Origin of the sequence: Streptomyces malaysiensis subsp. samsunensis (assembly GCF_024519315.1) — a bacterium.
GTDB lineage: Bacteria > Actinomycetota > Actinomycetes > Streptomycetales > Streptomycetaceae > Streptomyces > Streptomyces malaysiensis.
Map to the genome: position 1 here is coordinate 57,672 of NZ_JANIIC010000032.1, position 55,022 is coordinate 112,693.

55 protein-coding genes and 1 pseudogene (1 of these 56 only partly in view) are annotated in these 55,022 nt (G+C 70.3%); 22 read left to right on the top strand and 34 right to left on the bottom strand.

Going from position 1 to position 55,022, the window contains the following annotated elements:
• A protein-coding gene (locus NQU54_RS25755; RefSeq protein ID WP_257633190.1) for an HNH endonuclease family protein crosses the window boundary here: on the top strand, positions 1–147 show its final stretch. Its footprint begins 612 nt before the window's first position; only the last 147 of its 759 coding nucleotides appear in the window; the start codon falls outside the window, past its left edge; it ends in the stop codon at positions 145–147.
• 80 nt (positions 148–227) lie between these two features.
• Here the strand turns inward: NQU54_RS25755 and NQU54_RS25760 are convergent, their stop codons facing one another.
• Complete coding sequence (locus tag NQU54_RS25760; protein ID WP_069864533.1) at positions 228–767, bottom strand: alkyl hydroperoxide reductase; 540 nt, start codon at positions 765–767, stop codon at positions 228–230.
• Between the two features lie 11 nt (positions 768–778).
• Complete coding sequence (locus NQU54_RS25765; RefSeq protein ID WP_257633191.1) at positions 779–1,333, bottom strand: peroxiredoxin; 555 nt, start codon at positions 1,331–1,333, stop codon at positions 779–781.
• Between the two features lie 138 nt (positions 1,334–1,471).
• Between NQU54_RS25765 and NQU54_RS25770 the strand changes: the two genes are divergently transcribed.
• The gene (locus tag NQU54_RS25770) at positions 1,472–2,437 is read left to right on the top strand and encodes a hydrogen peroxide-inducible genes activator (RefSeq protein ID WP_257633192.1); all 966 of its coding nucleotides are present in this window, start codon (positions 1,472–1,474) and stop codon (positions 2,435–2,437) included.
• A 147-nt stretch (positions 2,438–2,584) separates the two neighbouring features.
• Here NQU54_RS25770 and NQU54_RS25775 read toward each other — a convergent pair whose 3' ends face one another.
• The 5 genes from NQU54_RS25775 to NQU54_RS25795 all read right to left on the bottom strand — a co-directional run bounded on the left by NQU54_RS25775 (position 2,585) and on the right by NQU54_RS25795 (position 7,540).
• The gene (locus tag NQU54_RS25775) at positions 2,585–4,996 is read right to left on the bottom strand and encodes an ABC transporter permease (protein ID WP_257633193.1); all 2,412 of its coding nucleotides are present in this window, start codon (positions 4,994–4,996) and stop codon (positions 2,585–2,587) included.
• Positions 4,993–5,679, bottom strand: coding sequence for an ABC transporter ATP-binding protein (locus NQU54_RS25780; RefSeq protein WP_257633194.1), 687 nt, complete (start codon positions 5,677–5,679; stop codon positions 4,993–4,995). Before NQU54_RS25780 ends, NQU54_RS25775 begins: the two co-directional genes overlap by 4 nt.
• On the bottom strand, positions 5,676–6,200 hold the full coding sequence (locus NQU54_RS25785) for a PadR family transcriptional regulator (protein ID WP_257633195.1): 525 nt from the start codon (positions 6,198–6,200) through the stop codon (positions 5,676–5,678). Before NQU54_RS25785 ends, NQU54_RS25780 begins: the two co-directional genes overlap by 4 nt.
• A gap of 87 nt (positions 6,201–6,287) precedes the next feature.
• Positions 6,288–6,587, bottom strand: a complete 300-nt coding sequence (locus NQU54_RS25790; RefSeq protein ID WP_069864521.1) for a type II toxin-antitoxin system antitoxin — start codon at positions 6,585–6,587, stop codon at positions 6,288–6,290.
• Positions 6,584–7,540, bottom strand: a complete 957-nt coding sequence (locus NQU54_RS25795) for an SPFH domain-containing protein (protein WP_257633196.1) — start codon at positions 7,538–7,540, stop codon at positions 6,584–6,586. Before NQU54_RS25795 ends, NQU54_RS25790 begins: the two co-directional genes overlap by 4 nt.
• Before the next feature lie 213 nt (positions 7,541–7,753).
• Between NQU54_RS25795 and NQU54_RS25800 the strand changes: the two genes are divergently transcribed.
• On the top strand, positions 7,754–9,979 hold the full coding sequence (locus tag NQU54_RS25800) for a transglycosylase domain-containing protein (RefSeq protein ID WP_257633197.1): 2,226 nt from the start codon (positions 7,754–7,756) through the stop codon (positions 9,977–9,979).
• A gap of 65 nt (positions 9,980–10,044) precedes the next feature.
• Here the strand turns inward: NQU54_RS25800 and NQU54_RS25805 are convergent, their stop codons facing one another.
• Genes NQU54_RS25805 through NQU54_RS25815 form a run of 3 tightly spaced genes read right to left on the bottom strand, consistent with a single transcriptional unit; the run spans position 10,045 to position 14,258 of the window.
• Positions 10,045–11,493 (bottom strand): Nramp family divalent metal transporter, encoded by a 1,449-nt coding sequence (locus NQU54_RS25805; protein ID WP_257633198.1) that lies wholly within the window; start codon positions 11,491–11,493, stop codon positions 10,045–10,047.
• Between the two features lie 54 nt (positions 11,494–11,547).
• Complete coding sequence (locus NQU54_RS25810; RefSeq protein ID WP_257633199.1) at positions 11,548–13,344, bottom strand: bifunctional sugar phosphate isomerase/epimerase/4-hydroxyphenylpyruvate dioxygenase family protein; 1,797 nt, start codon at positions 13,342–13,344, stop codon at positions 11,548–11,550.
• Positions 13,345–13,346: 2 nt separating this feature from the next.
• Entirely contained in the window at positions 13,347–14,258 is a 912-nt protein-coding gene (locus NQU54_RS25815; protein WP_257633200.1) for a shikimate dehydrogenase, read from the bottom strand.
• 114 nt (positions 14,259–14,372) lie between these two features.
• Between NQU54_RS25815 and NQU54_RS25820 the strand changes: the two genes are divergently transcribed.
• Complete coding sequence (locus NQU54_RS25820) at positions 14,373–15,020, top strand: TetR/AcrR family transcriptional regulator (RefSeq protein ID WP_069864509.1); 648 nt, start codon at positions 14,373–14,375, stop codon at positions 15,018–15,020.
• 40 nt (positions 15,021–15,060) lie between these two features.
• Here the strand turns inward: NQU54_RS25820 and NQU54_RS25825 are convergent, their stop codons facing one another.
• The 6 genes from NQU54_RS25825 to NQU54_RS25850 all read right to left on the bottom strand — a co-directional run bounded on the left by NQU54_RS25825 (position 15,061) and on the right by NQU54_RS25850 (position 24,056).
• Positions 15,061–17,511 carry a SpoIIE family protein phosphatase gene (locus NQU54_RS25825; protein ID WP_257633201.1) on the bottom strand — a complete coding sequence of 817 codons (2,451 nt, stop codon included), beginning with the start codon at positions 17,509–17,511 and terminating at the stop codon, positions 15,061–15,063.
• A 57-nt stretch (positions 17,512–17,568) separates the two neighbouring features.
• Positions 17,569–18,288 (bottom strand): class I SAM-dependent methyltransferase, encoded by a 720-nt coding sequence (locus NQU54_RS25830; RefSeq protein ID WP_257633202.1) that lies wholly within the window; start codon positions 18,286–18,288, stop codon positions 17,569–17,571.
• A gap of 134 nt (positions 18,289–18,422) precedes the next feature.
• Positions 18,423–19,124 (bottom strand): cytidylyl-2-hydroxypropylphosphonate hydrolase, encoded by a 702-nt coding sequence (fomD, locus tag NQU54_RS25835; RefSeq protein WP_257633203.1) that lies wholly within the window; start codon positions 19,122–19,124, stop codon positions 18,423–18,425.
• 97 nt (positions 19,125–19,221) lie between these two features.
• Entirely contained in the window at positions 19,222–20,640 is a 1,419-nt protein-coding gene (locus NQU54_RS25840) for a class II fumarate hydratase (RefSeq protein ID WP_257633204.1), read from the bottom strand.
• Positions 20,641–20,718: 78 nt separating this feature from the next.
• Positions 20,719–23,139, bottom strand: coding sequence for a bifunctional polysaccharide deacetylase/glycosyltransferase family 2 protein (locus tag NQU54_RS25845; protein ID WP_372506028.1), 2,421 nt, complete (start codon positions 23,137–23,139; stop codon positions 20,719–20,721).
• The gene (locus NQU54_RS25850) at positions 23,136–24,056 is read right to left on the bottom strand and encodes a hypothetical protein (RefSeq protein ID WP_257633205.1); all 921 of its coding nucleotides are present in this window, start codon (positions 24,054–24,056) and stop codon (positions 23,136–23,138) included. Before NQU54_RS25850 ends, NQU54_RS25845 begins: the two co-directional genes overlap by 4 nt.
• A gap of 166 nt (positions 24,057–24,222) precedes the next feature.
• Here NQU54_RS25850 and NQU54_RS25855 point away from each other — a divergent pair, with 166 nt between their 5' ends.
• Positions 24,223–25,335 (top strand): chitinase, encoded by a 1,113-nt coding sequence (locus tag NQU54_RS25855; RefSeq protein ID WP_257633206.1) that lies wholly within the window; start codon positions 24,223–24,225, stop codon positions 25,333–25,335.
• A 122-nt stretch (positions 25,336–25,457) separates the two neighbouring features.
• On the opposite strand, the gene NQU54_RS25860 is transcribed toward NQU54_RS25855, so the two are convergent.
• Both NQU54_RS25860 and NQU54_RS25865 read right to left on the bottom strand, forming a co-directional pair.
• On the bottom strand, positions 25,458–25,676 hold the full coding sequence (locus NQU54_RS25860; protein WP_257633207.1) for a hypothetical protein: 219 nt from the start codon (positions 25,674–25,676) through the stop codon (positions 25,458–25,460).
• 322 nt (positions 25,677–25,998) lie between these two features.
• Entirely contained in the window at positions 25,999–26,193 is a 195-nt protein-coding gene (locus tag NQU54_RS25865; protein WP_257633208.1) for a hypothetical protein, read from the bottom strand.
• 309 nt (positions 26,194–26,502) lie between these two features.
• Between NQU54_RS25865 and NQU54_RS25870 the strand changes: the two genes are divergently transcribed.
• Together NQU54_RS25870 and NQU54_RS25875 are read left to right on the top strand one after the other, a co-directional pair.
• Positions 26,503–27,345, top strand: a complete 843-nt coding sequence (locus NQU54_RS25870) for a helix-turn-helix domain-containing protein (RefSeq protein ID WP_257633209.1) — start codon at positions 26,503–26,505, stop codon at positions 27,343–27,345.
• The gene (locus NQU54_RS25875) at positions 27,329–27,550 is read left to right on the top strand and encodes a DUF397 domain-containing protein (protein ID WP_257633210.1); all 222 of its coding nucleotides are present in this window, start codon (positions 27,329–27,331) and stop codon (positions 27,548–27,550) included. Before NQU54_RS25870 ends, NQU54_RS25875 begins: the two co-directional genes overlap by 17 nt.
• Before the next feature lie 96 nt (positions 27,551–27,646).
• Here NQU54_RS25875 and NQU54_RS25880 read toward each other — a convergent pair whose 3' ends face one another.
• The 5 genes and pseudogenes from NQU54_RS25880 to NQU54_RS25895 all read right to left on the bottom strand — a co-directional run bounded on the left by NQU54_RS25880 (position 27,647) and on the right by NQU54_RS25895 (position 29,452).
• Positions 27,647–27,832 carry a hypothetical protein gene (locus NQU54_RS25880; RefSeq protein ID WP_257633211.1) on the bottom strand — a complete coding sequence of 62 codons (186 nt, stop codon included), beginning with the start codon at positions 27,830–27,832 and terminating at the stop codon, positions 27,647–27,649.
• Positions 27,833–28,261: 429 nt separating this feature from the next.
• The gene (locus tag NQU54_RS49385; RefSeq protein ID WP_306279057.1) at positions 28,262–28,507 is read right to left on the bottom strand and encodes a Scr1 family TA system antitoxin-like transcriptional regulator; all 246 of its coding nucleotides are present in this window, start codon (positions 28,505–28,507) and stop codon (positions 28,262–28,264) included.
• A 76-nt stretch (positions 28,508–28,583) separates the two neighbouring features.
• Positions 28,584–28,742, bottom strand: a pseudogene (locus NQU54_RS49390) (helix-turn-helix domain-containing protein); the annotation flags it as partial.
• Positions 28,732–29,256, bottom strand: a complete 525-nt coding sequence (locus NQU54_RS25890; protein ID WP_257633212.1) for a DUF6879 family protein — start codon at positions 29,254–29,256, stop codon at positions 28,732–28,734. The pseudogene NQU54_RS49390 and the gene NQU54_RS25890, both read right to left, overlap by 11 nt.
• Positions 29,240–29,452: a hypothetical protein gene (locus NQU54_RS25895; protein ID WP_257633213.1), complete on the bottom strand. Its 213-nt coding sequence runs from the start codon at positions 29,450–29,452 to the stop codon at positions 29,240–29,242. Before NQU54_RS25895 ends, NQU54_RS25890 begins: the two co-directional genes overlap by 17 nt.
• A gap of 228 nt (positions 29,453–29,680) precedes the next feature.
• On the opposite strand from NQU54_RS25895, the gene NQU54_RS25900 reads away from it, so the two are divergent.
• Positions 29,681–29,920 carry a hypothetical protein gene (locus tag NQU54_RS25900; RefSeq protein ID WP_257633214.1) on the top strand — a complete coding sequence of 80 codons (240 nt, stop codon included), beginning with the start codon at positions 29,681–29,683 and terminating at the stop codon, positions 29,918–29,920.
• Between the two features lie 253 nt (positions 29,921–30,173).
• Here the strand turns inward: NQU54_RS25900 and NQU54_RS25905 are convergent, their stop codons facing one another.
• Complete coding sequence (locus tag NQU54_RS25905; RefSeq protein WP_257633215.1) at positions 30,174–31,874, bottom strand: fumarate hydratase; 1,701 nt, start codon at positions 31,872–31,874, stop codon at positions 30,174–30,176.
• A gap of 317 nt (positions 31,875–32,191) precedes the next feature.
• On the opposite strand from NQU54_RS25905, the gene NQU54_RS25910 reads away from it, so the two are divergent.
• Positions 32,192–32,872, top strand: a complete 681-nt coding sequence (locus NQU54_RS25910; protein WP_257633216.1) for a DUF1707 SHOCT-like domain-containing protein — start codon at positions 32,192–32,194, stop codon at positions 32,870–32,872.
• Positions 32,873–33,050: 178 nt separating this feature from the next.
• A complete protein-coding gene (locus NQU54_RS25915) occupies positions 33,051–33,407 on the top strand; it encodes a WhiB family transcriptional regulator (RefSeq protein ID WP_020868722.1) in 357 nt (118 codons plus the stop codon).
• Positions 33,408–33,552: 145 nt separating this feature from the next.
• Here the strand turns inward: NQU54_RS25915 and glpX are convergent, their stop codons facing one another.
• Complete coding sequence (gene glpX / locus NQU54_RS25920) at positions 33,553–34,584, bottom strand: class II fructose-bisphosphatase (RefSeq protein WP_257633217.1); 1,032 nt, start codon at positions 34,582–34,584, stop codon at positions 33,553–33,555.
• 154 nt (positions 34,585–34,738) lie between these two features.
• Here glpX and NQU54_RS25925 point away from each other — a divergent pair, with 154 nt between their 5' ends.
• Positions 34,739–35,278 carry a DUF4245 domain-containing protein gene (locus NQU54_RS25925; protein ID WP_167504522.1) on the top strand — a complete coding sequence of 180 codons (540 nt, stop codon included), beginning with the start codon at positions 34,739–34,741 and terminating at the stop codon, positions 35,276–35,278.
• 70 nt (positions 35,279–35,348) lie between these two features.
• Here the strand turns inward: NQU54_RS25925 and NQU54_RS25930 are convergent, their stop codons facing one another.
• From NQU54_RS25930 to xseA, 3 genes are all read right to left on the bottom strand, one after another.
• On the bottom strand, positions 35,349–35,939 hold the full coding sequence (locus NQU54_RS25930; protein ID WP_257633218.1) for a malonic semialdehyde reductase: 591 nt from the start codon (positions 35,937–35,939) through the stop codon (positions 35,349–35,351).
• Positions 35,940–36,584: 645 nt separating this feature from the next.
• Complete coding sequence (locus NQU54_RS25935; RefSeq protein WP_257633219.1) at positions 36,585–36,896, bottom strand: exodeoxyribonuclease VII small subunit; 312 nt, start codon at positions 36,894–36,896, stop codon at positions 36,585–36,587.
• A 10-nt stretch (positions 36,897–36,906) separates the two neighbouring features.
• Positions 36,907–38,127, bottom strand: coding sequence for an exodeoxyribonuclease VII large subunit (xseA, locus tag NQU54_RS25940; protein ID WP_099017070.1), 1,221 nt, complete (start codon positions 38,125–38,127; stop codon positions 36,907–36,909).
• Positions 38,128–38,180: 53 nt separating this feature from the next.
• On the opposite strand from xseA, the gene NQU54_RS25945 reads away from it, so the two are divergent.
• The gene (locus NQU54_RS25945; RefSeq protein ID WP_257633220.1) at positions 38,181–39,215 is read left to right on the top strand and encodes a 4-hydroxy-3-methylbut-2-enyl diphosphate reductase; all 1,035 of its coding nucleotides are present in this window, start codon (positions 38,181–38,183) and stop codon (positions 39,213–39,215) included.
• Complete coding sequence (ppgK, locus tag NQU54_RS25950) at positions 39,212–40,003, top strand: polyphosphate--glucose phosphotransferase (RefSeq protein ID WP_257633221.1); 792 nt, start codon at positions 39,212–39,214, stop codon at positions 40,001–40,003. Before NQU54_RS25945 ends, ppgK begins: the two co-directional genes overlap by 4 nt.
• Here the strand turns inward: ppgK and NQU54_RS25955 are convergent.
• Complete coding sequence (locus NQU54_RS25955; RefSeq protein ID WP_257633222.1) at positions 39,909–40,577, bottom strand: DUF6542 domain-containing protein; 669 nt, start codon at positions 40,575–40,577, stop codon at positions 39,909–39,911. The genes ppgK and NQU54_RS25955 overlap by 95 nt on opposite strands.
• 198 nt (positions 40,578–40,775) lie before the next feature.
• On the opposite strand from NQU54_RS25955, the gene ychF reads away from it, so the two are divergent.
• Positions 40,776–41,864: a redox-regulated ATPase YchF gene (gene ychF / locus NQU54_RS25960; RefSeq protein WP_257633223.1), complete on the top strand. Its 1,089-nt coding sequence runs from the start codon at positions 40,776–40,778 to the stop codon at positions 41,862–41,864.
• Between the two features lie 527 nt (positions 41,865–42,391).
• Here the strand turns inward: ychF and NQU54_RS25965 are convergent.
• The 5 genes from NQU54_RS25965 to NQU54_RS49395 form a co-directional block, all read right to left on the bottom strand.
• A complete protein-coding gene (locus NQU54_RS25965; protein ID WP_257633224.1) occupies positions 42,392–43,744 on the bottom strand; it encodes a hypothetical protein in 1,353 nt (450 codons plus the stop codon).
• Entirely contained in the window at positions 43,741–45,726 is a 1,986-nt protein-coding gene (locus NQU54_RS25970; protein WP_257633225.1) for a hypothetical protein, read from the bottom strand. Before NQU54_RS25970 ends, NQU54_RS25965 begins: the two co-directional genes overlap by 4 nt.
• On the bottom strand, positions 45,723–46,505 hold the full coding sequence (locus tag NQU54_RS25975) for a toll/interleukin-1 receptor domain-containing protein (protein ID WP_078643313.1): 783 nt from the start codon (positions 46,503–46,505) through the stop codon (positions 45,723–45,725). Before NQU54_RS25975 ends, NQU54_RS25970 begins: the two co-directional genes overlap by 4 nt.
• Positions 46,506–46,812: 307 nt before the next feature.
• A complete protein-coding gene (locus NQU54_RS25980; protein WP_306279058.1) occupies positions 46,813–47,667 on the bottom strand; it encodes an NsdA family TPR-like regulatory protein in 855 nt (284 codons plus the stop codon).
• Positions 47,668–47,676: 9 nt separating this feature from the next.
• On the bottom strand, positions 47,677–48,018 hold the full coding sequence (locus NQU54_RS49395; protein WP_306279059.1) for a helix-turn-helix domain-containing protein: 342 nt from the start codon (positions 48,016–48,018) through the stop codon (positions 47,677–47,679).
• 505 nt (positions 48,019–48,523) lie between these two features.
• Here NQU54_RS49395 and NQU54_RS25985 point away from each other — a divergent pair.
• The 8 genes from NQU54_RS25985 to NQU54_RS26020 all read left to right on the top strand — a co-directional run bounded on the left by NQU54_RS25985 (position 48,524) and on the right by NQU54_RS26020 (position 54,637).
• Positions 48,524–49,777 carry an ATP-binding protein gene (locus NQU54_RS25985; protein ID WP_201724387.1) on the top strand — a complete coding sequence of 418 codons (1,254 nt, stop codon included), beginning with the start codon at positions 48,524–48,526 and terminating at the stop codon, positions 49,775–49,777.
• A 1,345-nt stretch (positions 49,778–51,122) separates the two neighbouring features.
• A complete protein-coding gene (locus tag NQU54_RS25990; protein WP_257633226.1) occupies positions 51,123–52,343 on the top strand; it encodes a helix-turn-helix domain-containing protein in 1,221 nt (406 codons plus the stop codon).
• 174 nt (positions 52,344–52,517) lie between these two features.
• Complete coding sequence (locus tag NQU54_RS25995) at positions 52,518–52,775, top strand: hypothetical protein (protein ID WP_257633227.1); 258 nt, start codon at positions 52,518–52,520, stop codon at positions 52,773–52,775.
• 51 nt (positions 52,776–52,826) lie between these two features.
• Positions 52,827–53,111: a hypothetical protein gene (locus NQU54_RS26000; protein ID WP_257633228.1), complete on the top strand. Its 285-nt coding sequence runs from the start codon at positions 52,827–52,829 to the stop codon at positions 53,109–53,111.
• Positions 53,108–53,524 (top strand): hypothetical protein, encoded by a 417-nt coding sequence (locus tag NQU54_RS26005; RefSeq protein WP_257633229.1) that lies wholly within the window; start codon positions 53,108–53,110, stop codon positions 53,522–53,524. Before NQU54_RS26000 ends, NQU54_RS26005 begins: the two co-directional genes overlap by 4 nt.
• Entirely contained in the window at positions 53,521–53,664 is a 144-nt protein-coding gene (locus NQU54_RS26010) for a hypothetical protein (protein ID WP_257633230.1), read from the top strand. Before NQU54_RS26005 ends, NQU54_RS26010 begins: the two co-directional genes overlap by 4 nt.
• Positions 53,665–53,929: 265 nt before the next feature.
• Positions 53,930–54,058, top strand: a complete 129-nt coding sequence (locus NQU54_RS26015) for a hypothetical protein (RefSeq protein WP_257633231.1) — start codon at positions 53,930–53,932, stop codon at positions 54,056–54,058.
• 93 nt (positions 54,059–54,151) lie between these two features.
• A complete protein-coding gene (locus tag NQU54_RS26020) occupies positions 54,152–54,637 on the top strand; it encodes a hypothetical protein (RefSeq protein ID WP_257633232.1) in 486 nt (161 codons plus the stop codon).
• Positions 54,638–55,022: the final 385 nt, after the last annotated feature.

Below are 55,022 nucleotides of genomic sequence, written 5' to 3' on the forward strand. Positions count from 1 at the left end.
TTCGCCGAGGTGCTGCGCGCCATGGAGCACCTATTGCGTGACAAACCGCACGTCGCGCGGCAGCTCTTCAGGGCACCGGTCCACGCCGCCCTGGTGGAGTGGGCACGAGCACCGGACGGCACACGGGAGTCCGCACCTCACGCATGAGGCACGAGCCATAGCCGAAGGGCGCCCCACCGATCGGTGGGGCGCCCTTCTTCCGCGAACCAACGGTGCGACCGTGCGCGTCAGCCGCCCGCGGCCAGGACGCCCTCGGCGTCCAGCGTGGCGCCGACCGCCTGGAGCACGGAGGCGATTTTGAAGGCTTCCTGGATCGTCTCGCGGTCCACGCCCGCCTTGCGGAGCACCTGCTCATGCGAGTCGAGGCACATTCCGCAGCCGTTGATCGCGGACACGGCCAGCGACCACAGCTCGAAGTCGGTCTTGTCCACGCCCGGGTTGCCGATGACGTTCATCCGCAGCCCCGCGCGCAGGTTTCCGTACTCCGGGTCGGAGAGCAGGTGCCGGGTCCGGTAGAAGACGTTGTTCATCGCCATGATGGCGGCCGCCGACTTGGCGGCGGTGTACGCCTCCGGCGAGAGGTTGGCCTTGGCCTCCGGCTCGAGCTCGGTCAGCACCCGCGCCGAGCGCGAGGCGATCGCGCAGGCCAGCACGGTGCCCCACAGCTGCTGCTGCGGAAGGTCGGAGTTGCCGATCACCGAACCGAGGTTCAGCTTGAGGTCCTTGGCGTAGTCCGGCAGTGCGGACTTCAGATCATCGAGTGCCATGGTGAATCAGCTCACTCACCGGAGAGGAGGGCCACCGGGTCGAGGGTGTCCTCGCCCTTGCTCCAGTTGCAGGGGCACAGCTCGTCGGTCTGGAGGGCGTCCAGCACCCGCAGGACCTCCTTGGGGTTACGGCCCACGGAACCGGCCGTCACCATGGTGAACTGGATCTCGTTGTTCTGGTCCACGATGAACACCGCGCGCTGCGCGTAGCCGTCCTCGCCCTCGATGCCCAGGTCGCGCATCAGCTCGTGCTTGGGGTCGGCCAGCATCGGGAAGGGCAGGTCGCGCAGGTCCGAGTGGTCCTTGCGCCAGGCGTGGTGGACGAACTCGGAGTCGCCGGAGAAGCCCAGGATCTGGGCGTCACGGTCGGCGAACTCGTCGTTCAGCTTGCCGAAGGCCGCGATCTCGGTCGGGCACACGAAGGTGAAGTCCTTGGGCCATGCGAAGACGACGCGCCACTTGCCCTCGTAGGTCTTGTGGTTGATCTGCTCGAACTCCTTGCCGCTCTCCAGCGACACGCAGGCGGTCAGGTCGTACTCGGGGAACTTGTCACCGACGGTGAGCACGCGCACTCCTTGCAGCTTTTGCGTAGGAAAACCCTTGACGTCCAGATTTTCCTGGGGTTGGACGGTCCTACCTTGGCACAGAGTGCATTGATCAGTGAAATAGCTACACTCGGTGGGGTTGATTGGAGGTGGCTATCAGTGGCCGCATCAGCCACACCGGCGGGCAAACCGCGGCAGCCCAGCATTTCCCAGCTCAGAGGCTTCGCCGCGGTCGCCGAGCAGCTGCACTTCCGCGATGCCGCGGCCGCCATCGGGATGAGCCAGCCCGCGCTCTCGGGCGCCGTCGCGGCCCTCGAGGAGGCACTCGGTGTCCAGCTGCTCGAGCGTACGACGCGCAAGGTGCTGCTCAGCCCGGCGGGTGAACGGCTGGCGATCCGGGCACGCAGAGTGCTCGAAGCGGTCGGGGAGCTGCTGGAGGAGGCGGAGGCGGCGCGGGCGCCGTTCACCGGCGTTCTGCGGCTCGGGGTGATCCCGACCGTGGCGCCGTATCTGCTGCCGACCGTGCTGCGGCTGGTGCATGACCGCTATCCCCGGCTCGACTTCCAGGTCCATGAGGAGCAGACCGCTTCGCTGCTGGACGGGCTGGCCCACGGCCGCCTCGATCTGCTGCTGCTCGCGGTGCCGCTCGGCGCGCCCGGGGTGGTCGAAATGCCGCTGTTCGACGAGGACTTCGTCCTGGTCACACCGCGCGACCACTGGCTGGGCGGCCGCGACGACATCCCCCGCGAGGCGCTCAAACAGCTGGATCTGCTGCTGCTCGACGAGGGCCACTGCCTGCGTGACCAGGCCCTGGACATCTGCCGGGAGGCGGGCCGCACCGAGGGCGCCCCGATGACCACCAGCGCCGCCGGGCTCTCCACCCTGGTGCAGTTGGTCGCGGGTGGCCTCGGGGTGACACTGTTGCCGCGCACCGCGCTCCGGGTGGAGACCGCGCGCAACGACCACCTGGCCACCGGCGACTTCGCCGATCCGGCGCCCGCCCGGCGGATCGCCCTGGCCCGGCGGGCGGGCGCGGCGCGCACGGAGGAGTTCGAGGCGTTCGCGGAGGCGCTGCGGGAGGCGCTGCGGCCGCTGCCGGTGCGGGTGGCCGGCCGGTCCGCCTGAACAGATCCGTCGGTCGGTCCGCCTGAACAGGGTCGTCGGCCGGTCCGCCTGAACAAGGTGGCCGGGCCGCCGGATCGACGCCACCGGGGGCCGTTCCCATGGCTGGGAACGGCCCCCGGCGTGCCCTGGAGTACCAGGGCAGGGGTGCTACTCGGTCCGCAGACCCTCCGGTCGCATCATCCGCCACAGCGGCGGCAGGCTGACGAGGGTCACCAGCAGGATGACCCCGCCGCCGATGCCGGTCATGGTGCCGAGCCCGGACCAGTCCACGGCCAGCGGCTGGCCGACCATCTTCAGCAGCATCACCCCCAGCGCCAGCCCGCCCGCGACCGACAGCGCCAGGCCCAGTACCACCGGGACCGCCGTCTGCCACAGTACGGACCAGCTGAGCGTGGTGCGCCGGGTGCCGAAGGCCACCAGGACGGACAGCAGCCGCTTGCGCTCGCGGAGTTGCTCCAGGGTGGTCACGATCATGCTGGCCCCGATGAGCAGCAGGGTCGCGGTGGCGCCGATGAACAGGGCCTTGCGGATGGCCGAGAACTCATCCGACTGCGAGGTGCTGGAGAGCCGCATGACATCCATCGCCGGGGAGAGCGCCGCGCTGGTGTTGCGCACATACTCGGTGGCGTCCGGCACCTTCTGGTCCAGCCGGATCATGGCCACCGCCTGGGGGTCCGGCAGGTCGGCGACGTCGAAGGCGGCGGGGGTGGCGAAGATACCGGTGCGCATGCCTCCGGTCGGGTCCTGCCGGGGCTTCACCTGCGTGGCCGAGCGGGGGATGGTCCACAGCTTCTTCTCGCGCAGATCCGGAGTGCCGCCGTCGTGGTAGGCGAGGTTGACCTGGGCGCCCGGTTTGGCGAAGCCCTCCCCTTCCCCGTAGTAGCTCTGCGAATCGACGAGGAAGACATCGCCGTTCTCGCAGCTGGTGAGGCGGATCACCTCGCGGAGCGAGGGGCAGTCGGCGACGGTGAGGGCCTCTTCCGGGACCGACGACGGGTCCTCCTTGCTGGGGCGCACATCGGAGACGTAGTCGTCCGTGACACCGAGCAGATCGCGCACGCCCTTGGTCGCGCGGTACCGCGCGAAGGCGTCGCGGGCCTCGGCACCGTTGGCCACCGGGACGTTCGCCATCAGCTGGGCGCGGTTCGGGTCCTGGCCGGTCGACTCGGTGTTGTCGGCCTGCACGCTGGCGAACAGCATCTGGAGCGCCAGCGCCCCGGCGACGGCGACCGTGATGCCGCTGACCGCGCGCGAGGCGGTGCCGCTGCTGAGCTGGAGCCGGCGGGTGGCGAGCTGCCAGGGCACCGAGCCCCTGCCGCCGAACCGTTCCACCACGGCCTCGACGACCCAGGGCAGCAGCGCGGTGACGCCGACGAGCACCAGCACGGCGCCGGCCGCGGCCTGGTACGCCTTCATATCACCGCCGGCGCTGCCGGCCCCGAAGCCGCCCGCGAGCGGCAGCAGCATGGCCATGCCCAGGAGCGGCAGCAGCAGCCGCCACCACAGGCGCCGGCGCTTGGGCTTGGCGTTCCGGACCACGCCCAGCGGTTCGATGGCGATACCGCGCAGGGCGATCAGCGTGACCATCACGGCCGAGGCGGGCACGGCCGCCGCTATCGCCAGGGCGAGCGGGGCGGACGGCACGATGTCGGAGGCGAAGAAGCTGATGCCCCAGACGTCGACACCGCTGACGAGCTCCCGCCCCAGCAGGAACAGCCCGCCGCCGACGGCGAGTCCGAACAGGGCGCCGAAGAGCGACTCACCGGCGGCGATCCGCCGGGTCATATGGATGTCGGCGCCGACCAGCCGCAGGGCGGCCAGCCTCCGGTCGCGCCGCTCACCGCCGAAGCGGGCGGCGGTGGCGATGAAGATGAGCACCGGCAGCAGCAGCACCACACAGCCCACGATGATCAGCAGCAGCAGCGCCGGGTCCAGGGGCTCGCCCTTGCCCTTGTCGTCGACGCCCCAGTGGTCGATGTGGTAGCTGGAGTCGACGTGGCCGAACGCCTTCTGGGAGATCCCCGCGTAGTAGGTGAGTTCGGCCGGGCCGGCCAGGCCGCTGTCGCCGATGACCCCGATGGTGCGGTACGGGAAGCGGTCCCGGAGCAGCTTCCCCTCGTCGGAGGCGAGCAGGTCCTTCAGCGCCGGGGACACCCACATCTCACCGGTGGCCGGGATCCGGTCGATACCCGGTGGCCTGGGCGCGGTGCCCTTGCCGTCGGGGGCCATGAGGATGCCCCCGATGTCCTGGTCGCGGTAGGTGGTGCCGCCATTGGTGACGCGGAGAGTGTCGGGGCCGGGCTTCACCCCGACGCCGAAGCTGAACGCGGAGCGGGCGTCGCCCCGCTCGTTGTGCTGCTGGTACATGGTGGGGACGGAGGAGGCCAGCAGCAGCAGCGCGACCCCCAGGCCGACGCCCACCGCCGTCATGATCGTCCTGGCCCAGCTCTCCCGGCCGCCGGTGACCGCGAACCGGCCGCCCATGGCCAGATCGGCGGCCCAGCGGGCGATGGGGACACGGGAGCGTGGCTCCTCCGCCGGGGCGTCCCGGCCGCTCATCGGACGCCCGCCATATCCCTGGCCTTGCCGTCGCGGACGACGACCTCGCGGTCGGAGTAGGCGGCGACCCGGGCCTCATGGGTGACCAGGACCACGGCGGTCCGGGCCTCCCGGGCGGCCTCGGTCAGCAGCTCCATCACCCGCTCCCCGTTGAGCGAGTCCAGTGCGCCGGTCGGCTCATCGGCGAACAGCACCCGCGGCCCGGTGACCAGCGACCGGGCAACGGCGACCCGCTGCCCCTGGCCGCCGGAGACCTCGCCGGGCCGCTTGTGCGCCACATCGGCGACCTCCAGCCGCTCCATCCAGGCCGACGCCCGGGACTCGGCCTCCTTGCGCTTGACGCCGTTCAGCCGCAGCGGCAGCGCGACGTTCTCGCTACAGCTCAACTCGGGGACGAGCTGGCCGAACTGGAAGACGAAGCCGAACTCACCGCGGCGCAGACCGCTGCGCCCGGTGTCCGACATGGCGGTCAGCTCGCGCCCGTTGTAGTGGACGGAGCCGGAGTCCGGCTTCACGATTCCGGCCAGGCAGTGCAGCAGCGTCGACTTGCCCGAGCCGGAGGGGCCCATGACGGCGACGACCTCGCCGGGGTGGATGGAGAAGTCCGCGCCGTCCAGGGCGGGGGTGTGACCGTACGTCTTGTGCAGCGACGTGGCGATCAGCAAGGAGCCTGCCGGGGTCATGAACGCACCGCCTTGGCGAGTTGGCCGAGGCGGGCAGCGGTGAGTTCGAGCCAGCGCAGATCGGCCTCGAGGTGGAAGAGGGCGTGGTCGCATATGAGTTGGTCGCTGAGGTCGCCGCCGCGCTTGCGCTGGGTCAGCTCGCGCATCAGCCGCAGATGTTCGGCGCGCTGGACGTCGAGGAGATCGCCCGCGTCGCGCCCGGTGAGCAGGGCGATGACGACCTTGGTGTAGAGGACCGACTGGAGGTAGGGCTCGGGCTTCTCGGGCTGGATGAGCCAGTGCTCCACATCGGTGATGCCCGCGTCGGTGATGGCGTAGCGCTTGCGCTCCGGGCCACCGCCGTGCTCGATGCCGTCGACCTCCACCAGGCCGTTCTTCAGGAGCCGGGACATGGTCGAGTAGACCTGCCCATAGTGCAGCGGGCGGTCGTGTCCGAATCTTTCGTCGAAGGCTCGCTTGAGGTCGTAGCCGTGGCGCGGGCCGCCCTCGAGGAGTCCGAGCAGGGTGTGGCCAATTGACATGCCCAGCACTCTACACCATGCGTATACCTGGAGTGTATAGCTGCGCTGAGATCTGCGTTACCGCAGGTCAGGGCGGTGTGGCCGGGATCAGGGCTGGTTCGGCGTACGGCTGCCATCCTCGGGGCCCTCGGGGTGGCCCGAACCCTCGGCGCCCTCGGCGGGCCGCCGCGGCGGGCGGCCCCGGCGCGGGATCGGGCGCGCCGCGCCGGGCAGCCGGCCCGCGTCCGCGAGCGCCTTGCGCAGCAGGAACTCGATCTGCGCGTTGGCGCTGCGGAGTTCGTCGTCGGCCCAGCGCGCGAGGGCGTCATGGACGGCCGGGTCGAGCCGCAGCAGCATCTGCTTGCGCTGCCGCGGCTGCCGCGGCTTGCGCCCGCTCTCGTCCGTCACTGGTACAGCGTGCCGGTGTTCAGTACGGGCTGCGGGGAGCGGTCCCCGCACAGCACCACCATCAGATTGCTGACCATCGCGGCCTTGCGCTCCTCGTCCAGCGTCACGATCTCCTCCTCGGTGATCCGTGCCAGCGCCGCCTCGACCATGCCGACCGCGCCGTCCACGATCTGCCGCCGCGCGGCCACCACCGCGCCCGCCTGCTGGCGCTGGAGCATCGCGGAGGCGATCTCCGGGGCGTAGGCGAGGTGGGTGAAGCGCGATTCGATGATGCGGACCCCGGCCGCCTCGACCCGGGCGTGCAGTTCGATGGCGAGCTTCTCGGTGATCTCCTCGGCGTTGCCGCGCAGCGAGAGGGCGTCCTCCTCATGGGCGTCGTACGGGTACTCGATGGCGATGTGCCGCACCGCGGCCTCGGTCTGGGTGGCGACGAACTCCAGGAAGTCGTCCACCTCGAACATCGCCTGGGCGGTGTCCTCGACCTTCCAGACGACGACCGCGGCCAGCTCGATCGGGTTGCCGTAGGCGTCGTTGACCTTGAGCACCGCGGTCTCGTGGTTGCGCACCCGGGTGGAGATCTTCTCGCGGCTGGTGAGCGGGTTCACCCAACGCAGCCCGTCGGTGCGGATGGTGCCGCGGTAGCGGCCGAAGAGCTGGACCACCCGGGCCTCACCGGGCGCGATGGTGTTGAGGCCGCACATGGTGAGGATCGCGGCGAGGATCACCACGATCCCGGAGACGATCAGCAGCGTGGACCAGGCGCCCTTGTGCTCGGCGGCGACCGCGGCCCCGGCGAGGATCAGGCCGACGCCGCCCGCGAGTCCGGCCAGGCCCCCGAGCAGGGCCAGCCCGCCGCTGACGTTGCGCGCGGGCCGCTCCCGGACCCGCGGCTCGGGAAGGGGCGGTATGTCGGCCTGGTCGGTGATGCCGTCGGTGGAGATGGTGTCGGACATGGAGGGCTCCCCGTTCACTCGATGGTATCTAGCAAAGTGATAGCACATTTAGCGCCCCTGGCAACCCTTGGCACCCGTAAGCCGTCAGTTCCCTTGGAGTGGGTGCTTTTTGTCACCTTCGGAAAAAGCTAGATCGATGGGCATTTGAGGGTTGTTGCGGTGTTAGCTTCATGAGCTGACCTGGGGGGCTTATGGACTGGAGCGGCGGGGGCGATGGGTAGAGCGGAAGAGCGACGCGCGCGGCAGAAGGGCGCTCGCAGAGCCAAGCGGGCGGCGAAGGCGGGGGGCATACGCCGCTTCTTCACCTGGAAGTGGGTGCTGGGGTACGTCCTGGGACTTGGCGTGCTGCTCGTCGGGGCGTTCTTCCTCCTCTATCTGTTGGTCGAGGTTCCGTCCGCCAACGCCGCGGCCAAGGCCGAGGCCAACATCTACAAGTACGGCGACGGCACGATCATGGCGAAGACGGGTGACGTCAACCGTGAGTCCGTACCGCTGTCCAAGATTCCCAAGAAGGTGCAGCACACCTTTGTCGCCGCCGAGAACAAGGACTTCTACGGCGACTCCGGCGTCTCGTTCACCGGCACCGCCCGCGGTCTCATCAACACCGCTCTGGGCCGGGGCAAGCAGGGTGGCTCCACCATCACCCAGCAGTACGTCAAGAACTACTACCTGAGCCAGGAACAGACCGTCAGCCGCAAGCTGAAGGAACTGGTGATCTCGCTCAAGGTCGACCAGCAGAAGTCCAAGGACTACATCCTCGCGGGCTACATCAACACCAGCTACTACGGCCGCGGCGCCTACGGCATCCAGGCGGCCGCCCGCGCGTACTACAACAAGGACGTCGAGGACCTCAGCGTCGAGCAGGGCGCCTATCTCGCGTCGGTGCTCCAGGCGCCCAGCCAGTACGACTGGTCGGCGGCGGGCCCCAACGGCAAGCGGCAGGTGCAGGCCCGCTGGAACTACGTCCTCGACAACATGGTCGAGAAGGACTGGCTGTCCAAGAGCGAGCGCGAGGGCATGAAGTTCGATGTCCCGGTCCCGCCGCGGCCCATCCCCGGACGCGACGGCCAGGCCGGATATCTCATCGACGCCGCCAACAAGGAGCTGATCAAGGCCGGGGTCTCCGAGAACGAGATCGAGGCCGGCGGCTGGACGATCACCCTCAACATCGACAAGAAGAAGCAGAAGGCGCTGGAGAAGGCGGTCCGCACCGAGCTGACGGACAAACTGGACCCCAAGAAGCGCAAGGTCGACAAGTACGCCCAGGTCGGCGCGGTCTCGGTGGATCCGGAGTCCGGCGGTGTAGTGGCGATGTACGGCGGCACGGGCTACACCGAGCACTACTTCAACAACGCCCTCCGTGAGGACTACCAGCCCGCCTCCACCTTCAAACCGCTGATCCTGGCCTCAGGGCTGGAGCACGGCTCCACCACGCAGGACGGCACGCCGGTCACGGCGAGCACCATGTACGACGGCACCAGCAGACGGCCCGTCAAGGGCTCGCTCACCGGCTTCGCCCCGCCGAACGAGGACAACAAGTCCTACGGTCCCATCTCCGTCCAGAAGGCGATGAACAACTCCGTCAACTCCGTCTTCGCGCAGATGGCGGTGGACGTGGGCCTGGACAAGGTGAAGAGCACCGCCATCGACCTCGGTATGAACAAGGACGCGGGCGGCTTCGACGTGCGCCCCGCGATGTCGCTGGGCGTGATGGGCGCCAGCCCGCGCGACATGGCCGGGGTCTACGCGACCCTCGACAACCATGGCAAGAAGGTCACCCCGGCGATCGTGAAGTCCGCCGAGAAGGGCGATGAGCGGCCCGAGTTGCCCGATCCCACCAACGGCCAGGCGATCAGCCGTGGCGCCGCCGACTCCGTCACCTCCGTCCTCACCGGGGTGGTCGACGACGGCACCGGCCAGGCGGTGCGCCAGCAGGGCCAGGCGGTCGCGGGCAAGACCGGCACCTCCGACGACAACAAGTCGGCCTGGTTCTCCGGCTACACCCCGGACCTGGTGACCTCCGTCGGGATGTTCGGCGAGGGCGAGAAGAAGCAGGTCTCGCTCAAGGGCACCGCGGGCGGCGGCCGCGTCAACGGCGGTGACTTCCCGGCCAGGATCTGGGCCGCGTACACCGAGTCCGCGCTGAGCGGCGAGAAGGCATCGAAGTTCGACCTGGACACCGACATGGGGGCGGCGGTCAAGCCTCCCCCGTCGCCGAGTTCGAGCGACACCTCCCAGTCGCCGTCCTCCAGCCCGTCGGCGAGCGAGTCCGCCAGCGAGTCGCCCTCGTCGTCCCCGTCGGCCAGTGAGTCCAGCAGCGAGTCGCCGAGCGCCTCGTCGTCGGCATCGCCCTCGGGCGACGCCGACTCCCCGAGCCCGCCCGACCCGTCGAATTCGGCGTCGGACGAAGGCGATCCCCTCCGCAGAGACCAGGAGTGACGACCCGGGGCGGGCGTGCCCACGGGCACGTCCGCCCCGGACCGTACCGGTGTGCGGGCAGAGGTTCAGAAGTTTTCTTCGAGTTGGCTCTTCAGCATCGCGAGGGCGAAGAAGCCGTAGAAGCCGATGGCCAGCAGCATCCCGAACAGCCGTGGCCCCCGCAGCCGTACGGCACCCGGCAGATCGCGGCGGTTGAGCCGGATCAGCAGCGCCGAGTAGACGAGGGTGACGACGGAGGCGGTGCAGGTGGAGATGGTCAGCAGCACGATCGGCTGGTCCACCCCGGACAGCAGGATCGCCGAGCCGATGCCCACCTCGGCCCATATGACCGCGACATACAGCCGGCCCTCGGTCCAGAACGCCGACTCCCGCAGGTAGTTGCGCCTGGCGAAGTCGCTGACCACCCGGCCGATGATGTCGAGCAGACCGATCGAGGCGGCCCAGAGCGAGACCGTGGCCACCGCGAAGAACAGGATCTTGAGCCAGTCGCCCACCTGCTGCCCCAGCAGATCGCCCTGGATCCGCAGGAACGCCGGGCTGTTCTCCACATCGTCGCGCCCGAAGAGGGTTTCGTACGCGAGCATGCTCATCAGCCCGATCGACACCAGGCAGACCACGAAGAACGACACGATGTGCTCGGTGTTGGCCCGCCGCCACCACACCCGCCAGCGGGCCAGATTCGCCTCGTCCTGCGGAAAGGTGTAGCGGTCGGCGCCGGACGCCTCCGACTGGCCGGTGATGGGGGAGACCAGCTTGGGCACATGGGCGCCCATGCCGTAGCCCTTGTCCCGGATCCAGTTGCTGAGCACGAGGTTGTGCACCCCGCCCGCCCCGGCGGCCCCGATCGCGCTGAGGATCATGGTGAAGGTGATGCCGTCCGGGATCCGGCCGGCGCCGGTGACGGTCTTCTCGCCCGCCGTGCTCCAGGTGTGCCAGCCGATGACGGCGACCGCGACGACGGCGAGGAAGAACAGCGTCAGCACCACCTTGACCAGCTCGACCTTCTCGATCGTGCGGTAGACCACCGGGGATACGGTCAGCACCACCCCGAAGCCCACCAGCGAGCCCACGGTGATCCAGACGACATCGCCGCCGCCGGTCAGATAGGTGAGCACCGTGGACCCGGAGGTGGCCCAGCCAGGCCAGACGTACTGGAACGCCCCGGCCAGGCAGATCAGGATGCCCCACACCCTGGACCAGCGGGAGAAGCCGGCCACCACGGTCTGCCCGGTGGCCAGGGTGTAGCGCTCGATCTCCAGGTTGATCACCGTCTGGATGGCCAGGGTCACCACCGCGAGCCACAGCAGCCCGAGCCCGCCGACCGAGGTCAGATAGGGCCAGAGGATGATCTCGCCCGCCGCCATGCCGATCCCGACGGCGACGACTCCCGGGCCCACCATCGTGCGCAGCGGCGGCGGATCGGGCAGATCGAGCAGATCGGGCGCGGCGGCCGCGCCGGACGGGCGCTGGGCGGACGGGCGCTGGGCGGACGGTGTGGACGACGCTGACGACATGGCGGCTCCTCGGGGGACGGCGAGGCCGTATCGGGACAAGGGGGATCGGGGGGTTCAGCGGACGCGGGCGTGCTGGGCGGCCAGGCGTACGGGGGCGTTGGCCGCGCCGTAGCCCTGGTAGCCGTCGATCCGCTGGACGACCTCGAAGAAGACCCGGCCCACGGTGGCCGTGTACAGGTGCAGGAAGCTGCCGCCGTCGTCCTGGTCGTAGAGCAGCCCGAGCTCGCGCAGGGTGCGGTGGAGCCCGGGGTCGAGCTCATGGCGGGCTTCGAGGTCGTCGTAGTAGTTGCCGGGGATGGGCAGCGGGGGCGCGCCGAGCTCCCACAGCCGCCGCGCGGTGGCGACGATGTCCCGGCTGTGCAGCGCGATGTGCTGCCGCAGGGAGCCGGACGGCCCGGAATCCGGGCGGATCTGGGCCACGTTGAGCGCCAGGCGCACCGAGCCGTCGGCGCCTGAGACGGCCCGGCTGCGCAGCAGCCCGTACGGATCGGCCAGTTCCAGGGACTCGTGCGGCCGCAGCCCCAGGACGGTGCGGTAGAACAGCGACGCCTCGTCGAAGTGGTGCCGGGGCTGGGTGAGCGCCACATGGTCGATGTGGGTGATCCCGGCGGGGGCGGCGGAGGCGGCGCGCGGGGTGAAGTCACCGGTCCAGCTGGGGTGGTCGGGGTGTTCGGTGCGGCAGAAGAAGAGCTCGGTGGAGTCGGGCGCGGCGACCGCGTCCAGCGGGGCGTCCGCCACGGCCCGGTGGCGCGGCAGGACGGGGGCGAGCAGGGCCCGCGCCCGGCCCGCGGACGCGGCCGGGTCGGAGGTCTCCAGGCCGATGGCGGCGAGCGCCGGTTCGGGGTGCCCGGTGGTGGCGTCGAGGCCGGAGTTGAGGACGATACGGGCGTCGCCCTGCTCCCACAGCTCCACGGGCTTGGAGTGGTGGCGGCCGGTGCGGGCGAAGCCCAGCTCGGTCAGCAGCGCGGGCAGCTCGGGGCCGGTGGAGGCCAGTTCGGCGAAGGCGAAGCCGGTGGGGACGACGGGGGCGGGCAGATCGGTGCGGCCCGCGGCCTCCTCCAGGGCGATCAGCGAGCGCAGCGCGTCCACTGCGGTGCGGGCGGTGTCGCCCTGCCGGAAGACGTCGTTGAAGACCTCCAGGGACAGCGGCCCTTCGTAGCCGGTCCGCAGCACGTGCTCCAGCAGCCCGGCCACATCGAGGCCGCCCTGGCCGGGGAAGCAGCGGTAGTGGCGGCTCCACTGGAGGACGTCCATGGCCATCAGCGGGGCATCGGCGAGCTGGAGGAAGAAGATCTTCTCGCCGGGGATCTCCTCGATGCCCTTGGGGTCCGAACCGCGCGAGAGGATGTGGAAGCTGTCCAGGCAGATGCCGAGCGCGGGGTGGTCGGCCTGCCGCACGATCCGCCAGGCGTGGTCGTAGGTGTTCACATGCCGCCCCCAGGCCAGCGCCTCGTAGGCGATGCGGATGCCGTGGGCGGCGGCCCGCTCGGCAAGCAGCCGCAACTGCTCGGCGGCGAGGGCGTCGTCGTCGAGGGCGGCGGGGGAGACGCTGGAGCACACCAGCATCAGATCCGCCCCGAGCCGCTCCATGACCGCGAACTTCTTCTCGGCCCGGCGCAGCGTGCGGGCCAGGAGGTCCTCGGGGACGGCCTCGACGTCGCGGAACGGCTGGAAGAGGTCGATGGCGAGGCCGAGTTCGGCGGCCCGGTCCCGGATCCGTTCCGGTGACAGGGGGCTGGCCAGCAGGTCGTTCTCGAAGATCTCGACCCCGTCGAAACCGGCGGCGGCGATGGCGGTGAGCTTCTCCTCGAGGGTGCCGCTGAGGCACACGGTGGCGATGGACGTGCGCATGATCAGCCTCCGGCGGGGAGCTCGAGCAGGTCGGAGAGGTCGGTGAGCATCTGTTCGGCGTCGGGTTCGCGGCCGGTGAAGAGGCGGAAGGCGTCGGCGGCCTGGAAGACGGCCATGCCGCCCCCGTCCAGGGTGCGGCAGCCGGCCGCGCGGGCGGCTGCCAGCAGCGGGGTCTCCAGCGGGCGGTAGACCACCTCGGCGACCCACAGCCCGGTCCGCAGCAGCTCCACGGGCAGCGGCAGCCCGGGGTGGGCGGCCATCCCGGTGGGGGTGGCGTGCACCAGCCCGTCGGCGCGATCGACGGCCGCCGGGAGCCCTTCGGGGGGCACGGTACGGACCCGGGCGGCGCCGAACCGTGTCGCCAGCGTCCCGGCGAGCCCGGCGGCCCGCGCCGGGTCGGTGTCGGCCAGGGTCAGCCGGTCGGCGCCGACGGTCAGCAGGGCGTGGGCCACGGCGGCGCCCGCCCCGCCCGCGCCGAGCAGCACGATCTCGCCGGTGGGCGCGTCGGGCAGACCGCGGGCGAAGGAGCGGGCGAAGCCGGACCAGTCGGTGTTGTGGCCGATGGCCCGGCCGTCCTCGCCGAAGACCACCGTATTGACCGCGCCGAGCAGCGCGGCGTCCTCCGACAGCCCGTCGAGGTGCTCGATGACCGTCTGTTTGCAGGGATGGGTGATGTTCAGCCCGTCGAAGCCCAGCCGGGCGGCGGCCCGCACCAGCTCGCCCACCCCCTCCGGGCCGATCCCCAGCGGATCGATGTCGATCAGGCGGTAGAGACAGCGCAGCCCGTGGCGGTCGGCCTCGCGCTGATGCAGGGCGGGGGAGAGCGAGGGGCCCACTCCGGAGCCGATCAGCCCCACCAGACAGGACTCCCGCGCCTCCCGCCCGTGCTGTGACCGGCGCGCACCGCCTCGCATACGGGTGACCTCCCGCCTTCCCGGCTAATGTACGAACTGGTTCGTTAGTAGCGTGGCCAGTAAAGGCCCCGGAACGGCTTCTTGTGAACCCCCTGGACGTAGAGTGGGCCCAGCATGAGCGATCAGCCGCCGAAGAACAGCCGTCTCCGCGACGCCGTCCGCACCCAGGCCGAGATCCTGGACGTCGCCACCCGGGAGTTCGCCGAGCGCGGCTACGCCGGGGCCCGCGTCGACGAGATAGCCGCGCTCACCCGCACCACCAAACGGATGATCTACTACTACTTCGGCGGCAAGGAACAGCTCTACATCAAGGTCCTGGAGCGCGCCTACACCGGTATCCGCGAGGCCGAACAGGCCGTGGACGTGACCGGTCTCGACCCCGCCGAGGCCATCCGGCACCTGGCCCAGCTGACCTTCGACCACCACACCGAACACGCCGACTTCATCCGGCTGGTGTCCATCGAGAACATCCACCGGGCCGAGCATCTGGCCAAGTCCGAGACGCTGGCCAAGGCCGGCACCCCGGTGATCGACCTGATCTCCGGGATCCTTGCCCGCGGCCGTGAGCAGGGCGTCTTCCGGGACGACACCGACGCCGTGGACGTCCACATGATGATCAGCTCATTCGCCGTCTTCCCGGTGGCCAACCAGCACACCTTCGGCACCCTCTTCGGCCGCGACCCCCTCGACCCGGCACGCCGGGCCCACTACCGCCGGATGCTCGGCGACATGGTCGTGGCCTACCTGCGCACCGGGTCCTGAGCCGTACGGCGCGGGACCCGGCTCACCGGGGCGGGGCGGCTCAGGACGGCATCGCGAGCTCGAACCAGACGACCTTCCCCGTGGACAGCCGGGTCGCGCCCCAGCGCCGCGCCATCCGGTTCACCAGGTACAGCCCGCGGCCGCCCTCGTCGGACGGCCGGGCCTGGCGCAGCCGCGGCAGCTGGGGGACGTCGTCGCCGACCTCGCAGCGCAGGACGTCCGTACGCAGCAGCCGCAGCGTGATGGGCCGCTCGGCGTAGCGCACCGCATTGGTCACCACCTCGCTGACCAGCAGCTCCACCGCGTCCGTCAGATCGTCCAGATCCCAGCGGGCCAGCGCCCGGCGGGCGAGCCGGCGCGCCTGCCCGGCGGTCTGCGCCTTGGGGTCCAGGAACCAGTACGCCACATCGCTGGGCGCGATGCCCTCGAAGCGGGCCGCGAGCAGCGCCACGTCGTCGTCGCGGTCGCCGGGGCCGAGCATGTCCAGCACCTCGTCGCACAGCGGCTCCAGCGGCGGCGGGTTGGGGCCGGTGAGCCGGGCGGTGGCGGTCAGCCGCTCCCGCAGCTGCTCGATCCCGGTCCACACATCGCGCATCCGCGACTCGACGAGACCGTCGGTGTAGAGCATCAGGGTGGCCCCGGCCGGGGCGTCCAGCTCGACCGCCTCGAAGTCCACACCGCCGACCCCGATCGGCGCGCCCGGCGGCACCCGCAGCACCTCGGCGCGGCCGCCCCGGTGCAGCAGAAGCGGCGGCGGATGGCCCGCGTTGGCCACCACGATGCGGTGCGCGACGGGGTCGTAGACCGCGTACAGACACGTGGCCATGCGGTCGGTGCCCAGCCGCTGGGCCTGCTCGTCGAGGTGGTGCAGCACCTCCTGCGGCGGCAGATCGAGCCCGGCGAGGGTCTGTGCGGTGGTGCGCAGCTGGCCCATGATCGCGGCGGAGGTCATCGAATGGCCCATCACATCGCCGACCACCAGCGCCACCCGGTTGCCCGGCAGCGGGATCGCGTCGTACCAGTCGCCGCCGACCCGCGCGGTCTCGGCCGCGGGCAGATAGCGGCTGGCCAGCCGGACGCCGGTGGGCTGCGGCAGCGAGTCGGGCAGCATGGTGCGCTGGAGCTCGTCCGCGATGTACACCTCGCGTCCGTACAGCACCGCCTTGTCGACGCCGAGCGCGGTGTGGGTGGCCAGCTGGGCGGCCACCAGCAGATCGTCCGGTTCGAACGGCGGCCGGTCCGGGCGGCGTACGAACACGGCCGCGCCGATCACCCGGCGGCGGCCGCGCAGCGGCGCCAGCACGGTGCGCTGACCGGTCGCCACCGAGGGCCCCTCGCCGAGCAGTTCCGGCAGCGCGGCACGGGCGGCCTGCGAGTCGCCGAACACCGGCCGCACCCCGCGCAGCACCTCGGCCAGCGGACCGCCCGCCTCCACCTCGCACAGCTCGGCGGCCGGGCCGCCGCCCACGGCGGGGGAGAGGTCCGGCTGGGAGGGCAGCAGCGACAGCCGGCCGCTGTCGGTGTCCGGGTCCAGCGGGATCCGGTCGGTGCGGCGCAGCCGCAGCACCACCGGGCCGACCGGGCGCTCGTCGCCGACCGGCAGCGGATCGCGCAGATACACCAGGATCGCGTCGGCGAAGGTGGGCACGGTGGCCCGGCACAGGCCCAGCACGATCTCGTCCAGGTCGATGCCCCGGGCGATCCGCCGGGTGGCGGCCCCCACGAACCGCAGCCGGTCACCGCCCCGGTCCCGCGCGGTGGCGGCGTCGGCGGCGTCGGCGGCGGTGCCGCCCGCGGGCGGCACCGGGGGCACCCCGCCCGCCGGGCCGCTGTACGCGACCTCGCCCGCCGCGGCGGCCGCCGCATGGGTCTCGCCGGCCGGATGTTCACCCGCGCCGGTGCCCCGGCGCGCCGTTTTCCTGCCCCGTCCGTCGCTCTGGGCGGCCGGGGCCTGCTCGTCGGGGCCGGTGCCGCCGTTCCGCGCTCCGGGTCGGTGCGCCGCGCCTCTTGCGGCATTGCGATCCGCGTCCCACACAGGCTCGCCCTCCGGTGTGCCGTGCTCCGGCTGCGCCGGGTGCTCGCTCTCCGCCGTGTTCCGGCGCTCCCTGCCTCCGCCGCCGTGCGCCGTGGCGGCGCTCCCCGGCCCGTCCGCGCCGTCCGCGCCGCGGCCACGGCGCGCGGACCCCGGCCCCGTTACGGCGGCGCCGCCTGCGCCGCGCTCGGGGGCGGGGCCGCGCCCTCTGGCGCGGGGCGCGGGCTCTCCCGCGGGGCCCGGGGGTCCCTCATGGGCCGCGGGGCCCGCGGGGCCTTCCGTGGGGAAGGCCGGACGCGGCCGGCCGTCGCCCGGCTCCTGGCCGGGGGCAGCCGTCTGCCGCACGGCGGTCCGCGGGTCCGGGACCGCGCCGTGCGCGTCGTCGGGCGCGGGCGCGCCCGGGGCGGCGGCAGAGGTGGCCGCCTGCCGCCTGGTGTGGGAGGTGGGGTGCTCCGTCACGCGTGGGTTTCCATCCGTCCGGGGCTGTGCGCCCGCCCGTCGTGGGCGCACCGAGTGTCAGGCACGTCGTCGGCAGTTCAGATAGAGCTGGATCTCAGGTGGTACGTCCGTGCTGGCCGGGGCGTACGCGTGCGAGTCCTCCTCGGTGATCTCGAAGCCCGCATCGCGGACGACCTGGCGCAGTTCGTCCCGCAGATAACCGGATACCCGGACCGAGTTGCCGAGGAACGGAATGGGGAAGTCGTCGATGTCCGACTCCACCATGCCCAGCCCCAGCAGCCCCTCGGGCCTGAGCGCCGTGTACAGGGTCCGCAGTGCGTACGGGATCTCCGGGCGGGGCAGCAGCAGCAGGGTGAAGAAGGCCGCGATGCCGTCGAAGGGGCCGAGCGCCCGGGGGCCTCCCGGGCCGTAGCGGCCGCCCACCCGCAGATCGACGATGTCCACATGGTGGAAGGTGGCCTCCGGCACATTGTCCCGGGCCAGCTTGAGCATGCCCGGGGAGATGTCGATGCCGACCACCTCGTGCCCCGCGTCAAACAGCTGACGGGCCGTGGGCAGGCCCGTACCGCAGCCGACGTCGAGCACCCGGGAGCCGGGCGGAAGGGTTTCGGCCAGCCAGCGGCCGGCCTCGACCTGGCCCTCCTTGTGCGGAAAGGCATCGTCGTAGCGGTCGCCGATGGTGTCGAAGGCGTCCGCCTGACCGCTGCGGTCCAGTGCGAGACGGTCGAAGTCCTCGTAGCCCTCGTAGCCGTCTCTGTATTCTTCCTCACCGCTCACGACTCCGCCCCCTCCTGTGAGATTACGTCAGATCTTGCGCATCGCCCGAGACTTGCGCCGCCGTCTGGTGTCCCGCATGGGCAGTGTTCCGGACGACGATCCTACGTTTGAAACACTGGGACACGACAAGAGGTTCATGACCTCGAGTGTGCCGAGGTGTGCTTCTTGTCCGTACGGCCCCAGTCCGCCGGAAGGGCGGGCACGGACCACGCCGGGTCGGGCCGCCAGTCCTCCCACCCGTCCCGGAACGGCGCTCCCCAGGACTCGATGGCCGCCGCGGCCGCCCGGCCCGCGGCCCGGACCCGCTCCGCCTGCTCGGGAGCCATCAGCCCGGCCCGCTGCGCCTGCGCGAACTCGTCCTCGTCCTTCCATTCCCAGCTCCGGTCGGCGTAGACCGCGATGTCCAGGAAGTGGTCCTCGGAGTCCACTCCGTGGCCCCAGCGGACCAGTGGCTCCTCCAGGTTCACGTACCAGTTCCGGAAGCGCCAGCCATGGTCCCAGAACAGCCACACCGACCACGGGGCGCCGGGCCGGGCCAGCTTCAGCACGCCCGTGCCGAACCACTGGGACAGCGCGGTGGTGCGCGGCTTGGTGTAACGGGTGGGCAGCGGCTCATGGTGCACCGAGGTGCCGTCGGTGAGCTGCGGTTTGACGCAGACGGTGCCGGGGGCGAGCCAGACGGCGAGCAGTTCGGCGGTGTCCTCGACGACGGTCACGGGACGGCAGATGTGGATGACGTCGGAGGCGTTGGCCCGATAGCGCCACAGGATATGGTCGCCCGGTGCCCACCGGGCGATGTCCGCCGTCCCCGTCGTCTCCACGATGTCCGCTGTCATGAGCAGATCTTAGGTGCGCGCGGGCCGCGATGCCGTGACCTATGACGCAACCGGGGGCCAACGTCAGGGGCGGGTCCGTGAAACCGCGCCGGACCCGCTAAGGATGCGTCATGCGCAGCACGTCGAGCGCCTCGTCCAGCTGTTCCAGGGTCAGCAGCCCGCGCTCCACATAGCCGGACTCCAGAACCACCTCGCGGATGGTCCTGCGCTCCGCCAGCGACCGCTTGGCCACCTTCGCCGCCTCCTCGTAGCCGAGATAGCGGTTGAGCGGGGTGACGACGGACGGGGAGGACTCCGCGTACTCCCGGGCCCGCTCGGCGTTGGCGGTGATGCCGTCGATGGTGCGGTCCGCCAGCAGCCGGGAGACATTGGCCAGCAGCCGAATCGACTCCAGCACATTCTTGGCGATCACCGGGAGCATCACATTGAGCTCGAAGTTCCCGGCCGCCCCCGCCGTGGCGACGGTGGTGTCATTGCCGGTGACCTGCGCCGCGACCATCAGCGTGGCCTCGGGGATCACCGGGTTGACCTTCCCCGGCATGATCGAGGAACCGGGCTGGAGATCGGGCAGCGCGATCTCGGCGAGTCCGGTGCGGGGGCCCGACGCCATCCAGCGCAGATCGTTGGCGATCTTGGTGAGGCCGACCGCGATGGTCCGCAGCTGCCCGGACGTCTCCACCAGCCCGTCCCGCGCGCCCTGCGCCTCGAAGTGGTCCCGGGCCTCGGTCAGCGGCAGCCCGGTGGTGCGGGTCAGCTCGGCGATGACGGCGGCGGCGAACCCGGGCGGGGTGTTGATCCCGGTGCCCACCGCCGTACCGCCCAGCGGCAGCTCGGCCAGCCGGGGGAGCGCGGCGCGCAGCCGCTCGATCCCGTACCGCACCTGGGCCGCGTAGCCGCCGAACTCCTGACCCAGGGTCACCGGAGTGGCGTCCATCAGATGGGTGCGCCCCGCCTTGACCACATCGGCGAACTCGCCCGCCTTGCGCTCCAGCGCCTCCGCCAGATGGGCCAGGGCCGGGATCAGATCGCCGGTGACGGCCGCGGTGGCCGCGATGTGGATGGAGGAGGGGAAGACGTCGTTGGAGGACTGACTGGCGTTGACGTGGTCGTTGGGGTGCACCGGCCGGCCCAGGCGCTCGCTCGCCAGGGTGGCCAGCACCTCGTTCGTGTTCATATTGGACGAGGTGCCCGAGCCGGTCTGGAAGACGTCCACCGGGAAGTGGTCGTCCCAGCGGCCCGTGGCGACCTCGGCCGCCGCCTCCGCGATCGCCCCCGCGACGGCCTTGTCCACCACGCCCAGCTCGGCGTTGACCACGGCGGCCGCGCCCTTGATCCGGGCCAGCGCCTCGATGTGCGCCCGCTCCAGGCGCTGCCCGCTGACGGGGAAGTTCTCCACCGCCCGCTGGGTCTGGGCGCGCCACTTGGCGTGTGCGGGCACCCGGACCTCACCCATGGAGTCGTGCTCGATGCGGTAGCCCTCCCGGGGGCCGCTCTCGCGGTGGCTTTCGTCGGTCATGGGGACACCTCCGTCCAGCTCAGCGTCGTCACGCCACGCCGTGTTCCCGCGCCGGCCGAGCCGAACGGGTGAGCCCGGTCACCGTACGGCCTCCGGCGCCCGCGGGGTGTCCACCTCGCCGGTGCGCTTGAGCTTCTGCCACGGCAGCAGGGCGCCGGTCGCCGCGGTCACGAAGGAGTGCAGCAGCACCAGATACATCAGCTGCCGGTAGGCGATCTGCTGGAGCGGCAGTACGGCCAGCGCCCGGTAGCTCTCCCGGTCCAGCCGGAACGCGTACGCCGCGCCCAGCAGCTGCACCAGCAGCAGCGCGCCCCACGCCAGCAGCGAACGCAGCGGGTCCAGGAAGATCACCCCGTAGAGGGTGAAGAGGTCGATCAGCGGTGCGCACAGCGGGGTGAGGATCTGGAAGAGCACCACCAGCGGCATCCCCACCCGGCCGAACCGGCCCGAGGGCCCCCGGTCGATCAGCGAGCGGCGGTGCTTCCACAGCGCCTGCATGGTGCCGTAGCTCCAGCGGTAGCGCTGCTTCCACAGCTGGCCCACGGAACTGGGCGCCTCGGTCCAGGCGCGCGCGTGCTCCTGGTAGACCACCCGCCAGCCGGCCCGGTGCAGGGCGATGGTGATGTCGGTGTCCTCGGCCAGGGTGTCCGCGCTCATGCCCCCGGCCTCCAGCAGCGCCCGGCGGCGGAAGGCGCCGATCGCGCCGGGGATGGTGGGCATGCAGCGCAGCAGGTCGTACATCCGCCGGTCGAGGTTGAAGCCCATCACATACTCGATGTGCTGCCAGGCGCCGATCAGCCTGCCCCGGTTGCCGACCTTGGCGTTGCCCGCGACCGCGCCCACCCGTGAGTCGGCGAACGGCCGCACCAGCTCACGGATGGTGGTGGGCTCGAAGACGGTGTCGCCGTCCATCATCACGATCAGCTCGTGGCCGGCGTGGGCGATGCCCCGGTTGAGCGCGGCGGGCTTGCCCGCGTTCGCCTGGCGCAGCACCCGTACGTTGGGCAGCCCCATCGCCTCCGCGATATCGGCGGTGCCGTCGGTCGAGCCGTCGTCCACGACCAGGATCTCGATCGGATGGGTGGAGGCCGACAGCGACTTCAGGGTGTTGGCGATGCACTCCTTCTCGTTGTACGCGGGCACGATCACGGTCACCGGATCGGTGACCTCCTGCACCCGGCTCCAGCGCCGCCGCTCCCGGGAGCGCCGGTGCCACCAGGCGAGGACCACCATCAGCAGCAGCCGCCCGATCACCGAGAAGCCCACCAGACCCAGCAGCCCCACCAGCAACGGCAGGGCGCTGTGGGTGAACGCGGCGGCCCAGATCAGCGCCCGGCCCTCCCAGATCGGCAGGGTGTGGGCCGGGTGGTTGGCGCCGCGGGCGCCGAGCGCGCCGGTGACGGTGGTGAAGGAGTAGCCCTTCTTCTGCATCCGCTCGATATAGAGCCCCAGGGCCTTCACGGTCCGCGCGCGGTTGCCGCCCGCGTCGTGGAAGAGCACGGACGCGCCCTTCCGGCCCTCGGGAGTGGCGTTCTGGACGATCTCCTTGACCGGGGGCCGCTGCCAGTCCTCGCTGTCGGTGTCCACGAACGCGCTGATGTAGCCCTTGGAGCCGATGTGCTGCTGCACCGGCCAGGTGCGGTCGTCCAGCGCGCGGACCTTGGAGGCGTACGGCGCGCGGAAGAGCGAGCTGGTGATGCCCGCCGCACCGGCCAGGGCCAGCTGGGACTGGGCCAGTTCGCGGTCCATGCGCCCCTTGTCCTGGTAGGACAGGTCGACATGGGAGAAGGTGTGCACCCCGACCTCATGGCCCGCGGCCCGCATCCGGCGGACCAGCTCAGGATGGCGGACCACCATCTGGCCCAGCACGAAGAAGGTCCCCCGCACCTTGTGGCGGCGCAGTACGTCGAGGATCTCCGGGGTCCAGCGCGGATCCGGGCCGTCGTCGAAGGTCAGCGCGATCGTCCTGGACGGGATGGCGTGCTCGGTGGCCTTCCCCTTCCGGTCGAAGGTGATCACCGGGCCGCCCTTGCGCAGCCGGTCCGGGACGGTGCGCGAGGCGTGTGAGCGGTACACCCGGGCGTCGTTGCCGACCTCGGCGTGCAGATAGCCGTCCAGCAGCAGGGTGCACACCAGCGCGAGCAGGGTCGCGAGGGCGAGCACCATCCGGGTGCGGGTGCGGAGCTTGCGCAGCTTGACGGTACGGAGCCGGGCGGGGCGGAGCTTGGCGGCGGGGAGCTTGGGGGTGCCGAGTTCAGGGGCGGGGAGCCCGGAGGCCCGGCGTTCAGGGGTGCGGAGTTCGGGGACGCGGCCCTCGCCCTTGGACGGCCGGACGCGGCGGAGCCAGGGCTTGCGGATGAGCCCGAGCCTGCCCGTGAGCCTCGCGGCGCGGCGGCCGGGGCTGGTCAGCCGGAACACCGTGCGCGGCGCGCCGTCCTGACGGGGCGCGGGGAGCCGACGGCGTGGCCGCGGCAGCTTCGGCGGTCTGCCGCCGCTCATGACTCCCCGTCCGCCGGCTCGGGTGCCTCGGGGGCGCCCGCCCCACCGGCCGGGGCGCCGTCTTCGGCGGGCCCCTTGGGGCCTTTGGGGGGCGTGACCGTGTCGGCCCGCGGGGGCTTGTGGGACTGGGGCTTCTGGGGGGACTTGGCGTGGCCGGGCTTCGTGGTGCGGCCGGGGGCCTTCGGGTGGCCGGAGCCCTTGGCCGGTGGCTCGGCGGTGGCGGGGTGCTTCTTGGCCGGGGTGTGCGAGGCGTCCACGGGCCGCTTGGCGGGCGGATGGGCGGCCGGATGCGAGGGCGTGTGACCGGACTTGCGGTGCCCTGTGGGCCGGTGCCCCGCCGACCGGTGCCCCGCGGCGGACTCGCGGTGGCTGGGGCGGGGGTGCGCGGAGGAGTGCCGCTGCGCCGCGTGGCGGGCCTCGGCCTTGGGCCGGTCGGGCTGCGGCGGTGCGGGCCGCGGCCGGGTGGTGACGGGGGGCAGGGCGATGGGCTGCCGGGCGGCCAGCGGCTCGGGGCGCCCGGAGGAGTGCCGCTGGCGCCGGTGCTGACGGTGGTGCGGGGCGTCCTCGTCGTATCCGTACCCGTCGTACTCGCCGTACTCGTTGGTGTCCCGCCGCTCCCGCGACCCGGAGGGCCCCGAACGTCCCTCCGGGGTGTGCTTCGGCTGTCGGCCGAACGCCTCGGTGGTGACGGAACGACCGGGGATCAGCGTCTGCGGTGCGAAGGGCGTACCGCCCGCGTAGCCCAACCCGAGGACAGCCGAGTAGCCGAGGCAGGCGGCCCCCGCGACCACGCCCACATGTCGTACCAGCCGGCCACGGCGCCCGGAGAGGTCCACGAACACGGGCCCCTTCCGGGCCACGTCAGCGCGGAGGGGACGCGAAGGCGCGCGCTCGGCCACATCTGACTGAGGATCCATACGCATGAGGTTAATGCAGAAAATACGACATGCGACATATAAGTCAAACATGCGGTGTGTCATAGTTCGGTAGGCTTCGCCGAATATGCGAGGTTTGGTCGGAAGGACGGTGCGGGGGCGCGGGCCCCCGGCGCCTCGTACCGGACCGCAAGGAGGAGCCAGAGCCATGAGGGCCAGCCCCCGCATGAGCGCAATCGCCGTGGCCGGCGCGGTGGTCTGCGCCACCATCGCCGTATGGGCGGGACAGCACAAGCCGCCGCCCGAGCCGCACGCCGCGCCCTCACAGGCTGGGGCCTCACGGCCCCCCGAGGCCCGGCCACCCGCCGAGTTCACGCCGTACGTCAACGCCTGGTCGGACTCGGCGTACGACATGACCGCGGCGGCGGGGCGCGGAGTCAAGGAGTTCTCGCTGGGCTTCATCGTCGCGGGCGACGGCTGCGCCCCGGTGTGGGACGGCGGCACCTCCCTCGACGACCAGGCGCTGGACGTCCGGATCGAGGGCGCGCGCCGGGCGGGCGGCGACGTACGGATCTCCTTCGGCGGCGCCGAGGGCACCGAACTCGCCACCGTCTGCACCGACGTCCCCGAACTCGCCTCCGCCTACGCCGACGTGATCGAGCGATACCAGGCGCACAGGATCGACTTCGACCTGGAGGGCGAGGCGCTCGCCAACACCGAGGCGGCCGCCCGCCGCGCCCAGGCGCTCGCGCTGGTCCAGCGCACCCACGAGGGCCTGAACATCTCCTTCACCCTGCCCGCCATGCCCGACGGGCTGACCCCGCAGAGCGTCGCCCAGTTGGAGGCCGCCAAACAGGAGGGGGTCATCCTCTCGACCGTCAACATCATGGCGATGAACTACAGCGGCGACCACACCGGCGACATGGGCGACTACGCCGTCCAGGCGGCCACCGCCGCACAGGCCCGGATCCGCGAGGTGTTCGGCATGTCCGACGCCGCCGCCTGGAAGATCCTCGCCGTGACGCCGATGATCGGGGTCAATGACGTCACCGGCGAGGTCTTCACGCTGGAGGACGCGTCCGGGCTGGCGCGGTTCGCCGCGGAGAAGGGGATCGGACGGCTGTCGATGTGGTCCGCCGAACGCGACCAGCCGTGCACCCCGGAGATGACCCAGTCCGCCACCCCCACCGACCCCACCACCTCCGCCGACCCCACGGACGGTGCCGCGGCCCCCGAGTCGACCGAGAACGTCGCCCCGAACACCCGGTGCAGCGGCGTCACCCAGCGCCCCGGCGCCTTCGAGGCGGCGCTGAGGGGGTGAACGTACCCGCAGGGGCCGGGGTGGCGACGCCGTCCCAGCCCCCGCGGAAGTGCGCGTCAGGCACGACGACCGGGGCCGCTGGGGGACCGCCCGCCCCTCGCCCTCCGGGGCGGGCGGCCGTCTCAGGAGCGCTTGAACCGGTTCGGGTCGTTGTGTCCACGGTGGCGGGGGCACTGGCACGGTGGCCATGCCTGCCCGAGTCCGTAGGCGTCGCTCTTCTCCCCGACGAGGGCGGTCACCATCGCACGCTGTGCGGTAATGATTCCGTCGCGCGCCATGGTGTAGACGCGCATGGTCATCGTCGGCCGTTCGCCCCGGTCGGGTGGGTTGTTGGCGTTCACCGAGCCCCCTTTCCTTCGACCGGTGCGAGGAGTTGGAGCACGCTGCGCAGACTCCGTTTCACCGCCCCCAGGTGGTAGGCCAACTCTTCCGGCGCGGCGGTGGTCAGTTCGAGGGATTCAGCCCCTGCCAGGGTCTGTCCGGCCACGATCACCACCGCGCTTTCAAGACCCTCACGGGTGGGCTTACCGGCCGTGATGCACGCAGAACACAGACCCGAGTGCGGGTCGGCGGGATCATGGGGCCCGAAAGCCCCGGGGGTGGCGCACAGAGCGCACCCGGGCCCCAGGGGGTAAGAGGAGCGCGTGCTCTGGGTATTGACGATCACCTGATGACCACCATGCCGTGCGGGGCACACACCAGCTCCACGCGGGGGATGTCGCCGCTCCGCCGCTGTTCGCGCCGCTGCTCATGGGCCACCACGTACGGCCGTACCGAGGCGGGTTCCTGGTCGTCCTGCGGCAGGGCCGCCGTGCGCAGTTCGGGAGTCGGCGAGTCGCTGTTCGGGCTTGTGGTCACCGGTTGGGGCCTGGCGCGGGAGTCCACGTCTCCCGCCTCGGGCCGCGAGATACCCGCGCGCGGCGCGAGAGGCATCGCCCCGGACCGATGACGGCCGAGCGGCCGTAAGGCGGGAAACGCACTCACCCATGCGTAGAACCCCTGGATAGGGTTGTTCATTGTTCATCAGCTCCTGTGAGGCTGTTGGGCCACGCCCCCGGACACAGCCACGTCGCGGGGGTCTTGCCTTTCTGACGCAAGAGTGGCGCAACTCACGTACGCTCAGGTGGGGTTCATATCCCGAGAGCCACTTGGGGAAATGGGGGGCACATGGCGGCACGGCCACGCGAACTCACGCCCGACCGATCAGCCCGACACTTGTTCGGGGCGAAGATGCGCGCCCACCGAGAGCGCGCGGACATGAGTCTTGAGCGGTTGAAGGATGTCGTGATGGTGAGCACAAGTCACCTGTCCCGCATCGAGACGGCCGACGCCATGCCCCCGCCCGACCTGGCCAAGCGGCTGGACGCCGCCTTTGGAACGGACGGGATCTTTGAAGAGCTGTACGGGCTTGCCCGCCGTGAGATCCACCCCGATCAGTTTCGGCGGCGGATGGAACTTGAGGCACAAGCACGGCTCATTGAGGAGTACGCCGGTCAAATCGTGCCGGGGCTTGTACAGACCGAGGGCTACGCCCGTGCCCTGTTCGAAATGTTCGATCCCAAAGCCGCGCCGGAAGAGATCGAGGAGTTGGTCACCGCTCGAATGAGTCGGCAAACTCTATTGAGTGCTGATTTTCCGCCCGATATCTCACTGATCCTTGATGAGGCAGTCCTGAGGCGGACATTCGGCGGGCCGACCGTGATGCACGCACAGCTATCTCGTCTGGTTGATCTGACGCTGACCCCCACGAGCGTGGTTCAGGTTCTGCCGTTCGAACATGGCGGGCATGCTCTGGTAGGAGGAACGCTGACGTTGATGACCCTCGACAACGGTGCTCACGTAGCTTACGAAGAGAGCATTTCTACGGGGACGTTGCTTGAGGACCTTGCGGCGGTCTCGGCGCGTCGGCGGGCCTACGATCTGCTGAGAGCCTGTGCTCTGTCGCCGAGTGATACGGCGACTTTCATTCGATCCCTGATGGAGGTACTACCCGATGAGCGCCATACCTGACCTCTCCGGCATCGAGTGGGTCAAATCCAGCTACAGTGGCAATGGGGGCGGCAGTTGTGTCGAGTGGGCACCTAGGCTCGCGTCTGCCGACATCGTTCCCGTTCGGGATAGCAAGGATCCGCATGGTCCGGCGTTGGCCTTCCCTGTGTCGTCCTGGTCATCGTTCATATCGGCAGTTAAGAGCGGGCAGCTGCCAGCAGTCTGATCGGCCCTGACGGAATACCAGAATTACGGCCCCTGTCATCTGCCACGAAGCAGACGACAGGGCCCGATTCAGCCAGCCGCCGGGGCTGTCAGGGGTTCATTTGCCGTCACCTCCCTGTGGGGTGGGCTCTCGGGGAGCCTCCGGGGGCATCGGGCCTCCGTCGTGCTTCCCGCCATCTGCCTGGGCGGTCACCAGGTCACGCGGGTGCCGGAACGGGATTCCGCGCCAGCCTTCGGCGTCGGGCGTGCGCGTCTCGTACTTGTCGACGGCCGCAGAATTCATCTGCGAGTCTCCTCTTTCGCGCAGGGCCATGCCGTCGTATCGTCGATGGCATGGCCTGTGGTCCGCAGGGGGATTCCCCTGCGGTTTGGTCACCCGCTCCGGCTGCTCGACCTGTCCAGGGTTTCCAACCGCCGGGGCGGGAGTTCGTGGGTGGTGCGTAGGAGCCTCCGGCTGCGCCTCCGCTGCCTTCGGGAGCGCTTCCTCCGTATGGGCTGACTCGCTTACGGGCGGCCGGGGTGGTGACACGCGCTGTTCAATCACCTGACCTGCGATGCGGGGGATTGCGTGGAGCGACAGATAGATCGGTGGCGCGATCGTCGTCTCGCTGTCGGTCATCGCCTGCGTCTCCCTGACTTGGTTAATCCGTGGAATCCACGATTCACCGATGCGACAGCAGAGTCGAGAAATATTGGCGTTGTGGAGTAAAAATCATGAGCGGTAGGAAGCAGCCCACTCCCCAAGCACGCTCCTTGCCTCCTCGCCAAAGAGTGCGTGATGCTCGTATAGGTCGAATACCGCTAGATGTTCGGCAATATCTCTTGCATCCTGGAAAACGATTCTCCCCGTGAAGGTCTCGACTGTTACCAGGCGTTGGTCGTAGACCGTGGCGCTTCTCCAAACCTCTACGCCACGATGCCCGTTTTCCTTGCCACTCGGTGTTGGCAAGCCTCGCAAGGGCTGTTACCTCCGTGACGAGTTCCATGGGAGCGTCAAGAGCCCTGAGTATGAGTTCAACGTCGATAAGGCTTGGGGTAATCCGGCCCGTTTCAAGGTTGCTGAGCTTGGTCTGAGATATGTTGCAGCGCTGAGCGAGCCAGACCTGAGTTCGGTTGGCTCGCTTGCGTAGCGTGCGGAGTGTTTCTGCTAGGTCAGCCTTCGACTGACCTAGCTGTCCCGGATCAAAGGTCAAGGCCCTTCACGTACTCCTCGAAGGGCACGGCGTGCTCTAGAGCGATCCGCTTCCATTCCCGGTGGAGAGCAGGGTCGCCCTCGTACGCCTCGCGGTTGATCTGGGTGCCGTCCGGCCGGAAGTTGAGAAGGGCGATGCGGGTTCCGTCGAACATCCACCAGTCTTGGCCGGTGAGCGGCAGGCCGTGGTCGTCGTGGGTTATATCCAAGACGCGGATGTCCTCACCGGCCTTGATGTTGCCCGGGATGCCCCAAGCGAATTGGTACCGCTGATAGTCGGTAAGCGGCTGGCGCACGACGCGAACACGGCCGATGCTGCGGCCTGAGTCGACGTATCTCTTGACTCGGTCATGCCAGCGTGCATTGTGATCCGCGGGCTTTGCCTCACCCAGCAGAAAGCGGGCTACGTTCTCCTGCTCCTTGGGCATGGTGTACGTGGGTTGCGCCTCGAACCGCCAGGCTTCCCGCTCGAAGGCGTCGAAGAACTCACGCCAGCCATCACCATCCAAGAGCATGAACAGCCTCCCTCAGAACATGCTCGGGACTCTTCACCAGCGCCTCACCGGCCGGAGGTTGAAACTCCTTGCACTGGTGGCCTTGGACGACGATGCCGCCATCCGTCTCGTCTCGGTAGACGTTCGGGCAATCGTCGTCGTCGCAGTTAGGCCCGCCAGTATTGCCGGTGAGACGGGTCAGATCGCTTCGCGCCATGGTGCCCCTTTCTTATGCATGGCTCATCTTTGCTGTCAGGACGACGCTAGGTCGGCCCTCGGGACCCAGTCCATGGCGCAACGCCAATATTTGCGTACTCGGGTAGACGATCATGTTTCGGCCTGGTGTAACCAACGCCCCGCCGAGCTCAAGAGGTTGGAGGGGGCGCGTGGTGGGCCACTTCAGTGCGACGCGACACGATGGCCGGGTGGGTCATTGTCGCCTTGAATGGACGTCGAGGTCGATGGCTTCAACCTGGTCATGCGACCGGCCGATCCCGCCATGGCCGCCGTCGTCGTCGAAGCCGAAGAGAAGAAGGGGGCAGCCGAAGCGGCAGAGAAGGAGGCAGCCGCCGCCCTCGCCAAGGCTGCACGTACGCTCACCCGCAGCCTGACCGTGCGCGATACCGGCGCCATACTCGGCGTCTCGTACCAGTACGTCACCACGCTCGCCCCCAAGGCAAGCTGACACCAGCGGCGCACACCACGGCCCCCGCCGACTTGACCGGCGGTGGGCCGTTCGTGTTCCCGAGTGTTCGACGGGTCGCCGTCCCTCTCTGTCGGTCCGTGGCGACCGGACCGGCCCTCCGGTTCGGTCGCCCGGCGCAGGCGGGAGACCGCGCTCGCGGCGGCGGGACCCGTGCCGGGAATCGGCCGCGACCGACAGAGCCCCCCGGGGGTGAGAACTGAAGGATTCCGGGGCCCCGCTGCAAGGTCAGATATCAGTCCGCCTGACGCACCGGGATGCTGGTGAAGGTCGGCTGAGACAGTTCCTGCGGACTGAAGAAGTCATTCCCCTTGTCGTCCACCACGATGAACGCCGGGAAGTCCTCGACCTCGATCTTCCAGACCGCCTCCATGCCCAGCTCCTCGTACTCGAGGACCTCGACCTTCTTGATGCAGTCCTGGGCCAGCCGCGCCGCCGGGCCGCCGATCGAGCCCAGGTAGAAGCCACCGTGCGCGGCGCAGGCGTCGGTGACCTGCTTCGAGCGGTTGCCCTTGGCCAGCATGACCTTCGAGCCCCCGGCGGCCTGGAACTGCTCGACGTACGCGTCCATCCGGCCCGCCGTCGTCGGCCCGAAGGAGCCGGAAGCGTAGCCCTCGGGGGTCTTGGCCGGGCCCGCGTAGTAGACCGGGTGGTTCTTCAGGTACTCCGGCATCTCCTCGCCCGCGTCCAGCCGCTCCTTGATCTTCGCGTGGGCGATGTCCCGGGCGACCACCAGCGTGCCGGTCAGCGAGAGCCGGGTCTTGACCGGGTGCTTGGTCAGCTCGGCCAGCACCTCGTCCATCGGCCGGTCGAGGTCGACGGCGACCGCGTCCAGATCCGGGCCCGCGCCCTTGACCAGTTCCTCGTCCGTCGTCTCCGGCAGGAAGCGGGCCGGGTCGGTCTCCAGCTGCTCCAGGAAGACGCCCTCCGGCGTGATCTTGGCCAGCGCCTGGCGGTCGGCGGAGCACGAGACCGCGATCGCGACCGGGCAGGAGGCGCCGTGCCGCGGCAGCCGGACGACCCGGACGTCATGGCAGAAGTACTTGCCGCCGAACTGCGCGCCGATCCCGATCTTCTGCGTCAGCTCGAAGACCTTCTCCTCCAACTCCTTGTCACGGAAGCCGTGGCCGGTCGGGGAGCCCTCGGTGGGCAACTCGTCGAGATAGTGCGCGGAGGCGTACTTCGCGGTCTTCAGCGCGTACTCGGCGCTGGTGCCGCCGACCACGATCGCCAGGTGGTACGGCGGGCAGGCGGCGGTGCCCAGCGAGCGGATCTTCTGCTCCAGGAATTTCATCATCGATGCCTCGTTCAGCACCGCCTTCGTCTCCTGGTAGAGGAAGGACTTGTTCGCCGAGCCGCCGCCCTTGGCCATGAAGAGGAACTTGTAGGCGCCGCCGTCGGTCGCGTACAGCTCGATCTGCGCGGGCAGGTTGGAGCCGGTGTTCTTCTCCTCCCACATGGTCAGCGGGGCCATCTGGGAGTAGCGCAGATTCAGCTTGGTGTACGCGTCGTAGACGCCGCGCGAGAGGGCCTCCTCGTCGCCCCCTCGCGTCAGCACGTTCTGCCCGCGCTTGCCCATGACGATCGCGGTGCCGGTGTCCTGGCACATCGGGAGCACCCCGGCCGCCGCGATGTTGGCGTTCTTCAGCAGGTCCAGCGCCACGAAGCGGTCGTTGGCGCTGGCCTCGGGGTCATCGAGGATGCGGCGCAGCTGGGCGAGGTGGGCGGGGCGCAGATAGTGCGAGATGTCGTGCATGGCCTCGGCCGCCAGCGTGCGCAGCGCCTCCGGCTCGACCTTCAGGAAGGTGCGCCCATCGGCCTCGAAGGTGCTCACGCCCTCGGAGGTCACCAGACGGTAGGCGGTCTGGTCTTCTCCCAGGGGCAGGAGGTCCGAATAGGCGAACCCAGGGGGGGCAGGGCGGGGGCTGGGGGGCATCGCGGCCGTTCCTCACTCGACAGGGCTTCGGCTGACTTCATCGACAGCGCGTCCATAAGCGTAGAACGGGGCCGCCGGACGGGACCTGTGAGGTAAGGCTCAGTAGGACTCAGTAGTAGGGGAAGAAGATCACCTGTAGGTAGGGGAAGGATCAGGGATCCGTCCCCTAGTCGCGATCTAGCCCCGTCTTGGATCGCTGCCCTCGCGATGTTCGGCCCCGGGGGGCCTCGCAGGCTTCGGGCAGCGGCGCCGGACTCCGTCCGTCGAGTCGCCACGACCCCTAGTCGCGATCTATCGCGACTGGGTACGCTGAGCCCGTGGATGAGCAGCAGCCCGTGCCCCTGACCAAATCCGCCCCCGCACAGTCGGCCCCGGCGGCTCCGGCGCCCGTCGCCGAGGCGGAGCTCCGGGCGTCCGACGCGGATCGCGACCGGATCGCGGACATCCTCCGGGAGGCCCTCGCCGAGGGGCGGCTCCAGCCCGAGGAGCACGCCGAGCGGATCGACGCGGTCTATCGCGCCAAGACCATCGGCGAGCTGGAGCCGCTGGTGCGCGATCTGCCCGCCGCCCCCGTCCACGGCGCCGCCTCGGCGCCGGGGCGCGACGCGGCGGCGGGGTGGTCGCGCTCCCTGCCCGAGGGGGAGAACCTGGTGGCGATCTTCGGCGGTTCGACGCGGAAGGGCCGCTGGCGGGTCCGGCGCCGTACGAACGCCCTGGCGATCTTCGGCGGCGTGGAAATCGACCTCACCGAGGCGGTCTTCGAGCAGCGGGAGATCGTCATCCATGTCGTGGCCGCGTTCGGCGGGGTGGAGATCAAGGTTCCGGAGAACGTCTCGCTGCGCGGTTCGGGCGCGGGCATCCTCGGCGGCTTCGACGTGCGGACGTACGAGGCGCAGGACCCGGAGGCGCCGGTCATCCACGTCACCGGGTTCGCGGTATTCGGCGGTGTGGAGGCCAAGCCCAAGCGGGGTAAGCGGCTGAAGAACCTGCGAACATAAGCCCTGAAGAAGGGGTGTGCAGGGGGAAGTTCCGGGTGGGACAACGGTGTGCATAAGCACGCGCACAGCGGGTAAGGCTTGGTGCATCGTCTCTCGTACGGCTGATGGGGGTGCTAACGGGGCCGTACACCTCGAGGCGGGCAAGGGTGACCACCGGAGCCGTCGTCAGGAGTAGACCGTGCTGCAACCGCATCAGCCCCTGCTGGAAGCCGCCGTGCCCCCGCAGCGCGTCCCCGCGCGGGATCAAGCCGGCCCCTGGCACTCGGAGGCGGTGTGCCGACGGGACGAGGCGGGACTGTTCTTCGCTCCTTCCAAGGAGCCCACGGCTGCCAGGCTGTCGCGGGAGGAGGCCGCCAAGCGCGTCTGCGCACGCTGCCCGGTCATGGTCGAGTGCCGGGAGCACGCACTCCTCCAGCCCGAGCCGTACGGCGTATGGGGCGGGCTGACCGCGGCCGAGCGCCGGGTCGTGCTGGCCCGCCGCCGGCGCCGGGAGGCGGAGCTCCAGCGCGCGGTGCGGGTCGCCGCCGCGGGCTGAACTCTTCGGGACCTGGGCCGGGCGCCGCCGGGGGGCGGGACCCGGCCCTCGTCATGTGCGGTCCGCGTCATACGCCGCGGACGCGATCGGGTCGGCCGTTCGCTCAGCTCGGTCGTTCGACGTGCCGCTCGACGTGCCGTTCGGCTCAGCTCGGCCGTTCGAAGTCGACGGAGGCGTACGCGCGCAGCTTGGCCAGCCGGTGGGTGGAGTCGATCTGCCGGATGGTCCCGGACTTGGACCGCATGACCAGCGACTGGGTGGTGGCGGTCTCCGCGCGGTACCGCACCCCGCGCAGCAGATCGCCGTCGGTGATCCCGGTCGCGACGAAGAACACGTTGTCGCCGCTGACCAGGTCGTCGGTCTCCAGGACCTGGTCGAGGTCATGGCCCGCGTCGAGGGCGCGCTGCCGCTCCTCGTCGTCCTTCGGCCACAGCTTGGCCTGGATCGTGCCGCCGAGGCACTTGATCGCACAGGCGGCGATGATGCCCTCCGGCGTACCGCCGACGCCCAGCAGCAGATCCACACCGGTGCTCTCGCGCGCGGCCATGATCGCGCCGGCCACATCGCCGTCGGAGATGAACTTGATCCGGGCGCCCGCTTCCCGGATCTCCTTGATGATGCCCTCGTGGCGGGGGCGGTCGAGGACCACGACGGTGACGTCCTCGGGGCTGGACTTCTTGGCCTTGGCGATCCGGCGGATGTTCACGCCGGGGGGCGCGGTGATGTCGACGAACTCGGCGGCGTCGGGCCCGGTGACCAGCTTGTCCATGTAGAAGACGGCCGACGGGTCGAACATGGTGCCGCGTTCGGCGACCGCGAGTACGGAGACGGCGTTGGCCATGCCCTTCGCGGTGAGCGTGGTGCCGTCCACCGGGTCCACGGCCACATCGCACTCCGGGCCGGTGCCGTCGCCCACGCGCTCACCGTTGAAGAGCATCGGGGCTTCGTCCTTCTCCCCCTCTCCGATGACGACGACGCCGTTCATCGAGACGGTGTGCACGAGGGAGCGCATGGCCTTGACGGCGGCGCCGTCGGCGCCGTTCTTGTCGCCACGGCCCACCCAGCGGCCGGAGGCCATGGCACCCGCCTCGGTGACCCGGACGAGTTCCAGGGCGAGGTTGCGATCGGGAGCCTCGGGGCTGACCTCTAGCTGGGACGGGAGATGATGCTCGGTCATCGGAGCGCACCTTTCTGTACGACGACGGACCGGGGTGAGGGTGCTCATGACTTTATCCGCTGATTGGCTAAGTGAGCAGATAGCCCCATGCATGAGCGCGGCCCTGTTGCGAGGTCCGGCGACCGGATGAGGGACGATAGGGGGCGTGGCAGGTATGCGTGGCAAAGAGACGGTCCGGGACATGGTGCTGTCGCTGGCGGCGATCGGCGTCGTCGCGGCGGCCATCTACCTCTTCGGTATCCCGCACGACGAGGGCGCCAAGGGCGCCGGGGTGAAGACGGTGGACTACCGCGTGGAGCTGGACACGGCCCGCCGCGCCGCCCCGTACCCGGTGGCCGCCCCCGAGCCCGGGAGCCTGCCCGAGGGCTGGCGCGCCACCTCGGTGACCTACCGCCCGGCCGCCGCCGAGGACGGCGCGGTCTGGCACCTGGGCTTCCTCGACCAGGATCAGGAGTACGTCGCGGTCGAGCAGAGCGACGGCAAGCCCGTGCCGTTCGTGGAGGAGGTCACCCAGCAGGCGCGGGAGACCAAGCGGACGGAGCGGATCGACGGCAAGGAGTGGACCCGCTACGAGGGCGACAAGTACGACGCGCTGGTGCGCAAGGAGCCGGGCGTGACCACGGTGGTCACCGGGACGGCGGCGCACGGACAGCTGACGAAGATGGCCGCCGCGCTCACCGAGAAGAAGGGCTGAGCGCGACGGCCGGGGGCGTGGCCCGGACCCCCGGTCCGGGCCGAGGGCCCGTGGTTGATCGAGCGTTCGATCAAACCGTGGTGATGACCTCGTCGTAGTCCAGGCGCGGGCCACGGGGGAACCAGGCTTCCTCGCCCGGCTTGCCGATGTTGATGACCATCAGCGGGGTGTGGTCCTCGTCCAGGAACTCCTTCTGGACCCCGGCCGGGTCGAAACCGGTCATCGGGCCCGCGGCGAGACCGGCGGCGCGGATTCCCAGGATGAAGTAACCGGCCTGGAGCGAGGCATTGAGGGCCGCGGCCTGCTCACGGGCGGCGCGCTCGCCGAAGAAGACGTCCTTGGCCTGCGGGAAGTGCGGGAAGAGCGCGGGCAGCTCCTCGTGGAACTCGTTGTCCGCGGCGAGGATCGCGACCAGCGGCGCGGTGGAGGTCTTGGGCTGGTTGCCCTCGGCCATGTGCTGGACCAGACGCTCACGGGCCTCGGGCGAGCGGACCAGCACGATACGCAGCGGCGACTGGTTGAACGCGGTCGGCGCGTACTTGATCAGGTCGTAGATCGCCTGAACCTGCTCCTCGGACACCGGCTCATCGGTGAAGGTGTTGGCGGTGCGGGCCTCGCGGAAGAGCAGGTCCTGGGCGGTGGGGTCAAGGACGAGTGCCATGGAAGAAACCTCTGCATAAGCGCGGATATCGCTGACGGGAACCACTCTACGACACTTAGATTAATGTTCAACTAAAAAGTTGCGCGGTGCGCGGGAGGTGCTCCGAATCACACATTGCGCCCCGCGTAGGCGCTCCGCTGGAAGTGCGCTGAGCTGCCGTCGATCGTCCGCGGCGCGGCGCCGTCGTGGCCGGTCGGTCCTCGCGGCGGAGCCGCATATCGACACAGCCGCGCGCCCCTTGGGGCGCCTCGAATTTGGGGCGCCTCGTATTTGGGGCGCCCCGAACCGCAGCCGACTTCCGCCGATCCGCTGAGAGCGGGCGCGGCTGATCGGGTGCGGCGGGTCGGCTGCTCCGGCCTCGGGCCGGGATCGGGTCGGCGCGGTCCCGCTTGCGTGGTGCGAGGGGGCGACGATTCCCGGTCGACCAGCTTGAGCGCGGCCGACTGACGGGGGCGAGGGGCGGGCGAAGTCGACGCAGGCCGGTGACGGCGGCCGATGGACGCGCTGCCGATCGAGCGCGGCCGCCCGACGGCGAACGGAACGCCAGCATGGGCCGATCGAGGGCGCATGGGGCGTCCGCGTGGCCGATCGACGGCGCATGGGACGCCAGCGCGGCCGCCCGGCGGCGCACGGAGCGCCGCGCGGTCAGCCCTCCCCGGCGCTCTCCGCATCCTCGGCGCCTTCGGCGCCATCCGCCAGCGCCGCGTCCAGCCGCGCCCGCGCGCCCTCGAGCCAGCGGCGGCAGACCTTCGCCAGCTCCTCGCCCCGCTCCCACAGCGCGAGCGACTCCTCCAGGCTGGTGCCGCCCGCCTCCAGCCGACGGACCACCTCGACCAGCTCGTCCCGCGCCTGCTCATAGCCGAGCGTGGCCTCCGGGCCGGCGGTCCGCCCGGCCTGCCCGTCCGTCTGCTGCCCGTCCGTCTGCTGCTCGTCCGTCTGCCCCTGCGTCTTCGACATATCGCTCACCCTATTCAGCGGGTCCGACAGCGACCCGCACCTGGAACTCGCCCTCGGAGACCCGCGCCCGCAGCTCCTCGCCCTCCGCGACCTCGTCGGCCGCCCGCACCACCGAGCCGTCGGGGTGCTGGAGCACCGCATAGCCGCGCCGCAGGGTCGCGGCGGGGGAGAGCGCCACCACCCGTGCGTGGGTGTGGGTCAGCTCGGAGTCGGCCCGGTCCAGCAGATGGCCCAGGCAGCGGCGGGCGCGCTCCAGCACCGCCGTGATCCGCTCCTCGCGCTCGTCCACCATCCGGTACGGCTCCCGCATGCACGGCCGGGCCAGGGCGGCGGCCAGCCCCCGCTCCTCCCGGTCCAGCAGCCCGTGCACACTGCGCAGCGCGCGCTCCCGCAGCTGCTGGACGCGCATCAACTCCTCGCCCACATCCGGCACGATCTTCTTCGCCGCGTCGGTGGGCGTGGAGGCGCGCAGATCGGCGACCAGGTCGAGCAGCGGGGAGTCCGGCTCATGGCCGATCGCGGAGACCACCGGCGTACGGCACGCCGCCACCGCCCGCACCAGCTGCTCGTCCGAGAACGGCAGCAGATCCTCCACACTGCCGCCGCCGCGCGCCACCACGATCACATCCACGTCCGGCAGCGCGTCGAGCTCCTTGACCGCCTCGATCACCTGCGGCACCGCGTGCACCCCCTGCACCGCCACATTGCGCACCTCGAAGCGGACGGCGGGCCAGCGCAGCCGCGCGTTCTCCAGCACATCGCGCTCGGCGGCCGAGGCGCGCCCGCAGACCAGCCCTATCAGCTGCGGCAGGAACGGCAGCGGCTTCTTGCGGTCGGCCGCGAACAGCCCCTCCGCCGCCAGCGCCTTCTTCAGCTGCTCCAGCCGCGCGAGCAACTCGCCCACCCCGACCGGGCGGATCTCGGCGGCCCGCAGGGACAGCTGGCCCCGCGGCGCGTACCACTCCGGTTTGGCGTGGACCACGACCCGCGCGCCCTCGGTGACCGTGTCCGCGATCTTGTCGAAGACGGCGCGGAAGCAGGTGACGGTCAGCGAGATGTCGTAACTGGGGTCGCGCAGGGTCAGGAACACCACACCGGCGCCGGGGCGCCGGGACAGCTGGGTGATCTGCCCCTCGACCCACACCGCGCCCAGCCGGTCGATCCAGCCCCCGATCAACCGGGACACCTCGCCGACCGGAATCGGCGCCTCCGCGGACGTGTTGACAGCCATGACCGCGAGGGTATCGGCCATCACCGACAGACCCTTGGGCCATCGCCCCTACCATGGGGGACATGACTGCAACCTCCGCCCGCCGAGTCCTGCTCGCGGCCCCCCGTGGCTACTGTGCCGGTGTCGACCGTGCCGTGATCGCCGTCGAGAAGGCCCTCGAGCAATACGGCGCGCCGATCTATGTGCGCAAGGAGATCGTCCACAACAAGTACGTCGTCCAGACCCTGGAGAAGAAGGGCGCCATCTTCGTCGACGAGACGGAGGAGGTGCCCGAGGGCTCCATCGTGATCTTCTCGGCGCACGGTGTCGCGCCGGTGGTCCACGAGGAGGCGGCGGAGCGCAAGCTGGCCACCATCGACGCCACCTGTCCCCTGGTCACCAAGGTCCACAAGGAAGCAGTCCGGTTCGCCAAGGAGGACTACGACATCCTCCTGATCGGCCACGAAGGCCATGAGGAAGTCATCGGGACCAGCGGAGAGGCCCCGGAGCACATCACCCTGGTCGACGGCCCCGGCGATGTGGAGAACGTCGGGGTCCGCGACGAGTCCAAGGTCGTCTGGCTCTCCCAGACCACCCTCTCGGTCGACGAGACCATGGAGACCGTGGACGCGCTCAAGGAGCGCTTCCCGAAGCTCATCAGCCCGCCCAGCGACGACATCTGCTACGCCACCCAGAACCGTCAGATCGCCATCAAGCAGGTGGCCGCCGAGTCCGACCTGGTCATCGTGGTCGGCTCCAAGAACTCCTCCAACTCGGTGCGGCTGGTGGAGGTCGCGCTCGGCGCGGGCGCCAAGGCGGGCCATCTGGTCGACTACGCGAGCGAGATCGACGAGGCGTGGCTGGAGGGCGTCACCACGGTCGGGGTGACCTCGGGCGCCTCGGTGCCGGACGTGCTCGTCGAGGGCGTTCTGGAGTGGCTGGCCGAGCGCGGCTTCGGCGATGTCGAGGTCGTCCAGTCCATGCAGGAGTCCCTGACCTTCTCCCTCCCCAAGGAGCTGCGCCGGGATCTGCGCGCCGAGGCCGCCGCGGCGGCCGACCGGCCGGAGGCACCGGCGGCCGCGGGTCGGCAGGAGGGGGCCCAGCGGTGACATACGGCCAGGGGGCCACGGGGGCGTCCGCCGCGACCGTGTTCGGCATCGACATCGGCGGTTCGGGCATCAAGGGCGCCCCGGTGGATCTGCACCGGGGCGAACTCGCGGAGGAGCGGCACAAGGTGCTCACCCCGCATCCGTCCACGCCGAACGCGGTTCTGGACGGTGTGGTGGAGGTCGTCCGGCACTTCGACTGGCCCGGGCGGCCGGTCGGGGTGACCTTCCCGGGCGTGGTGAAGAGCGGTGTCACCCTTACCGCCGCGAATGTCGACAAGAGCTGGATCGGCACCGATCTGGCGGCCCGGCTCGGCGAGCGGCTGGGCTGCCCGGTCACGGTGCTGAACGACGCGGACGCGGCCGGGGTCGCCGAGGTGACGTTCGGCGCCGCCCGTGGCGCCAAGGGCACCGTGATCGTCCTCACCCTCGGCACCGGCATCGGCAGCGCGGTCTTCACCGACGGACATCTGCTGACCAACACCGAACTGGGCCATCTGGAGCTGGACGGCCACGAGGCGGAGAAGCGGGCCTCGACCAAGGTCAAGGACGACCATGAGCTCAGCTGGTCGCACTGGGCGCGCCGGGTGGAGAAGTACCTCCATCACCTGGAGATGCTCTTCTCCCCGGAGCTCTTCGTGCTGGGCGGCGGGGTGAGCCGTAAGGCGGACAAGTTCGTGCCGCTGATCGAGGGCGTCAGGGCCGAGATCGTGCCTGCGCAGCTGAAGAATAATGCGGGGATCGTGGGTGCCGCGATGGCCGCGGCCGCTGCTGCCGGCGACGTCGGGTGACCAGCACGGCCCGCCGTACGAGCACGATCACCACGGCCAGCAGCGTCCCCGCGTAGAGCCAGCCGGCCTGGAGCGACAGTGCGGTGAACACCCCCACCGTCTGTCCGCTGAACCCCGCCGACCCCTCGTTGATCGGCAGCAGCCCGACCGTGTAGGCCAGCGGCGCCGTCACCGGCGCCGCCAGCAGGTCGGCGGGGCGCACCCACAGTCCACAGGCCGCGCAGGCCGGCAGGAAGAGCACGCTGTAGACGGTGGGGGAGCCGGAGAACAGCAGCGCGTCCAGGCAGCCGATGGCGAGCATCATGAGCGTGGTCAGCAGGCCCGCGCCCAGCCCGGTCAGCCGGGGACCCGGGACGGACAGCCCGCGGACCCGCCGTAAGACGGCGGGCAGCGCCGCGGCCGGGCCGGACGGCCCCGTCCGGCGCACCGCGGGCCGGGGGCCCCGGACCGCGCCGCCGGGCCGCGCGCGCCCCTGATCGGTACTCCTGCCCCGGCCCGGATAGGTGTCGTCCGCGGCCAGGCGGGGCGGCGGGGCCGCGGCGCGGCGCGGCGTACGCGTGCTGTAATGCTCCACCCGCCCAACGCTAGGCCGCCGGAGGGCGAGAATCCGGTCTTGGACACGCCCTTCGCAGGACCTTGGCAGTGTGTTCGACCGATTGTCAGCCCGGCCGGGTGATCGGGGACGGCCCCGTAGACTGGTGGACCGGCCCCACAGGGGGCCCGTCCTCTGTCCTCACATCCCCGCTACGGGAAGTTACGGGAAGTCGCCAACGTGTCGCTCACGATCGGAATCGTCGGTCTGCCGAATGTCGGTAAGTCGACCCTGTTCAACGCCCTGACCAAGAACGACGTGCTGGCGGCCAACTACCCGTTCGCCACCATCGAGCCCAACGTCGGCGTGGTCGGCGTCCCCGACCCCCGCCTCGACAAGCTCGCCGAGATCTTCGGCTCGGCCCGCAAGCTGCCCGCCACCGTCGACTTCGTCGACATCGCGGGCATCGTCAAGGGCGCCTCCGAGGGCGAGGGCCTGGGCAACAAGTTCCTGGCGAACATCCGTGAGTCGGACGCCATCTGCCAGGTCATCCGCGCCTTCAAGGATGAGAACGTCGTCCATGTCGACGGCAAGATCTCGCCGAAGAGCGACATCGAGACCATCAACACCGAGCTGATCCTCGCCGACCTCCAGACCATCGAGAAGGTGCTGCCGCGCCTGGTCAAGGAGTCCCGGATCAAGAAGGACAAGCAGCCCCAGGTCAAGGCCGTCGAGGAGGCCAAGGCCATCCTCGACGATGGCCGCACCCTCTTCTCCGCCGGCATCGTCCAGGGCAGCGAGCGCGCCGCCCTCCTCCACGAGCTGCACCTGCTCACCACCAAGCCCTTCCTCTACGTCTTCAACGTCGACGAGGAGGAGCTCACCGACGACTCCTTCAAGGCCGAGCAGCGCGCCCTCGTCGCCCCCGCCGAGGCGATCTTCCTCAACGCCAAGCTGGAGGCCGACCTCGCCGAACTGGACGACGAGGAGGCCCTCGAACTCCTCCAGTCCGTAGGCCAGGACGAACCCGGCCTCGCCACCCTCGCCCATGTGGGCTTCGACACCCTGGGCCTCCAGACCTACCTCACCGCGGGCCCCAAGGAGTCCCGGGCCTGGACCATCAAGAAGGGCGCCACGGCCCCGGAGGCGGCCGGTGTGATCCACACCGACTTCCAGAAGGGCTTCATCAAGGCCGAGGTCATCTCCTTCGCCGACCTCGTCGCCACCGGCTCGGTCCCCGAAGCCCGCGCGGCGGGCAAGGCCCGCATGGAGGGCAAGGACTATGTGATGCAGGACGGGGATGTGGTGGAGTTCCGCTTCAACGTCTAGTTCCTCCCCGAGCTCGTCCCCTGATCGACATTTGCGCAGTTCAGGGGGCGATTCGCTGCTTGGATTCGTGCGTTGCGGCGGAATGTTCAAGGTCGGCGTTCGCGAGATGCCGCGCAGTGTTTGTGCACGTCAGGGCGTTGCTGTCCGACTTGTTGAATCCGGGCGGGGTTTCCGGTTGCTGGATTTTTGCTGGTTCGGTCGGCGTGGCTGAGCGGCCTCGGGGAAGTGAGGCACGCCCCCACACCGCCCGGCACGGCACCTCGCCGCGTTGTCGGAGTCGCCCGCTACGCCGCGGCAGGGGGTTCCTCCCTCAGCAGTAGCTGGGGGAGGCATATCGACCGCAGCGCCCCGTGCGACAGCTCACCACGGTGTCTTGAGCTGTTCGTCTCCCGTTCCCCCTCCTCCCCCGGCTTTGCCCGGGGCAGCGTCCTGGCGAGTGATGGTCTTGCCCAGGTATCCGGGCAGGAGGACTCCCCCGCCGCGGTGTGCGGTAAGGGGGAGCCTCGGAGAGTCGACTGCCTACCGGATCAGCGACCGTTCTCGTCGTCCTCGTCCCGTGCGCGAGGTGCGGCGGTCCGGTGCGGCCTGTGCGAGGGATCCTGGGAGTACGGAGATGTCATGTCGCCCTCGCTCGTCTCCTGCCAGCCTTGGTTCCGTTCGTCTGTGCCGCTCTCCGCCACCCCCGGCGTGAACGTGCCAGTGCCAGCATCCGGGTCCGCGGCCGCGTCGGTGAAGGGCGAGCCCTCGGGGGGTGGGAAGCGCGGCGACCAGGGCCCCGTGGTGTCTCCCTCACCCGAACGCCCACCCTCCGGCTCCTCACTCCAGCCCTCGTCGGGCGTCGGCAGAAGGGTCCGCCTGATCTCCTCGGCGGCCTCGTCGAGCCCGGCCGCTTCCAAGCTCCGCACCACACGGTGTACGAACACCGTGTACTCGTCCATGTCCGGCTTCAGGCCCACTGCCGCCAGTAACAGGAGCAGCCGATCCGAAACCCCTACTTCCTCCTCGCGGTCAAACGTTCCTCCTCCCTGGCGGTGTCCGTCCCATAGCGGGCCTCCGACGGTCGCTTCGCTCTGCGCGCCCACGGGTGGGACGAGCAGGTGGCGGAAGAGTTCGGGCACCTCCTCGTCGTTGGCCGCCGCCGCGATCTGGGCGAGCGGGCCAATCATGTCGACCGCCCTCTCGATTTCGTTCTCATGACGGGCCAGCCACCACACCACCGCGCTGCCCGCGCTCTTGAGCACGTCGTCACCGAGGTAGCGCCGCTTGTTGCGCTCGTGCTGACGCTCGTACTCCCAGATCTCCTCGTCCTTGCGAAGGTCGTTCAACTTCCGCAGGCGTTCGCGGTCGGCGGGGGCGAGGGTCAGTGCCACATCGGTCGCCAGGGCCTTCACCCGTCCGCTCCGGTCCGGGAGCGGGACGCTCAGCTCCCCCTCCAGGAGATAGCGCGCGAAGCTCGCCCGGCCGGGCTCTTCGCGGCGGACGACCTCCAGGGCCCGGCTGACGATCGAGGACACGGCGAGGGCCGGGGAGGCACCGTTGGACCGGTTGGCGTGGTTGGGGACCGGCCTCCACCACACGGTGGCGGAGAAGAGGAAGTCGTAGCCGTCCGCCGAGCTCGGCAGCGCCGCGTCGACCACCCGCGTCTCCTGGTACGGCTGCTCCGTCGGCGCGACGGGTGGCTCAGGTTCCCCGGGCTCGTACGGATCGGCCGGCTCGCGGTCACTGCTGAGGACGGTCATCGCGAGCAGCAGGGAACCCGAGACCGTGACCATGGACATGAAGCCCCAGAGCCAGGCCGACCAGTGCAGGACGTTTCCGAGCACGGCCGGTGCGAGGCCGCAGAGCGCGACGAACATCAGTCTGGGAAAGCGGTGTGTCATCGTGCCTCTTCCGTGGTCCGTGGTCCGGCGCCCGCACGCTTCGCACTCTCCGTGCGGGCGTACTGCGCGTGGTCGATGTGCTGCCAGAAGAGGGCGGCGACGCCCGCCCGGGAGGAGTGGTGCGCGGTCCTCGCCCAGTCGAAGGCGATGGCGTAGAGGCGGTGGAGAGCGGCCGCGTGGCCGCGCGTCGCCCCGACCATCACGCCCAACGCCATCTCCCGCGTACTGTCGCTCGCCACGGCGTTCAGCCAGCTACTCACCAGCGGGTTCCAGAGCTCCGTCGGCGGCTGGGAGAAAACCGTCTCCCAGCCCAGGAACAAGTCCGGCCATGGCGGCGGGTCTGGGGCCCGTTCGCTTCCCAACAGCTTCGTGAGCAGATGGAGATGGGGCTCCGCCCCGCGCGGCTCCCGACGGGCCCGGCCCCGCACGCGGCCGATCAGCAACCGGTAGAGCCGAGTGTCGCGGCCGGTGAGGTCGAGAAGTGCCTCCCGGGCCTCGCGCGCCGCCTCCCCCTTCCGTACGGCGAGGTAATGAAGCCGCACCATCGCCTGATCCGGGTGCGTCGCACCGAGGCTCTGGAGGCAGGCGGCGGTCAGGACGCGGACGAGACCGTCCGACAAGGGGCCGGACCTCACGCACTCGTACATCCGCCTGCGGAACCATCCCCCGAACCTTTCGTGGCTGAGACCGAGTTCGAGGGCCGCCACGGCTCGCGCATCGCAGGACGCCGCGGTTGCGCTGTCCGCCCAGCGCACCACGAGGTCGAAGAGGTGGTCGGGCCGCCCGACGGCCAGGGACCGCTCACCGAAACGGACGACGATGTTCACCCGGTCATCGGTGGTAAGACCCGAGAGCCCGGCGGCATGGGCGACCCAGTCCCTGAAGTCGTCGCGCAGTCCGGGGAAGTTCGCCCAGAAGTACGTCCGTACCGCGTCGGCGTAGGCCAGCCTCCCGAAGCGTAGCCGTCTGTCCGGGTCCCGCTCGATCCCCAGCGCAGCCAATCGCTCCCCGAAATCCGTCCGCCCGAGTTCGGTCGTCGCCTCTTCCTCGTGCCTCACCATCCTCATCAGGCCGCGCCACGCCTCGTAGACGGTGTCGGCGCGGGCCTCCTCGAACACCGCCGCCGCGAGCAGCAGGGCTCGCTCGGGCACGGTGCGAACCGTGACCACCTGTCGGCCCACGTCACCGGCACGGTCGGTCACCGCGTGCATCGCCTGGTCGAGCCATCCCGCGAAGTCGGCGCCGAACCGTCCGCTGTCGCGAGCAGTCCTCACCAGCCCCGCGAAGCGCGTGAGTTCCCGCATGGGGGAGCGGTCGCACAGGCGCTGGAGGTCGGCGCTCCCCAGGTCCACGGAGCGGAAGGTCATCCGGTCCATGCGGAGGTATCGGGTGACGACGGCGACGCCCCGGGGGCGCCCCAGCGTCACCGTGTGCGGTTCGAGGTCCGGCGCGTGGGCGTGCTCCATGCCCGACGGCAGGACGACGACCATGTGGGCCCCCGCCTCCCGGATCTGTGACCGGTGCACGGTCAGTCGGCGCTGGGCCTTGGCATACGCCTCCTCGTCGGCGATCCCGGAGAGGTCGAGGAGGAAGCGGTCCCCATCACCGGGGGCGAGAGGGGGCTCGTCCTTGTCCGTGGTGGGAAGCTCCTCGAACCGGACCCCCGCCTCGTCGGCGCCCCCGTCCTCACCGAGCCTGTGGAGCAGCATGATCGCCGCGGCGCGGCGCCCGCTGCCGGGCGGAGCCTCCAGCAGCACCACTGATCCGGGCTTCTCCAGGCGGTCGGCGGCGACGCGGTAACCCAGCGGCGGAACGAACCGGTCGGCCAGGCGGACACGGTCCTCGCGGACGATCCGGAGAGGCTCGACCCCTTTGCGGATCATCCAATCCGCGCCGACGCCGTAAAAGACGTTCTGGGACCCCGCGCCGTTGTTCACCGGGCCATGCGGATCGTTGACGGTGACGTGGTCCTGCCCGGTCATCGTCCGTCGCCCGAGCGCCGACGCTCGCGCTCGAAGCGCTGGTGGACCGTACCGCTGTTGTCGCCCGCCGTGAACTGGACCCCGGTGTTGTCGCCCTCGAAGTGAGGCGCGTTGTACTGGTGGCCCTGACCGGTGTTCACGGGCCCCTGCGGCTCGTTGACGAAGGTGCCGGACAGGTCTCCGTTGAGGTTTCCGATGCCGCCGCGCACGTCGCGTGTCCGCATCCTGGTGTGCCCGACACCCTGGGCCGACTTCTTCCGGGACTTTGCCTTCGCCCGCTCCCGCGCCGCACGGGCGTCGCGGTCCACCGTGCCCAGCTCGGGCAACAGCCGGGCGAGGGTGTCGCCGAGCGCCGTCAGGTCCGACTCGGCGTTGCGGTGGTCGAACCGCCTGTACTGGCAGTCCGCTAGCTCCCGGAGATCGTCCGGGAGGGCGGCGGGGGCGATCCTCGTGGCTTTTCCGACGAGCACGGGGATCACCAGGATCCCTCGGTCGAGCGCGGTATGGATCTCGCGACGGGTCCAGTCCTGCTCGGCTTCGAGGGCGGGGCGGCCATCGACCCCCCGCACCTCCGCCCAGCGCGGGCCGATCACGGCGAGGAGCGCCTCGCACTCCTCCACCGCCCTGACCAGTTCCACCGGGAAACGGCGCCCGGCCTCGATCGAGTTGCTGGCAAAGAAGATCCGCTCGGGTCCGAACCGGCGGGAGAGCTCGCGCGCGATCATGGTCGCGGCGGATTCCTCGTCGCCTGTCCGGTAGTTGACGAAGACGTCGGGCATGAAGATTCCCTTCGTGGAAGGAAGACGGGGGAATGAGCACGAGCACGGGGGCAGCGGACCGGGGCTCCGAAGCCCCGGTCCGCCTGGGCCATGCGGTCCCGACCGTGTGACGGCAGGGCGTGTCCACGGGAGGGCGTACGGATGGAGGTGCGTCGCCCGGCGCGTCACTGGTCGCGGGCAGCACGAGGAAGCCAAGGGCGCCGTGTGACGCGTCGGGCGGGGGTGAGAGGTCCCCCCCCGGGGATCGTAGGATTCGGAGGGCCGGAGGGCCGGGGTAGTCCGGCGAGCCGGGCGGCTCGAGCCGGTGTCAGTCGTGCGCGGGGGCGAGTACCCGTGCCATCGTCGGTTGAAGATCGCGTACGGCCCGGCTGCTTCGGAATCGGGAGAGTTCCCGCGCGAGACGCCGGACGTCGCTGTTCACCGTCGCCGAGGGCACGGTCGGCATCACCCCCAGGAGCTCCCCGGCGATCGTGCACGCGCGCTCGATTTCTCCGGAGGCGGCGTGGGCCAAGGACCTGCGAAAGCCGTACCGGGCGCGGGTTCGCAGCGCGTGCGGCGGGAGACGGTGGCACTCCCGGTCGAGGATCTCGGCGGCCGCCTTGGGGCGACCGAGGTCGTGCAGGCACCAGCCGGTCGTCATCGCCGCCGGATCGCTCACGTGGGTGGTGCCGATCACGGGCTCGGCGCCGCTGCGGGCGTCGTCGCCGTGGAGCAACTCCCGTGCTCTGTCGAGGCTGCGGAGGCAGTCGCGTTCGTCGCCCACGAGCGCGAGTCCCTGTGCCTCCCGCTGAGCCGCCAGCCCCCGGATGCGCGGCGGGATTTGGTCGCTCTGGGCCCGGCGGGCCAGGGCGACGGTGCCTGCGGCGTCCCCTGCGTAGAGCGTGATCAGGGCACGTCGTACGAGCGCGTAGGAACCGAGGTACGGATCGCCCCCGGCCCGCGCTAGCTCGGCGGCCTCACCGGTCCAGGCGAGCGCCGCGCCGCTGTCCCCGGCCTCCTGGGCCATCCAGCCGGTGAACTCCGCGAACCGCGACGCGAGCAGGAGCGCGGGGGTCCGAGTGGCGGACGGGGCGTCGGCGGTCAGCCCGGCGACCATGCGCGTCTGCGTCTCCAGTAGGGGAAGCAGGACCTTCGGCGCGGTGGACTGGCCGAGTTTTCGCAACTGCTCGAACTACGCGCGGAAGGAGCAGAGGAGGGGCTCGGCGTCAGAGGACGCCTGACCGCCGGGTTTGAGGCTGAGGTCGATCAGCGACCCTGTACCCGCCGCGAGGACCGCCCGGCGCCCGACGAGCCAGAGGCTCGGGATGGCGGGGGTGTCGGTGGTGTCCGAGTCGGTCTCGGGGCGGACGACCAGGCGCTGCAGCTCGCCGTTCGCTCCGAGGAAGGCGTCGCACCGCCGGGCCAGTTCGGGGGACGCGGAACGCTCCCCGCGCTCGACCTTGCTGAGGTGCCCCTTGTCGTAGTTGAGCGCCACGGAGAACTCGGTCAGAGTAAGGCCCGCTTCCTGTCGCAAACGGCGAAGCTCCGGGCCGAAACGTAAATCTGTGCTCATCATCAACCGCCCCCTTGAACAGCGACCGTGAGAGCCGTGCGCCCTCACGGGAAACCTTCCTTCGACGTTCACTGGCCGACGCGAAGGACCGACGGCGATCACGTGTCGTGACCGAGCCCTTTCGCTTCGCATCCGAGAGCGAGTTTCGCACGAGATACGCACCCAGAACCGGGATTCGGCGGGTTGCCCGTTGCCTCTTCTGTTCTCCGTCTGTTCCTTGCCGTGACTGGAGTCGACCGCGCTCGGACAAGCTGATCGCGAATGGCGAGGGAGGTGGCGGTGACGTGCCCGTTGCCTGGCAGATGCTCGTCGAACTGCTTGGCCGCTCAGGATCTGCAGCTGTCGGTCGCTTAAGTGATCGATGGGCCATCGCCCGTCCGAATGCCCATCAGCCTACCGGCTGGTTGTCCACAATGGGTCCGTCTAAATGACCATTGATCTTGGCGGTGGTGGCATTCTGTGATGCATGGCAACTCGCAATGATCTGGTTCGGCGCCATGCCGAGAGTTTTGTCGCGGAAGCGCTCGACGACACACGCGTGGTGCTGGTCAACGGCGCCCGTCAGGCGGGGAAGTCGACCTTGACCCGCCTGACCGCCGCGCGTCGCCGCGACCCCGTCCTGCGTCTGCTCGACGACGCGGCGACCCTGCGTGCCGCGAGGGACGATCCCACGGGATTCGTCGAGCACGACTCGATGATGCTCATCGATGAGATCCAGCTTGCGCCGGAACTCCTCCGTGCGATCAAGATGGCCGTCGACCTCGATCCGACGCCGGGGCGCTTCCTGCTGACCGGATCCTCGCGGATCCTTGCCATGCGGACGCTGCCGGATGCGCTGCCCGGTCGTATGGAGGTCATCGAACTGTGGCCGTTCTCGCAAGGGGAGATCAGCGGCGGTCCGGACCGGTTCGTCGACGCGGCGTTCACTCACGGCCCCGGCCTCAGCCGCACCTCCGCTCTGCGTAAGCGCGACTATCTGGACCGCGCGGTCGTCGGCGGATTCCCTGAGGCCGTCAAGCGCACGCCCCGGCGCCGGACCGCGTTCTTCAACGCCTATCTTTCGACGCTTGTTGAACGTGATGTGCTGGAACTCGCCAGTATCGAGCGGCACGGCGAGATACTGAAACTCCTCGGTCTCCTTGCCGGGCGGGCTGGAGGGCTGCTGGTCCCTGCGGCGCTCGCCACCGCCTCGGGTATTCCACGCACCACGCTGGTGCGCTACCTGGAACTGCTTACCTCAGTCTTTCTGATCAAGACCATTCCGGCCTGGACCTCCGGGCTGACGGGAAGGACGGTGGGGACTGGCAAACTCGCCTTCGTCGACACCGGGATCGCCTGCCATCTGACGGGCCAGGACGCCGCCCGGCTCGCTGAGCCCGACGGCGCGGCCGGTGCCATGTTGGAGAACTTCGTCGTCATGGAACTCGCCCGCCAGCTGACCTGGTCCGAGCAACAAGGCCGCCTCTTTCACTATCGGACCAAGGACAAGGTCGAGGTGGACGCGGTCATCGAGACGCCGCGAGGCGACGTGATCGGCATTGAGGTCAAGGCCGGGGCCACCGTGCGCACCGAGGACCTCTCGGGGCTGCGCAATCTCGCCAACCTGCTCGGGGACCGGTTCGTCGCCGGCTACGTCCTCTATACGGGACAGCAGACCTTGCCGTTCGGCGACCGGATCCGGGCTCTGCCCATGGACGCCCTGTGGCAGCTGAGCCCCTGACAGGCGGTGGGGCCGGTGGGGTGATCCAGCGATTCCATGCTTGTTGCTGGATCGGTGCTGGATGGTCCGGCCGGATTTGCCGTTTCCGCAGGTGACTGTGCTGTTCCCGACGTTCCGCTTCAACGTCTAGCGGCCGCCAAAGCGCAGGTCAAGCGGGGTCGGCCCCAGCGGAGCCGACCCCGCCGCCGTACCCATTGCCGGATCCGCGCTGGATCGAGCTGACGGGGTGGCATGTGGTGGTGCCTGACTCTGGATGGTGTCGCGATGAGCCGTGCGGGCGGGGCGGGGTCCGTCGGCGGCTGGCGTGGCTCAGGGGACGGAACGCCGGTCGTTGGCCCGCGTGGGCGCGTGGCCGGGCCGCGTCCGGGGCCATCGAACAGGTGGCGTGTTTTGGCCGCGTGGGCACCGCCGTGTGGCGGGGCCTTCGGGGGGTGCTTCACCTCGGCCGCCGCGTGAACGGATTCATGGACGACTGGCCCGGAGGGGAAGCGCGCCCCGGGGTGCCGAGCCGCCCAGGGGTCATGGAACGGGCAGGTGCCATCGAGGAGCGCTTACAGCGAGTGGAGCACGAGCTCTATCCGAACGGCGGCGGTGGCCTTCGGGACGCTGTCGACTTGGCGAACGGGCGCCTTGCCCGCCTGTGCCCTGACCCTGACGAGTGGCGGCCGACCGGCCCGCCGCCCGATCGATCAGTCGGGCCCGACCTCTCACCCCGGAGGGTGTCCGGGGCCGTGGCTACGGTGGCGGCGTCCTATCAATCGTGCTGCTGGCTGCTTGCACGGACTGCGCCCCGCTGGCATGGAACCCATGCGCGGCACAGTCTTATCGATCGAAGGCCAGCACACGGCTCACGTCTTCGTATAGAAGCCGCGAATCAGGCCGCCTTGCCCCAGTCGGACCCGTTCGCCACGGTGGCCTCGGCCCACAGCACGAGCAGCCGGGTATATTCCTGGGCCCTCCGAGAGCCGGCGGGCTGGTTCATGAGGAGTCGGATACGGCGGTTGATCTCGTCTGGGGCAGGGGGCATCGCACGGCCGTGTGGCCGGAAGGCGGTGGGCATGCGGCTACCGTACGGCGCGACACCGACATTGGCCGTGGGCCCTTGCGGGAATCACGGGCTTCTCAAGGCTGACCCGGTCGAGGCGGCGGTGCCCCGGCGCGCAGCGGCTGGCAGTCCCGAAGATCGATGAGTCTGTCAGGGATTTCCACGGCCGGATCATAAGCCGGTACCCCCACGCGCCCCCTCTGGCCACGGGCCGGAGGGGGATCTTTCGCGTTCAGCCTCCCCCGATCCTGCACGCCCGGCGTACCGTGGCCCAAAGACCTTCTGGCGGGGGTACACAACATGAGCAGCAAGACCATCGGCGACCGCCTCGGCGAGCTCCGGCGCTACCGCCACATCACCCAGGAAGAACTGGCTGCGCGGTCGGGCGTCCACGTCGACACCATCCGGAAGCTGGAGCAGAACGTCCGGCAATCGGCGCGCCTGGGCACCCTCCGGAACCTGGCGAGGGCGCTCGACACTGAGCTGGATCGACTACTGGGGCAGCCCACCGTGACCACAGAACTCCCAGGCGACGACGGCGGACTGATCGCCTTGCGCGACGCCATCCAGGACATCAGCGCGCTGCCCGGCGTGTCTACGGACGTTCTCGATGAGGACCCACCCTCGGCAGAGGCGTGGGTAGGGCAGGTCCGGGCAGCCACCACGCTCTACTGGGAAGGGGCGTACAGCGAGCTGGCTAGTTCCCTCCCCCTCCTCCTCCGGGACGGGCGCGCAGTGGCCCGGGAGACGACCGGCTCGCTCGTTGAGCAGGTCTGGAACCAGCTTGCGCTGTCGTACCAGCTGGCGGCCAGCCTCGCGACGCAGGCCGGGCATCCCGACTGGGCTTTCGAAGCCGTGGAGAAGCAGCTGTATGCGGCACAGCGCGCCTCTGATCCCCTGATGGAGGGGATGGGCGTCTCCACGCTGTCGTGGGTGCTGCTGCGGCAAGGTCGATGGGAAGAAGCACAGTCGGTCGCGGAGCGGAAGGCGGACGCAGTCGAGCCGTCCATGCGGCGCGGCACGAGCGCTCAGTACGCGGTGTACGGGAACCTCTTGGTAGCGGCGGCTACGCCTGCGGCGCGGCAGGACCGGAAGGACGAGGCCGACGAGTACCTCAACTTCGCTGAGGCTGCGGCCGTCCGGTCTGGGGCCGTGCGCGTGTACGGGACCGCCTTCTCCCCGGTCGACGTCAAGACGCAGATCGTCAACATTGCTATGGCAGGCAGCGAGCCAGACGCGGAGAAGGCGCTGGAAGCATCCGAAGACGTGCGCCGGAACTTGATCAAACGTCCGGTGCACCTGGCTGCCCATCGGCTGGACGTGGCCCAGGCCCAGTATCAGATGGGTGACAGCGAGGGGGCGCTGGACACGCTGCTTGAGGTGGAGGCTGACCAGCCCGAATGGATCCGGTATCAGATGCTCGCGCGGGCCACGGTCTTGGAGATGCGCGAGGAGGAGAGGCGGCGAAATACCCGGCTCCGGGGGCTGGCTGCCCGACTGGGAGTTGAGCCCGCTCTCTGACTAGGACGTGACGTCCTAGTCGCGTCATAATCTGCTCAGCGTCTGGTGCGTTACGTCACTGGGCTGTGATCGCGCGCACACTTAGCGTGATCTGTATTACGGCGGCGCTGGCCTACGCTCCCGCCAGGACACACGGCCAGCGCCGCCCCTCGCAGATCCGCTGGGGAGCCCGACGTGACGACCAAAATCCTGCCGTGGACACCGCCAAACAGCCGGGGCGTTGAAGCGTTACCGGTCAGCGAATGGTGGGATGCCGTACGGGCGGCCCCGGCCATCGGCGAACACGCCCTCGGCCTGCTCGGCGACGAGAGCGGCGCCGTGATCCAGGACGAGCACGGCAGTCTCTACTGGCTCGTCAAGGTGGGCTCCGCGACAAGCTGGCACCTACGGGAGGTCAGGGTCCTCGCCGAGCTGACCGACGAGAGTACGTAATTCGGCGTCCCGCCCTCTTCCTGGACGGAAGGCCCCAAGACCCACTGGCGCGTGCCGCTCTCGGCCGACCGCTACCTGACCGACGCCTGGCGCCTATGGGGGGCACTGGCCGAGGCCGACCGCGCCGTGCTCGGCCCGGTCCCGCAGGGCCGTCAGACCTGCTACCGCTGCGAACTGCCCACCGACGAGCCGGTCATCGTCGACGTCGAGCACGGGGGCAGCGGCGCCGGCCGCACCGTCTACGCCTGCCCGCCCCACGCCCGCATCTACCAGCGCGACCCGGTCGCCGAGGCCGCTGCCATGCGCCGCGCTCTCGATCAGGGCAGGTCCCGATGACGACCCCCGAGCAGGCACCGGTCTCGGCCCTGGCGGACCCCGACACGCTCACCTACGCCCAGACCGGCGGCTGGGACTGCGTCCTCTGCGGCCTGCGCCTGATCGACGCGCCCAGCCGGCCGCTGGGGACCGTGACCGTCGAGCGCGGCTCTGCCCGCGTGGTCTGCGAGGTGTGGGCCTGCGCCCCCACCTGCGACGCCGCCCCGGCCCGGCAGGACACCTCGGAACCGGGCCACGCCGGGGCGGCCACCTCCACCGACCCGGCCACCGAGACCGAATGGCGCGCCGCCATCGAGCACGCCGCAGGCTGCCTGGCCTGCCGGATACCGGGCGCCGGGTGCGAGACCGGCGAGCAGCTGCTCCACGCCTACGAGAAGGCCATACGGAAGGCCCGAGCCGAGGAGATCGCGTGAAGCACCGATGCCCGGCCGCCGCCGAGCGCGCGGCGCTCTTCGCCTTCCGCGCCGCCCGCAGGGGCCTGCTGCTCTGCGCGATACCCGCGCTGCTGGCGCTCGTGGTCTGGCTCTGCCTCATCAGCACCCCAGCCCCATAGACCGGGTGGGTCGCTGGTGGTCCGGGGGGACCCCCGCCTCGGACCTGACGGCGTCAGCGGCCCACCCTCCTACGCCCTGCGGTCGGTATAGCCGAGGCGCGGCCGCTGGCCGCAGGGCAGGGACTCCGGCCCCGTCGTGGGGACCGCGGCCGGAGTCCCATCCAAGAAGGCTCGCCCCGTCTCCCGCTTGCAGGCCAGTGGACGGGACGAGCACCGCGCCATCGCGCGGGGACACCCCTGCGCGTGCGAACTCTCAGGAGGCCCCATGCGATTACAGCACGTCGTCGTCCGCCAGGACCCGGAGGACGGCGACACCATGCCGGACACCGACACCCCGTCGCCCAGCGGTGGGACGCCCGGCGACTCGGACGACGGCCGCCAGTACGCGAAATAGGCGACGCCTGGCGCCGTAGATAAGCGGCGGCCCTCCCCGGCTGGATCCCACCCGGCCGGGGCGGGCCGCTCCCCCACGCAGGAGGTACCCCGGATGACCGCTCCGCCCCCGCCCATGCCGGCTCACTGGCACTGCTACCGCTGGACGGGAGAGCGCCGCACCCTCGACGACGAGTCCGCCCGGCGGCCTCCGCACATGGTGGTGCGGGACATCTCGGCCCAGGAGTGGAAGCAGATCGCGGCGGCCAGCCCCGCGTTCATGGCGAGCGACGTGCCGCCGTTGGAGGTACCGCACTGGCTGCTCCGACCGGCCAGAATGATCAAGGCCACCTTCGAGGCGCCCGACAAGGCTGCCGCCTGGTACAGAGACCAGGTAAGCGAGTTGAGCCCGTCGTTCGCGGCTGATCACGACAAGGACCCCTCGCGGCAGGCCGAGTGGTTCGCGGCCGCGGACGGCCGACTCCGCTGGGGCGGGGATGTCGTCGGCGGGTGGTATCTGCGGGGTACCCGATTCGCCTCGGTCCAGGTGGTCGCGTGCGCGAACCGCATCCGCCCGACGATCCCGTGCCCGACGCGCTGACGGTTGCCCCCTCTTGAACGAAAGAGAGAAACGTGAAAACCCCGCTGTCTCGTGCTCGCTGTGGCATTTCCGGTAGCGCTGCTGACCTACGCGCGCCGCTAACAGCGCACACGTCGCGCACCAGCTCTGCGAGAGGCACGTCAAGAGTCTCGGCGATCGCTCTCAGGAATCGCGGCCCCGGTCGTCCGATTCCCTCGCGACGGAGGCCGGGGGCGCCTGTGCGCCCCGGCGGTCCTCCTGGGGTTCAGCCATCGCCCCATCTTCGCCCCGGCTCACACGGTTTCGTCGGGCGGACACCACCCACGCACCGTCTGAGGAATGACATCCCATGAGCCGGGTCGCGCTCGCCACCCTCCTGCCTGAGCAGCCGATCGAGTTGAGGCGC

Excerpts from the sequence above, each read along its gene's own strand:
- NQU54_RS25760 (WP_069864533.1), bottom strand. The coding sequence starts at position 767 with ATGGCACTCGATGATCTGAAGTCCGCACTGCCGGACTACGCCAAGGAC.
- NQU54_RS25775 (WP_257633193.1), bottom strand. The coding sequence starts at position 4,996 with ATGAGCGGCCGGGACGCCCCGGCGGAGGAGCCACGCTCCCGTGTCCCC.
- NQU54_RS25780 (WP_257633194.1), bottom strand. The coding sequence starts at position 5,679 with ATGACCCCGGCAGGCTCCTTGCTGATCGCCACGTCGCTGCACAAGACG.
- NQU54_RS25785 (WP_257633195.1), bottom strand. The coding sequence starts at position 6,200 with ATGTCAATTGGCCACACCCTGCTCGGACTCCTCGAGGGCGGCCCGCGC.
- NQU54_RS25795 (WP_257633196.1), bottom strand. The coding sequence starts at position 7,540 with ATGTCCGACACCATCTCCACCGACGGCATCACCGACCAGGCCGACATA.
- NQU54_RS25800 (WP_257633197.1), top strand. The coding sequence starts at position 7,754 with ATGGGTAGAGCGGAAGAGCGACGCGCGCGGCAGAAGGGCGCTCGCAGA.
- NQU54_RS25805 (WP_257633198.1), bottom strand. The coding sequence starts at position 11,493 with ATGTCGTCAGCGTCGTCCACACCGTCCGCCCAGCGCCCGTCCGCCCAG.
- NQU54_RS25810 (WP_257633199.1), bottom strand. The coding sequence starts at position 13,344 with ATGCGCACGTCCATCGCCACCGTGTGCCTCAGCGGCACCCTCGAGGAG.
- NQU54_RS25815 (WP_257633200.1), bottom strand. The coding sequence starts at position 14,258 with ATGCGAGGCGGTGCGCGCCGGTCACAGCACGGGCGGGAGGCGCGGGAG.
- NQU54_RS25820 (WP_069864509.1), top strand. The coding sequence starts at position 14,373 with ATGAGCGATCAGCCGCCGAAGAACAGCCGTCTCCGCGACGCCGTCCGC.
- fomD (WP_257633203.1), bottom strand. The coding sequence starts at position 19,124 with ATGACAGCGGACATCGTGGAGACGACGGGGACGGCGGACATCGCCCGG.
- NQU54_RS25840 (WP_257633204.1), bottom strand. The coding sequence starts at position 20,640 with ATGACCGACGAAAGCCACCGCGAGAGCGGCCCCCGGGAGGGCTACCGC.
- NQU54_RS25845 (WP_372506028.1), bottom strand. The coding sequence starts at position 23,139 with ATGAGCGGCGGCAGACCGCCGAAGCTGCCGCGGCCACGCCGTCGGCTC.
- NQU54_RS25850 (WP_257633205.1), bottom strand. The coding sequence starts at position 24,056 with ATGGATCCTCAGTCAGATGTGGCCGAGCGCGCGCCTTCGCGTCCCCTC.
- NQU54_RS25855 (WP_257633206.1), top strand. The coding sequence starts at position 24,223 with ATGAGGGCCAGCCCCCGCATGAGCGCAATCGCCGTGGCCGGCGCGGTG.
- NQU54_RS25870 (WP_257633209.1), top strand. The coding sequence starts at position 26,503 with ATGGCGGCACGGCCACGCGAACTCACGCCCGACCGATCAGCCCGACAC.
- NQU54_RS25875 (WP_257633210.1), top strand. The coding sequence starts at position 27,329 with ATGAGCGCCATACCTGACCTCTCCGGCATCGAGTGGGTCAAATCCAGC.
- NQU54_RS25880 (WP_257633211.1), bottom strand. The coding sequence starts at position 27,832 with ATGAATTCTGCGGCCGTCGACAAGTACGAGACGCGCACGCCCGACGCC.
- NQU54_RS25890 (WP_257633212.1), bottom strand. The coding sequence starts at position 29,256 with ATGCTCTTGGATGGTGATGGCTGGCGTGAGTTCTTCGACGCCTTCGAG.
- NQU54_RS25895 (WP_257633213.1), bottom strand. The coding sequence starts at position 29,452 with ATGGCGCGAAGCGATCTGACCCGTCTCACCGGCAATACTGGCGGGCCT.
- NQU54_RS25900 (WP_257633214.1), top strand. The coding sequence starts at position 29,681 with ATGGACGTCGAGGTCGATGGCTTCAACCTGGTCATGCGACCGGCCGAT.
- NQU54_RS25905 (WP_257633215.1), bottom strand. The coding sequence starts at position 31,874 with ATGCCCCCCAGCCCCCGCCCTGCCCCCCCTGGGTTCGCCTATTCGGAC.
- glpX (WP_257633217.1), bottom strand. The coding sequence starts at position 34,584 with ATGACCGAGCATCATCTCCCGTCCCAGCTAGAGGTCAGCCCCGAGGCT.
- NQU54_RS25925 (WP_167504522.1), top strand. The coding sequence starts at position 34,739 with ATGCGTGGCAAAGAGACGGTCCGGGACATGGTGCTGTCGCTGGCGGCG.
- NQU54_RS25930 (WP_257633218.1), bottom strand. The coding sequence starts at position 35,939 with ATGGCACTCGTCCTTGACCCCACCGCCCAGGACCTGCTCTTCCGCGAG.
- NQU54_RS25935 (WP_257633219.1), bottom strand. The coding sequence starts at position 36,896 with ATGTCGAAGACGCAGGGGCAGACGGACGAGCAGCAGACGGACGGGCAG.
- xseA (WP_099017070.1), bottom strand. The coding sequence starts at position 38,127 with ATGGCTGTCAACACGTCCGCGGAGGCGCCGATTCCGGTCGGCGAGGTG.
- NQU54_RS25945 (WP_257633220.1), top strand. The coding sequence starts at position 38,181 with ATGGGGGACATGACTGCAACCTCCGCCCGCCGAGTCCTGCTCGCGGCC.
- NQU54_RS25965 (WP_257633224.1), bottom strand. The coding sequence starts at position 43,744 with ATGACACACCGCTTTCCCAGACTGATGTTCGTCGCGCTCTGCGGCCTC.
- NQU54_RS25970 (WP_257633225.1), bottom strand. The coding sequence starts at position 45,726 with ATGACCGGGCAGGACCACGTCACCGTCAACGATCCGCATGGCCCGGTG.
- NQU54_RS25975 (WP_078643313.1), bottom strand. The coding sequence starts at position 46,505 with ATGCCCGACGTCTTCGTCAACTACCGGACAGGCGACGAGGAATCCGCC.
- NQU54_RS25985 (WP_201724387.1), top strand. The coding sequence starts at position 48,524 with ATGGCAACTCGCAATGATCTGGTTCGGCGCCATGCCGAGAGTTTTGTC.
- NQU54_RS25990 (WP_257633226.1), top strand. The coding sequence starts at position 51,123 with ATGAGCAGCAAGACCATCGGCGACCGCCTCGGCGAGCTCCGGCGCTAC.
- NQU54_RS26005 (WP_257633229.1), top strand. The coding sequence starts at position 53,108 with ATGACGACCCCCGAGCAGGCACCGGTCTCGGCCCTGGCGGACCCCGAC.
- NQU54_RS26015 (WP_257633231.1), top strand. The coding sequence starts at position 53,930 with ATGCGATTACAGCACGTCGTCGTCCGCCAGGACCCGGAGGACGGCGAC.
- NQU54_RS26020 (WP_257633232.1), top strand. The coding sequence starts at position 54,152 with ATGACCGCTCCGCCCCCGCCCATGCCGGCTCACTGGCACTGCTACCGC.